The sequence below is a fragment of the Gordonia oleivorans genome, assembly GCF_040044975.1.
GTDB classification, from domain to species: Bacteria; Actinomycetota; Actinomycetes; order Mycobacteriales; family Mycobacteriaceae; genus Gordonia; species Gordonia oleivorans.
This window is the reverse complement of record NZ_JBDZDI010000024.1, coordinates 1-57,671: the sequence shown is the minus strand read 5'-3', so window position 1 is coordinate 57,671 and position 57,671 is coordinate 1. Positions and strand designations below refer to the sequence as shown.

Sequence of the window (57,671 nt, the reverse complement as noted above, 5' to 3'; positions counted from 1 at the left end):
GCATCCGGATGGACGATTCACCCGCAACAGCAGCAGCCCTCCGGCCGATCACCGCGTCGTCGGCGCCTGCCGGGTCGGCGTCTGGTCATCCCGGGCATCGCCGCCGTGGTGACGCTGCTCCTCTACGTCCTCAGCGGCCTGATCACCGGCGGGAACACCGCCTCGGCGCTGGTCGGGCACCCGGAGGTGCTGCGCCCGGGCTGCACGTGGGATGCGTCGGGCAATTACGTGCAGAACTGCAAGGTGTGGTCGGCGTCGATGAACAAGTTCATCGTCGTGCAGATCCGCGCCTCCAACGGGAGCGACAAGGGCATCTACCTGCTCGACGGCATGCGTGCGGTGGACACCCACTCGGCGTGGACCAGCGATGTGCAGGCCGCCAAGGTGTATGACTCGTCGACCGACACCACGCTGGTGATGCCGGCCGGCGGGGCGTCGTCGTTCTACACCGACTGGAACGGCCCGGCCGGGGCGAACACGACGATCAAGCAGGAGACCTTCCTGACCCGGGAACTGCCCGACTATCTGTCGCAGAACTTCGGCGTCAGCAAGTCCGGCAATGCGATCGTCGGGCTGTCGATGTCGGCGGGTCCGGCGGTGACCCTCGCCGAGAAGCATCCCGAGCAGTTCAAGGTGGTGCAGGCGATGTCCGGGTACTACCAACTCGACAACCCGATCGGCGCGCTCGGGGTGCTGGCGTCGCAGACGATCGTCTCCAACTACACCAACGGCATCGTCAACATGTGGGGTGCGCCGGGCAGCGCACAGTGGGCGGCCAACGATCCGTCCCGCAACGTCGACAAGCTGAAGGAGAACGGCCAGGTGCTGATCATCTCCTCCGGCAACGGATTCCTCACCCCCTCGGAGATGGCGAAGCTCTCCCAGCAGGATCAGATCAGTGCGATGGCACTGGAGATGCTGTCGGCGGTGTCGACGGTGCTGATGCAGTTGCAGCTCGCCCAGTCCGGGGCGTCGGTGATCTCGCTACCCAACTACGGCGGTCACACCTGGACGACCTGGGGCCGCAGTCTCACCGACGGCCGGGACGACCTGCTGGCCGCGCTGCGGGCAAATCCGCCGGTGACCACCAAGGCGCAGGTCGTCAGCGCCGGCGGTGACACCAACACCGCGGGCGTCGCGGCGGCCACCGCGGCCGCACGGAAGGCGGCGAGCACCACCGTCGCGTTGCCCACCGTGCTTGCGGCACAAGCATCTTCGGTATCGGCGTCGGGTGCGGCGCCCTCGGACGATCCGTCGTCGGGTTCGGCCGATCCGTCGGTCCCGTCGTCGGGGTCGGATGAGTCGGGGTCGGATGAGTCGGGCTCGGATGATCCGTCGACCTCCGCCCCGGCCGGCACGACCACCTCGGCCGATCCCGGCGTGAGCGAAAGCCCCTCGCCGGCAAGCGAATCGCCGAGCGTCGGGGTTCCCGCCGAGGGTTCGGCACTGACCACCACCACCCCGGTGCGCTGACGCACCGGGGGGCTTGTGCGGATCAGCTGATGCGGATCATCTTCTTGTTGACGAATTCGTCGATGCCGAAGCGACCGAGCTCCCGTCCGAAGCCCGATCGCTTCACGCCGCCGAAGGGCAATTCGGCACCCTCGGCACCGACGGCGTTGACGAAGACCATGCCGGCCTCGATCTTGTCGGCCACCCGCAGCGCCTGATCCGCGTCGGTGGTGAACACATACGATCCGAGCCCGAACGGGATGTCGTTGGCCAGCGCGACGGCCGCGTCCTCGCCGGCCACCTTGTAGACGGTGGCCACCGGGCCGAAGAGTTCCTCCTTGGCGACCGGCGACTCCGGATCGATGCCGGTGAGCACCCCGGGCGGGAAGTGCGCGCCGGAGCGTTCACCCGCGGAATCCAGTGTGGCGCCGGACTTCACGGCCGTGTTCACCTGCTCTTCGAGACGTTCGGCGGCGGCCAGCGACGACAGCGGGGCGAGGCCCTGCGCGGTCGCCTTGACCTTGTCGGTGAACTTGGTGATGAAGTCGTCGTAGATGCTCTCGTCGACGATGAAGCGTTTGGCGGCATTGCAGGCCTGACCGGTGTTCTCGAAACGCCCGTCGACCGCGGCGGAGATGGTCGCGTCGAGATCGTCGGTGGACAGCAGGATGAACGGATCGGATCCACCGAGTTCGAGGACGACCTTCTTCAGGTTGCGCCCGGCGACCTCGGCGACGGCGGCACCGGCCCGCTCCGAACCGGTCAGCGAGACTCCCTGGATACGCGGATCGGCGATGGCCGCAGCGATCTGATCGTTGGTCGCATAGATGTTGACGTAGGCGCCGGGCGGATAGCCGGCGTCGAGGAAGATCTGCTGCAGCGCGGCCGCCGACTCCGGGCATTGCGGCGCATGCTTGAGCACAATCGTGTTGCCCAGCACCAGGTTCGGGCCGGCGAACCGGGCGACCTGGTAGTATGGGTAGTTCCACGGCATGATGCCGAGGAGCACCCCGACGGCACTGCGCCGGACGAATGCCGAGCCCTCGCCCTCGAGCAGGGTGATCGGTTCGTCGGCGAGGAACTTCTCTGCGTTGTCGGCGTAGTACTCGTAGATCGCGGCGCTGAACTCGACCTCGCCCACCGACTGATCGAGCGGCTTGCCCATCTCCCGCTGGATGATGGCGGCGAGCTCGTCCTTGCGTTCGGTGTGCAGCGCCGCCACCTTGCGGATCAACTCGGCCCGCTGCGCCACCGTCGAGGTCTTGGACCAGCTCGCGAATGCGTCGGCGGCCGACGCGATCGCGGCGGTGACCTGATCGTCGGTGGCGGTCGGGTATTCCTTGACGACCTCACCGGTCGCGGGATCGGTGACGGCGTACAGGCCCATCGGACACTCTCCTCGTTTGCGGGGTGGCCGGGGCGCCACCTCCTGCTTCCACGAGGCTAACCAACATCACGCGGACATGCTGCCGATACCGCCGTATTGAGACACATCGGCAGCGGTTATCCGCGCTTGCACGTCCGGTCTTCTACGAATTTCGAAGCCGATAGGACGGCCGACAACGGTATCCGCAATTCTCGCCCGCTTTCAGACGATGTCGCGGCGCACGATCGTCTGTTCGCGTCCCGGGCCGACGCCGATGCACGAGATATGCGCACCGGAGAGTTCCTCGAGACGCAGGATGTAGTCCTGCGCGTTCTTGGGGAGATCGTCGAAGGTCTTGGCCTCGCTGATGTCCTCCCACCAGCCCGGCATCTCCTCGTAGATGGGCTTGGCGTGATGGAAACCGGTCTGCGTCATCGGCATGTCCTCGACCCGCTCACCGTCGACCTCGTAGGCCACGCAGATGGGCACGGTCTCCAGGCTGGAGAGCACGTCGAGCTTGGTCAGGAAGTAGTCGGTGATGCCGTTGACGCGCGTCGCGTAGCGGGCGATGACGGCGTCGAACCAGCCGCAGCGCCGGGCCCGGCCGGTGGTCACGCCGACCTCGCCGCCGGTCTTGGCCAGGTACGCACCCCACTCGTCGAACAGTTCGGTCGGGAACGGGCCCGAGCCGACGCGCGTGGTGTAGGCCTTGAGGATGCCGAGCACGGTGGTGATGCGATTGGGTCCGATACCCGCACCCACCGCCGCGCCGCCGGCGGTCGGATTCGACGACGTCACATACGGATAGGTGCCGTGGTCGACGTCGAGCAGCGTGCCCTGCGAACCCTCGAGCAGGACGGTCTCACCGCGTTCGAGGGCCTGGTTGAGCAGCAGCCGGGTGTCGGCGATGCGGTGCTTGAAGCCCTCGGCCTGGGTGAGCACCTCGTCGACGACCTGCTGCGGATCGAGCGCGCGGCGGTTGTAGATCTTCACCAGGATCTGATTCTTCAACTCGAGTGCCGCCTCGACCTTCTGGGCGAGGATCGACTCGTCGAGGACGTCGGCGACGCGCACACCGACGCGGGCGATCTTGTCCTGATAGCAGGGTCCGATACCGCGACCGGTGGTGCCGATCTTCCTGTTGCCCAGGAAGCGTTCGGTCACCTTGTCGATGGCCACGTGATACGGCATCAGCAGGTGGGCGTCGGCGGAGATCATCAGGCCGGTGGTGTCGACGTCGCGGTCCTCGAGGCCGCCGAGTTCGGTGAGCAGCACACCCGGGTCGACGACGACACCGTTGCCGATGACGTTGTTCACGCCCGGGGTCAGGATGCCCGACGGGATCAGATGCAGGGCGAAGGTCTCGCCGTTGGGCAGCACCACCGTGTGACCGGCGTTGTTGCCGCCCTGGTAGCGGACCACCCATTGCAGCTTGCCGCCGAGGAGATCGGTGGCCTTACCTTTGCCCTCGTCACCCCATTGGGCGCCGATAAGCACGATCGCGGCCATGGTCTGTTCACCCTTCAGTTGCGTTCGTCGAACCGGGACAACCCTACTGGTTCGGCCTGCTCGATACGCTATTCCCATGTCGTTCGCCCTCATCACGTCCGTCCAGGCACCGTCGGTGGGCACCTCTCGCCGGGCCCTGCGCGACGCCGTGTCGGCGCGGATCGCCGAACCCGGGGTGTCGCGCCTGATCGTCGAACCCGACGCGGACGGTCCCGGTGACGCTTCCGCCGCCGACGCGGCCGCCGCCTCCGACCGCTATCTCGCGCAGGTCATCGCCGCCCTGATGCTGATCGAACGTCTCGACGTCGAGGTCGCCTACGTCGCCGCCCGGCCGACGCCGGCGACCCGCGTCTACGGCCTCCCGCACGGCGACGCGGCGCGCGACCTCGCCCGCACCGGACGGGCACGGGATCTGCCGCTGATCCGCGACGACGCCGCGACGGTGCTCGTCGGCGTCGCCCGGCACCTCGGCGCCGACGGCGGTCCGCTGCACGGCGAGAGTTACGCCGACGATCATCGGCTCTTCCGCGGCGAGGTGCCCGGGATCCGGATCGAGCCGACGCCGGGCGAACCGGGACTGCGAGCCCGCCTCGAGCCGTCCGGAATACGCCGCGTACTGGGTCGACAGCGGTGGTATCCGGGTCGGGCGGTGCAGACCGGTGGGACGAACATCGTCGTGGAACGCGAGGGTGAGCTCACCGAGCGGGTGGTCAAGCGCTCGACGTACTACCGTCACCACGTGGATCTGAAACTGGTGCTGCCGTCAGGAGAATCGTCATGACCGGTCAGGGCTTTGAGCGGCGACGCACGCCGACGATCACCGAGATCGGCCGGGCGGTCCAGCCCGGGGCGATCTTCCTCGGCCTGATCGCCGTGGCCGTCGTCGGCGGATGGTTGTGTGCCACAGCAGGATTCGATCGCGCGTCGGGACGGGCCACCGCGGGCATCCTGCTGCTGGTGCTGTCCGGCTGGGTGATCTCGCTGTGTCTGCACGAATTCGGCCACGCGGTCACCGCCTACCGTTTCGGCGATCGGGACGCCGAACTGCGCGGCTATCTGACTCTCAACCCGCTGCGCTACACCCACCCCGGCCTGTCACTGGGATTGCCGCTGTTGATCATCCTGATGGGCGGCATCGGATTCCCCGGCGGCGCGGTGTATCTGAACGAGCGCGGCTTCACCCGTGCCCAGCGCACCCTCGTGTCGCTGGCCGGACCGGCGATGAACATCGTGCTGGCGATCATCCTGCTGGCGGTGATCAGGGTGTTCGCGCCGCTCACCGACAGCCCGTTCGGGGTCATCATCACCGACCCGTCCACCATCAACCTATGGACCGGCCTGGCCATGCTGGCGTTCCTGCAGATCACCGCGGCGGTCCTCAACCTCATCCCGATGCCGGGATTCGACGGGTACGGGGCCATCGAGCCGTACCTGTCGCCGCAGACGCGGCAGTCGGCGGCCAAGATCGCGCCGTACGGTTTCCTGATCGTCTTCGCTCTGCTGTTCATCCCGGCCCTCAACAACGTCTTCTTCGACGTCATCTTCTGGCTGTTCGAGCTGTCGGGTGTGCCCTCGCAGCTCGCCGGATGGGGCTGGGAAACCTTCCTGTTCTGGCGGCGGTGATCGATCAGACCGGGCGCACCCACGACCGGGTGTTGACGCCGGAGCCGATGTAGCTGCCCTGACCGCAGTCGGCGGCGGTGAATCCACTGCGATCGGTCACCCCGCTGGTGCGGTGATAGAAGACCCGGACGCCGGTGGTCTCGCCGGTGTTGCGACCCAGACCCACGCAGTCGAGTTCGAGGACGGCCCGGACATCGGCCGGGCAGTTGATGGACGCGCCCGCCCAGTAGTTGTAGATCGAGCAGTCGCGTACCGTCGCGGCCTGACCGTCGCCGGCGCCCAGGGTGGCGGCCGCACCCAGCGCCATCCCCGCGATGGCCGTGGTGGTGCAGAGTCGTCGGATGATGCTCGTGTGGATGATGCTCATGCGGTGGTGCCTCTTCTCCGGATCGGGTGGTGAACTCCTACCGGGGGATTCGCGACATACGCGACATTCGTTACCTCAGCAAACAAAACCGCGGCCCTACCACCGCAGTTCGTCGTGGCACTTGTGCTGCTGATCCTCGGGATCCACCTGCACCGTCGCATGCTCGAGACCATGACGGGTGAGCACCTGCCGGGCGGCCGAGAGCACCTCGGCGCCCTCCCGCGAGCTGCCGAGATGCACCGTGGCGACGTCCATCCCGGTGGTCAGCGACCACACGTGCAGATCGTGGACGTCGTCGACGCCGGGAATGGCCGCGAGTTCGGACCGCAGCGCATCGACGTCGATGTGCGACGGAGCCTGCTGGTTGAGGATGCGCAACGCGTCGATGGCCAGCCGCAGTGCGCGCGGCACCACCCAGAGGGCGATGCCCACGGCGACGATGATGTCGGCGTAGCCCCACCCCGTCGTCAGTGCGACGATGCCGGCGACGAGCACGCCCACGCTGCCGACGGCGTCGGCGAGGACCTCGAGGTAGGCACCGCGCACCGCGATGGAATCGCGGGAATCGTCCCGCAGCAGCAGCATGACCGCGAGGTTCACCGCGAGCCCGATCAGCGCGACGACGATCAGCGTCAGACCGGGGACCTGCGGGTCGGAGCCGATCCGCTCGATGGCCTCGTAGAGCACGAACGCCGCGACCCCGATGAGCAATACCGCGTTGGCGACCGCGGTGAACACCTCGGCCCGGTGCCAGCCGAAGGTCCGGGTGTCGGTGGTCTTGCCGTGCCGCGCGAGCAGTAGTGCGGTCAGTCCCATGAGCAACGCGACGACGTCGGTCAGCATGTGCCCGGCGTCGGCGATGAGGGCCAGGGAGTCGACGGCGATGCCGACGGTGAGCTCCACGACGAAGTAGGTGCCGATCAGACCGACGGCCACGGCCATCGGCCAGATCCGTCGATGCGCGGCCGAGGCGGCGTCGACGTGACCGTGCGAGTGCGAGTGTGAGTGTCCCATGACCCAGCCAATATATGCATGAGTTCGCATATATGACAAGAGTTAGGGTCGGCTAAGCGTCTTGGCGCGGTCACTCCTCACCCGTGCGGCACGCCCATCGTCACGCGTCAGTGCAATGACCGCGCGAGCGTGCGGACTCCGCGTCGAGCAGCAACGACCGCGCCGACTCCGATGCCCGCCGGAACCGACGCCCGACCGCGCGGATCTCAGCGCAGCGTCGCCACCGCCGACGACCGTCGCAGTCCCGCCACCATCAGCAGGTCGACCAGCAGCGACCGGATCTCGGCCAGCAACGCCGTCTCGGCCATGCCACGCTCCTCGGCCAGTTCCATTCGCGCCTTGCGGGCGATGGTGCGCAGCACCCGTGCGGCATCGGCGGCATCGGGAGATTCGCCGGGATCGGCGAGCATCATCTCGCGCAGGATCTCGAACGCATCCGCGAGGTCGCCGACGATCTCGATGAGTTCGGGACGCAGTGGTTCACCCCGCTGCGTGATGCCCAGCGCACGCCGGGCGATGATGCGGAAGTTGCGGACCCCGTTGTCGATCGGGTCCGCGGTGGCCGAGATCTTCTGGAGTCGCATCCGCGAGCCCCAGTACAGCGGCGAGAGCGTGCTGATCTCCCGGCCACCGCTCATGTCCTGCCGCATCGTGTTGATCGCGCCCTGCGTACCGCGGCCCTTTTCCAGCGCGGCGAGCACCAGGTCCTGGTCGCCGTCGCGAAGTCCGTCGGCGAGCTGGCGGGCGGCATCGCGGACCGTGGCGAGCACCCCGGCCGCGTCGCGCCGCGCGCGGGCCGCCGGGTTGGCCGGCAGCAACGCCCCGACGAGGATGCCGATCAACCCACCGGTGAGCGCGTCGATCGCGCGGTGGAATCCGCCGATCCCCCCGGGCGGCAGCAGCGTGGCGACCAGGACCGCCGACGACGCCGCCTGCAGCGGGATCAGCGGCCCGTCGTCGAGGAACACGGCGACCGCCATGGCCAGGGCCACCACGACGACGATTTGCCAACCGCCACTTCCTATTTCGACGATCAGCAGGTCGCCGACGAGGATGCCGATGGTGACCCCGGCGACCAGTTCGACCGATCGCCGCCACCGGCGGCCCAGCGACAGACCGAGCGAGATGACCGCAGCGATCGGCGCGAAGAAGGGTTGTGGGTGACCCAGGACGTCGAGAGCGAACCACCACGCCACCCCGGCCGCGATCGAACACTGCAGGATCGGTACCGCCGACAGGTAGAGCCGGCGGATACGCACCCGCAGGAGCCGCGGCAGCGCCTCGTATCCGCCCCGCACCCGCGACGTCAGCGACGTCACCGACGGGTCAGTTCAGCCCGAGGTGATCGACGGCCCTCGGGTCGCTGTCGTTGAGCAGATCGAGGCACCGGAGGTATTCGTCCTCTTCTCCGATCGCCTGCGCGGCCCGGGCGAGTGCACCCACACACCGCAGGAATCCCTGATTCGGTTCGTGACTCCACGGCACCGGGCCGAAGCCCTTCCAGCCGTGGCGTCGCAGTTGGTCGAGCCCACGGTGATATCCGGTTCGGGCGTAGGCGTAGGCCTCGATCACCTTGATGGTCTCGGGTTTCTGTGCGCCCTGGGTGGCCAGTGCACGTTCGGCGAGGTATGCCCACGCGATCGACGCGGTCGGATGCGTTGCCGCCACCTCGGCGGGTTCGGCACCGTTGCGCAGGTCGGATTCGGCATCGTCATCACCGGTCAGGAGCGTGGGTTGCGGTCCGAGGAGGTCTCCGAAGGAAGTCACCCCACCATTCAATCACCGGACCTCTCGGCGGGACGTCCGGTCGTCTCGATGGCACAATGCCCCGAAGGTCTCCGATGGGCGTTTCTCGCCGCGTCGATCGCGGTCTCCCCAGCGGAGAGATGGCAGATCGATTCGCTAGTGTGAATGGCGCACTTCGTCGAGTCGGGATGTGCTGCGTCGCTCCACTCGGGGCGACGTGAGTCTTTGTGGGTATGTCGAGCCTCGTGTTCGAAGAAGGTGTGGTGATGTCCGATGGCGCAGTCTGACGATCAGAAGTCGGCTGTCACCAGGGCTTTTTCAAAGCTGCGGAAACTGCGTGAGCGTGGCGGCGAAGCTGCCGGATCGAGCAGCGCAGCACCGACGCCACCGCGCCCGGCAGGTCCGGCGGGACCCGCACCTCGACCTCAGCAGGGACCCCAGCAGGCCGTTCCGCCCCGTCCGCAGGGCGGCCCCGCGCGCCCCCAGGGTGGTCCGGCGCGAGGACCGCAGCCCGGCCGCCCGGCCGGCGGCAGTCCCACAACGGCGCCGATGCAGGCCACGACCGCACCGTTGCCGACAGCCGGAGCGGGGCGCACGCCGTCGTCGGATCAGGAGACCGTGCAGCACCCGAAGCCGGAGGCGGCCTCTTCCGCCGAGAGCACTCATCCCAAGCCCCTCGGCGGACGCGGTATCGATTCGGCGACCAAGGTGATCTCACGCGCCAGCCTCCCCGACACCACGGACCTCGACGACCTCGAGGATGTCGAGGTCTACGGCAGTGGTCCGGAGTCGGTGGATGCGACCGACGCGGCCGCGGCCGATTCGACCGACACCGTCGAGACGGAGAGCAGCACCGAGACCGCGGACACCGCTGAATCGGAGGGCACCGCCGAAACCGCGAGTGACGCCGAATCCGCGGTTCAGGAAGAAGCAGAGACCGACGACACCGGATCGGACGCGGTCGACGAAACCACCGAACCCGAGTCGGACACCGCCGCCGATGCCCAGGCGGACGAACCAGAGGCCACGGAGACCGACGACACCGTCGTCGCCGAGAACGCGGACGACGCAGAATCTGCCGATGCCGATGCCGCCTCGGATGACGACACCGCGGATGACGACGGTTCCGGTCACGGCACGGCCGTCGCCGCGGGTGTCGCCGCGGCCGCCGCTGCGGGCACCGCAGCCGCAGTCGTCGCCACCTCGGATGACGACGATGCGACCGAGACCGACACCACCGATGAATCGGCCCAGGACGCGCCCGCCGAGGACGCCCCGCAGGGCGACGACGTCGCCGAGGCACCGGAACAGGAATCCGAGGAACCTGCCGCCGAGGTCGAGAGCGACGACACCACCCCACCCGACACCGAAACCGCCACCACCGAACCGGGTGAGGCGGAGCAGGGTGAGACGGAGCCGGGTGAGACGGAGCAGGGCGAGGCGGAACAGGCCGCGCCGGCGTCGGCAGACACCGCAACCGATGCGGATGCGCCCGCCGTTGCCGAGACCGAGGCCGGCGACGCCGATACCGTGGACTCCGACGCCGGGGCAGATGCGGCAGCGGAGACGGAATCGGAGACCGCAGAGCCCGAGACCGCAGAGCCCGAGACCGCAGAGCCCGAGAGCGCAGAGTCCGAGAGCGCAGACACCTCGGATGAGGCCGACACCGAGACAGACTCGGCGGTAGCGGAAGATGCTGTCGCGGAGGCGGATTCCGACACAGCGGACGACACCGTCACCGAAACCGATTCCGCCACAGCGGAAGATGCGGTCGCCGATACCGACATTCCCGAGACCGACATCCCCGACACCGACGCGGCCGAGGCCGCCGTCGCCGAGGCCGCCGAGGATGAGGCGGAGGTAGACGAGCGGGTCGCCGACGAGGTTGATGCGGCAGACGTCGCAGACGTCGCCGAGACCGACACCGCCGACACGGATGTCGACACCGAAACCACCGACACCGCAGACGATGTCGCGGGCGACGATGCCGACACCGTCATCCTCACCAAGCAGGCACCGCAGCAATCCGAGGCCCCGCAGCAGGATGAGCAGTCGGCCACCCCGGGCGCCGGTGCAGCGGTCGCCGGTGCAGCCGTGGCCGGGGGTGCCGTGGCCGCAGGTGCGGCCGCCGCCAAGGCCTCGGCCGGATCGGCGACTGCGGGCTGGTCGACGACAGCCCATCAGCCGCAGGTCATTCCGGGCACGCACGAACCCAAGAAGGCCACGTCCCGGAAGGGTCGCGGTGCACTGCTCGGCGTTCTCGGGATCATCATCGCGCTCGTGGTGATCGCCGGGGGTATCTTTGCCTACCTCCAATTGCGGCCCGCCGCACCGGAAGACGAGGCGGCCGACACCGCCACGACCTACACCACGGCTCTCTACGAGGGTGACCTCGCGACCCTTCGGGACGTCACGTGCGGTGCGAAGTTGGCGTACTACACCAACATGAACGACGCGGACTGGACGAAGATCTTCCAGACCCAGAAGTCCAAGAACGAGCTGACCAAGGTCGAGTCGGTCAATGCGGTGCGCATCGACAACGGCGGCAACAGTGCGGTCGTCGAGGTCACCGCGCTGAACACGAGCACCCCGGATCAGGCTCAGCGATTCGCCATCAATCTGCAGAAGCAGGGCGATGACTGGAAGGTCTGCGATCCGCAGTGACCGGTGATCGCGCCGCGGGCGATCCGTCCGCGGCAGACCCCGGTCACGAGGCCGTCGAGACGCGCGCCATCGACGGTCGCGGGCGCCACCAGCGGCCCATCCCGCCCCCGGACCGCCCCCCGCTGCCGATGGGGACGCGTCCGGCCGCACCCGATGTCCGCGGCCCGATGCCCGGCGCGCATCATGCCGACGCTCCCCAGCGTCCGGTTCCGGGACCACGTGCCGACGCCGCCGTTCCTCCCGGGCCTCCACCTGGCCCACCCGGGGCTCCACCGATCCCATCCGCGGCTCCGCCCGTCCCGCCCGGGGCCCAGCCCGTTGCACCCGAGGCCCCAGCGGCCCCGCCGCAGGGCTTCCCCGTCCCGGCGGCGGTCATCGCCGGATCCGACGATCCCACCCCGCGACTGCCGCAGCCCAGTGAACCCGCAGCCGCCGCGTTCCGCGGGCCGCGTGCGCCGGGCTCCCCACAGGCCGCTGCGCCCGCGCCGCAGATCGCCGAACCACGCCCGGCCGGTCCGCCCGCCGCAGGCCCCCATCCCATCGATCCCCGAGCCGCCGCCGATCCCCGAGGCACCGATCCCCGCCGCCCGGTCCGCGGGCCGCACGACCCGGCCGGTCGCCCGTTGGCGTCCAGGGCCACCTCTCCGTCGCCCGGCCACACCCGCAAGCACCGACCGGATCTGTTGATCATCACGGCGGCCACCGTGATGGTGCTGCTGGCCATCGGGGTCCTGGTCGGGTTGCTCGCCCTCTGAGGCCGAGCAACAACCCATCCCGGTTTCACACCCCCAGACACGAAGGCGGCGCCCCGGAATATCATCCGGGACGCCGCCGTCGGTCTGTGTCGGGTCCTCTCGGACCCGTCAGGTCATGCGCTGATCGACTTGCCCACCGACTTGAGGTCGGTGCAGGCCTCGACGACGCGCTCACTCATGTTCGCCTCGGCCTTCTTGCTCCACACGCGCGGGTCGTAGGTCTTCTTGTTGCCGACCTCGCCGTCGACCTTGAGCACACCATCGTAGTTCTCGAACATGTGCCCGGCGATGGGTCGCGTGTAGGCGTACTGGGTGTCGGTGTCGACGTTCATCTTGACGACGCCGTAGCTCAGCGCCTCCTCGATCTCGCTCTTGAGCGATCCCGATCCGCCGTGGAAGACGAAGTCGAACGGCTTGGATCCCTCGGCGAGGCCCAGCTTCTTGACGACGACCTCCTGACCGGTCTTGAGCACGTCGGGACGCAGCTTCACGTTGCCCGGCTTGTAGACGCCGTGGACGTTGCCGAAGGTGGCGGCGAGCAGGTAGTGACCCTTCTCACCGGTTCCCAGGGCGTCAACGGTCTTCTCGAAATCCTCGGGGGTGGTGAACAGCTTGTCGTTGATCTCCGCCTCGACGCCGTCCTCTTCACCACCGACCACACCGATCTCGCATTCGAGGATGATCTTGGCCGCGGCCGCTTTGGCCAGAAGTTCCTGCGCGATCTCGAGGTTCTCGTCGATCGGCACGGCCGAGCCGTCCCACATGTGCGACTGGAACAGCGGGTTCTTGCCGGCGTCGACGCGTTCCTGGCTGATCGCCAGCAGCGGCCGCACGTAGGTGTCGAGTTTGTCCTTCGGACAGTGGTCGGTGTGCAACGCGATCGTCACGCCGTACTTCGCGGCGACGACGTGCGCGAACTCGGCGAGCGCCACCGCGCCGGTCACCATGTCCTTGACGCCGAGCCCGGAGCCGAACTCCGCGCCACCGGTCGAGAACTGGATGATGCCGTCGCTACCGGCATCGGCGAAGCCCTTGATGGCCGAGTTGATCGTCGACGACGACGTGCAGTTGATCGCCGGGAACGCGTAGCCACCCTCCTTCGCCTTGGCGAACATCTCGGCGTACTGCTCTGGGGTTGCTATGGGCATGTCACGTCCTCCAACCGGGTAGGCGTCTTCTCACCGTGTGAGCGGGTCCACTCGGATTCAGTATGTCAAGGTCGGGCCACCGGCGCGCAGCGGCCCGGGATGTCGGCCCACGACGGATTCAGCAGACACTCATATCCACCCGGTACCCTGAATTTCCGTGACGAACTTCGCGTTGGCCGCAAACACGACAAATCTGGCACTGCTCCCCGGTTTCCTGGATCCCGTCAACCTGCTGAACTCGTTCGGCACGTGGATTCTCGCCGGGCTCCTCCTCGTCGTGTTCATCGAGTCGGGCCTGCTGTTTCCGCTGCTTCCGGGCGACTCGCTGCTGTTCACCGCGGGCCTGATCGTGGCCGCCAAGTCCGCCGACATCGAACCGTTCGCGCCGCTGTGGGTGCTGTTGGTCACCATTCCGATCGCGGCGTTCCTCGGCGATCAGGTCGGCTATCTCATCGGCAACCGGCTCGGGTACTCCCTGTTCAAGCCGAACGCGCGGGTGCTGAAGGAGAAGTACATCATCGAGGCGCACGAATTCTTCGAGAAGCACGGGCCGATCACCATCGTGCTGGCCCGGTTCGTGCCGATCGTGCGCACCTACGCCCCGCTCGTCGCCGGGGCCGCCAAGATGCGCTACTCGATCTTCCTCACCTACAACATCGTCGGTGCCATCGCGTGGGGCGCCGGAGTGACGCTGCTGGGTTACTTCCTCGGCCAGATCGCCTTCATCCGCGACAACGTCGACTACATCTTCCTGCTCATCGTCTTCGTCTCGGTGCTGCCGATCATCTCCGAGGTCGGCAAACGCCTACTCCGCTCCCGGCGTGCGATCGTCGAGGAACCCGTCGACCGTCGTGAGCCGGAGCCGTCGCAGGTCCCTCCCGCAGCATCCTGAGGAAACAGCATCCTGAGGAAACGACCCGTCTGCCAGGCACCCTGCAGCAGGCTTTGGCCGTCTCACAGGCCGACCAAGTAGCCTGGTGACCTGTGATCGACTCCGCTCTTGCCCAGGCCACGACCACCGCGGTCGCACTGCCCGGCATCCTCGACCCCATCAACGTGCTCAGCTGGTTCGGCGCCTGGGCGTTTTGGGGCCTGCTCCTGGTGATTCTCATCGAGTCCGGGGTGCTGTTCCCGGTGTTGCCCGGTGACTCGCTGCTGTTCGTGGCGGGCATGGTCGTCGCGGCCGGCGGCAAGGACGGCATCGACAAGTTCGCCTCGCTGTGGCAACTGCTGATCTTCGTACCCGTCGCCGCCATCATCGGCGGCCAGATCGGCTACTGGATCGGCCGTTTCGTCGGAACCGAGATGTTCCGGCCCGACGCCCGATTCCTCAAGGAGCGCTACCTCGTCGAGGCGCACGAGTTCTTCGAGAAGCACGGCCCGATCACCATCTTCCTGGCCCGGTTCGTGCCGATCGTGCGCACCCTGGCCCCGATCGTGGCGGGTGCGGCCCGGATGAAGTGGGTGGTGTTCGCCGTCTACAACGTCGTCGGCGCCATCGTGTGGGGTGCCGGCATCGTGCTGCTCGGCTACTGGCTGGGTGGCTTCGGGATCGTGCAGAAACTCATCGAACCGATCTTCATCCTCATCGTGGTGATCTCGGTGGCCCCGATGCTCATCGAGTGGTACCGCCGGCGTCGCGCCGCCAAGAAGGCGGTCGTCGACGAGGACGTCACGGCCACACCCACGTCGGTCGAGGATCGCGGCACCGGCTCGGTCTGATCGGCGATCCCGATCCACCCACGGCCCTGATCGACCGTCGACGCCGACGAGCTATCGCGGGCCCTGAAATCCCATACCGAGTCCACTGGTGTGCGGGATGTCCGGCGACGGCACGCCATGAGTCGGACCGACCGGATCGTTGGGCCGTAGTCCGACGGTGTCGTTGCGCCGTACGAAACCTGCCTCGGCACGACGCAGACCCACGATGCGCGGGTGGTCACGCCAGGCCGGCATCTGCGCCATGAAGTGCTTGGCCTGCTCCCGGGCCTCGTGGTAGGTCAGATGCGGATGCTCGACCTCCCACTCCGCGACGATGGACTCCAGCCGCATGTCGAAGGACTGGAGGTTGCCGTACTCGTCGGTGCAGTGCGCGCAGTACCGGTAGGAATGCACCGGCAGACCGCAGCTCTCACAACGTGTGGACGCAATGCCCATTGACCCGCCCCTTCCTCGAAATCCCTATTCGTTTCAGACTGCGCCGGTCGACGCGGTCGGCGAAAGGGTCCGCCGACCGCATCGACCGGTGTCCTAGGTCCTATGTAGGGTCCGGCAACTCAGACGGTCAGCGCGCCCGCGGGGGTACGGTCGCTCGAGTATGCCCACAGCCAGTCGGTGTACTTGTAGCTCGAGGTGTCCCGGGTCTGGAACAGTTCGTTGCGGGCGATGCGACCCACCCCGTCGAGGTGCCACAGCTCACCCCACATCCGGCCGGTGGTCAGGATGCGGTTGCACCGGGGCGCCCGTTCGCCGTTGACAGCGGCCAGGGTGCGGTCCCACGCATCCGAACCACCAAGGGCCAGTTCCTCTTCGGCGTAGTCGGCGATGCACTTGGCGTCCTCGATGGCCATCACCGCGCCGGAGGCGAGGTACTGCAGCGGCGGATGTGCGGCGTCGCCCAGCAGGATCATCCGTCCGTCGACCCAGTTGTCGATGGGCTCACGGTCATACATCGGCCACCAGCGGTCCCGCCACAGGTGATCGGTGGCGGCGCGGACGGTCTCGTGGCAGTGGTCGTAGGCGTGCGCCAGTTCGTCGGGACCACCCCACTCCTTCTCGCCCGCAAGGTATTTGGGTGATCCGAACACCGCCACCTGATTGAGCATGGAGCCGCCGCGCAGCGGGTACTGGATGAAGTGGCAGCGCGGTCCGATGTAGCCGACCACGTCGGTGATGTCGGCACCGGCGGACACCTCCTCCCGCGGGAAGGTGCCACGGTAGGCGACATACCCGGATGCGACGGGTTCATCGTCGGAGAGCGTGCGGCGCAGACGGGATTTCAGACCGTCCATCGCCAGCACCACGTCGGCCTCGTGGGCCTGCCCGTCGGCGGTCGACAGCACCGCCCGGTGGCCTTCGGTGACGACGTCGGCGACGGTCTGCCCGGTGAGCATCTCGGCGCCGGCCGCACGCGCCGCGTCGATGATGAGCGAGTGCAGATCGCTGCGGTGGATGACGAAATACGGTCCGCCGTAACGGTTCCGGAACTCGGTACCGAGATCTACACGGGTCAGTTCCGCGCTGGTGACGGCGTCGCGAAAGACGATATTGCCGGGCAGCACGCCGCGTTCCAGGGCGGCGTCGAGCAGACCCCACGAGTCGAGCATGCGTGCTCCGTGCGGGCCGATCTGCAGGCCGGCACCGACCTCACCGAATTCGGCGGCGCGTTCGAAGAGAGTGACCGAGGCACCCTTGCGTGCCATGGCGAGGGCGGCGGCCGCACCGCCGATTCCGCCGCCGGCGATCAGGACCCGGGACGTTGACAATGACATTTCTGACTCCGATCTGAAGACGAGGATTGAGGGAGAACCGGTGACGGACCAGGGGTCACCGACGCTCAGGCGGCAACCGTGGACGTGGCGATGGCGGACGGCTGCGGGCCGCCCGCCGCGGAGACCGCGACGAGCACCACCGAGGCGATCAACGCGCCGACGCCGAAGAGTGGAGACAGGCCGTGGTGTGCCGCCGCGTCACGCGGGGCGTGGGTGCCGTGCGGTGAAGCGGTCATGACAATCACGGTGATGGACACCACAACCCCGTCGCAATACAGTTCTGCTATGCAGAAACGCGTGATCGAGCGGCCGTCGTACGTCATCACCTCCGTCGACAACGCCCTACGCCTGGTCGTGCTGCTCCGTGACGTGGGCGCGGTGCGACTGTCGGATGCGGCCGCCGAGCTCGGGGTGGCCAACTCCACCGCCCACCGACTCCTCGCGATGCTGGTGTACCGGGGTTTCGCCGTGCAGGACGAGCATCGCGTCTATCACCCCGGACCGGCACTCGGAGCCGGACCGGCACGAAGCGGGTGGACCCGCGACCTCACCGATCGCGCACGGCCCTACCTCGAGGCGCTGACCGCCCAGACCGGCGAGACCTCCAACCTCGTGATCCGGGTGGGCACTCAGGCGAGATTCCTCTACTCGGCCGAATCGGCCACCATCCTGCGGGTCGGTGATCGGCAGGGCCAGGTGCTCGACGCACACCGCACCGCGGGTGGGCGGGCGCTACTCGCCGAACTCGACGAGGCGGTGCTCACCCAGCTCTACCTGCTGCCCGACGGTCAACAGCGGCGCGACGACGCCGATCCCCGGCTGCCGGCCGACGAGTTCGCCGCGTTCAGCGCGTCACTGCGCACGATCCGCGACTCCGGCGTCGGCATCAACCTGCAACTGTCGGAGAACGGGGTGTCGGCCTTCGGCATGGCCATCCACAATCACCGAGGCCTGGCCCTCGGCGCGATCACCGTCGCCGTCCCGTCCACCCGCTACGAGCAGCACGCCCGCGGGCCGCTGATCGGACAGATGCGCCGGTGCGTGCACGAGATCGAGATCGACGTCGCCGACCTCGAACCGTGACGCCGACGCCCGCTCCGGTTCTGCTGTGCAGAAACTTCGAGATCTTCGCCTCGCCCTTCCCCTACCGTCGAGGGCAGTGATCCATCCCATAGGCAGACGGAGAACGCGATGACCACCACCACCCCCGGCGGGACCGACACCGCCCATGGCAGCGCCCCCGAAGAGGACGCGGCCCTCGACGCCCTGTATTCCGACTTCAACGCCGCCAACCTGATCCCGCTGTGGACCCAGATCGGCGACCTGATGCCGATGTCGCCCGCGCCCCGGGCGATCCCCTATGTCTGGCGATGGGCCGAGCTCCTCCCCCTGGCCGAGCAGGCCGGCAAGCTGGTGCCCGTCGGCCGCGGCGGCGAACGCCGCGCGATCGCGCTGGCCAACCCCGGTCTCGGTGGACGCCCGTACGTCAGTCCCACTCTGTGGGCAGCCATCCAGTACCTCGGACCACGCGAGACCGCACCGGAGCACCGGCACAGCCAGAACGCCTTCCGCTTCGTCGTCGAGGGCGAGGGTGTGTGGACCGTGGTCAACGGCGACCCGGTCGCGATGCGCCGCGGCGACTTCCTGCTGACCCCCGGCTGGAACTTCCACGGCCACCACAACGAGACCGACCAGCCGATGGCCTGGATCGACGGCCTCGACATCCCGTTCAGCCACTACGCCGACACCGGCTTCTTCGAGTTCGGCTCCGACGGCGTCACCGACGAGTCGATGCCCGAGGTCTCGCGGTCCGAACGCCTGTGGTGCCACCCCGGCCTGCGTCCGCTGGTCGGGCTCGACGCCAAGGTCAGCTCGCCGATCGCGTGCTACCGCTGGGAGTACACCGACGCCGCGTTGCGTCAGCAGCTCGAGCTGGAGACCGAGGGCTACGCCTCGACCACCGAACCCGGCCATGCCGCCGTCCGCTACACCAACCCGACCACCGGGGGCGACGTCATGCCGACCATCCGCGCCGAGTTCCACCGGCTGCGTGCCGGCGCACAGACCGCCACCCGCCGCGACGTCGGCTCCACCGTCTTCCAGGTGTTCGACGGCGAAGGCGAGGTCACCATCGGCGACGACCGCCGCGAACTGTCCACCGGCGACCTCGTGGTCGTCCCCTCCTGGGTGCCCTGGTCGCTGGCCACCGATCCCGGCATCGACCTGTTCACCTTCTCCGACGCTCCGATCATGGAGCGCCTGCACTTCGATCGCACACAGATCCAGAAGTAGCCCACCCCATCACCCGCCCCGCCCACGATAAGGACCACCACCCGATGAAACTCACCACCCTCCGCCTCGCCGGCACCACCACAGCCGCCCGCGTCGACGAGACCACCGCAACCGTGATCGATGGCTACGCCGATCTGGGAGCCCTTCTCGCCCAAGACAACTGGCGTGACATCGCCGAGGCCGCCGACGGCACCACCGTCCCCCTCGCCGACGCCGACCACGCCCCGGTGATCCCCCGCCCCGGCAAGATGTTCTGCGTCGGACTGAACTACGCCTCGCACATCGTGGAGATGGGCCGCGACCTACCGGAGTACCCCACCCTGTTCCTCAAGGTCGCCGAGGCCCTCACGGGCCCGTACGACGACGTCGTCGTCCCCGAATACGCTGCCGCACAGCTCGATTGGGAGGCCGAACTGGCCGTCGTCATCGGCAAGCATGCCTACCAGGTCACCGCCGCCTCGGCTGCCGACCACATCGCCGGCTATTCGGTCATCAACGACTACACGATGCGTGACTACCAGTACCGCACCCTGCAGTGGGATCAGGGCAAGAACTTCGAGAAGACCAGCGGTTTCGGGCCGTGGCTCGACACCGACTACCAGCTCGGCAGCCGCATCGAGACCCGCCTCGAAGGCGAGGTCATGCAGGAGTCGACCACCGATGACCTGGTGTTCAAGCCCGCCGAACTCGTCGAATACATCTCGCACATCGTGACCCTCAACCCGGGCGACGTCATCATCACCGGCACCACCGGCGGCGTCGGCCACGCCCGCAAGCCGGCCCGCTACATCGGCGACGGCCAGACCGTCGAGGTCACCGTCGAGGGTCTCGGAACCGTCCGGAACAAGACCATTGTCAAGTAACGTCAGCGCGGTGAGTGCCGACATCGCGGGCTTCCACCAGCTCCCCATCGACGAGCAACTGGCCATCGCCCGCAACGGAACCGCGTACTTCGTGCAGCACCTGGCACGCGTCTCCGACGACGAGCTCGCCGGGCCGTCACTGCTTCCCGGCTGGTCACGCAAGCATCTCGTCGCGCACGTCGGCTACAACGCCGCAGCCCTGTGCAACCTGATGACCTGGGCCGCGACCGGAGTCGAGACACCGATGTATTCCTCGGCCACACAACGCAACACGGAGATCGAGGACGGATCGACGTTGGGCGCGCAGGCCTTGCGCAACCTCGTCGATCACACCGCGGCACGTCTCGACGAGGCATGGCGGCGGCTGCCCGCCGAGAAGTGGGAGGCGCAGGTCAAGACCATCCAGGGTCGCACGGTTCCGGCCGCGGAGACCGCGTGGATGCGCACCCGGGAGGTTTGGATTCACACCATCGATCTCGGCGCGGGTGGCTCCTTTGCCGACTTCCCCGAGGCCGTGCTGCTCGACCTGTTCGGCGACATCGCCGGCGCTTGGGCCCGCAAGGGCAGCGGTGCCGAACTCCGGCTGATCACACCGGCAGGCACCACCGACGTCGACCCGGATTTCGCCGGTGATCACACCGAGGTGCGCGGGGAGTTGACGGCCGTCGTCGGCTGGATGGCCGGGCGCACCGTCGACGGCGTGCAGACGACCACGGAAGTCGCTGCGCCGCACTGGCTGTGAACCACCGACGCCAAGCCGGCTGAGCTACGAAAAGTGGGGGAAGAAATCTCTTCCCCCACTTTCTCAGATTCGCCGACGTCGAGCCGTCCGCTACCCCGCCAGCGCCGCCGCGAGGTTGATCCGCAACCAGCCGCCGTTGGCGCCACTCTGATCGAGGGGGTAGCCGGCCGGAATCGCGGTGCGACGCAAGATGTCCAGCCGCTGCGCGTCGGTCAGGTTCGGGTACCGGCCACGCAGAAGCGCGGCGGCCTGCGCCGGGATCGTATTGGTCTGATTCGGGTTGATCCGCGCGAAGCCCCAGGTCATCTGCTCATCGGCTTCGGCGACGGCGGCGGTGTCGCTCAGATACGGCGTGTCCGCGGCGACGGCCTGCGCGACGGAGGTGCCCAGCGCGGCGCTCAACCGCGTACGCAACTGGACCCCGGCGCTGTCAATGAGCCTCGCGAACGCCGGGTCGGCCAACCGCTCGGCGGCCACGGCGAGCCCCATGATCCGCCCGCCCATCACATCGAGCGGATAGTGCACACCGAGAACCATTCGGCCATACCCGATCTCACCGGATCGGGCGATGATCTGCGGTCCGAGTTCGGGCAGCCAGTAGGCCAGCAGCGCACCCATCCAGTAGCCCTGGCTGGCGTGGCCCGACGGGTACGATCCGTTGCTCGCGAGTTCGGGGTACAGATCCGAACCCGGCCGGTTGTAGCGCTTGATCCGTGTCGGTGCGACGACGAAGGGCCGCGGGTTGTTGTAGTACTGCTTCTCGATCAGGGTGGTCTGCAACGGAATCCCGGCACGCGCGGTGTCACCCTCGACCAACTGGGCCACCTCGGGGATCCGACCCTCGGTGAGCAGTTGACGGAAGGTCGCACCGACCTTGGCGCCCAACGCCTCCGACAGCGACACGATCCGATCGTCGTAGTTGATGGCCAGCGCGTCGGCCTGCTGCGCGGCGGTGGCGTGGTTGTTGATGGCGACGACCGTCGACAGGTTCTGACCGATGACCTCGGGGTGGTCGGCCTTCACCGACGCGAAGCCGTCGAGGATCGGGATGTAGGTTCCGCCGGGCGGGACGTCCGAGGCAAATGGGCCGACGAGTTGTGCGGTGGAGAAACCCGCCGGCGGAGCCGCCGGAGCAGGTGCGGCCTGCGCGGTACCCGCGCCGACGAGGGTGAGGACGACGACCAACGAGACCAGGACAGTACGGATACGCATCGACAGCGACGGGACATGCATGGGAAACACTCTCGCGCATGCACATACACTCGGGCAAGACGGACAGGTGGCCGGTGAGCAGAATCGCGGCCCCAGGCGGGTCCGTTCATCCGATGTTTGCCGTCCGGTCACCCCGGTCGGATCACTCACCCGAGATCGATGTCCCCGGCCTCGACGCGCTGCCAGATCTCGTCGGTCTTCTCGATGGGAGCAACCCGATGACCGACATGACACCTCGACCCTGCATCGATGCCTCCCCGGTGGCCTCCGTCAACCATGCCGATCCCCCGTGAGGCCGGATCGGTCGGCCGGCCCGTCGCCGGCGTCAAGCGCAATGTCATCGGGCGAGGACGAGATCCGCGGCTCGCGAAGAATCGGCGGGCGGCCTACGAGTATCCGCGCATCATCCGGACCGTCGACGAACTGCCATCACCACGCCTGCCCGAGATCGGCGTGCTGCCGAATCCACGCGTGCATCGCAATGCCCGCTGCCACACCGGCATTGATGCTGCGAGTGGATCCGAACTGGGCGATCGACACCGTCAGGTCGGCCCGCGACTGTGCATCGGCGCTCACCCCGGGGCCTTCCTGCCCGAACAGCAGGACGCATTCGCGGGGCAGATCAGCGGTCTCGAGCGGCACCGCGCCGGGTGTGTTGTCGACGGCGACGATCGCCAGGCCACGCTCCCGAGCCCAGGTGATGAGGTCGGCGACGGTGTCGTGGTGTTCGAGATGCTGATAGCGATCGGTCACCATGGCGCCCCGGCGGTTCCAGCGTCGCCGTCCGACGATGTGCACCGCTGCGGCGGCAAAGGCGTTGGCGGTGCGCACCACCGTGCCGATGTTGGCGTCGTGGGCGAAGTTCTCGATCGCCACGTGGAACGGGTGGCGGCGGGCGTCGATGTCGGCGACGATTGCCTCCCGCGTCCAATAGCGGTAGGCGTCAACCACATTGCGGGTGTCACCGTCGGCAAGGAGTTCCCGGTCGTAGCGGGGATCGTCGGGGATCGGGCCGTCATGTTCGGCCGACCAGGGGCCCACCCCGACGGGTGGGGTCGACGCCGACTGCCATTCGGTGGGGCCGGGCTCACCCGGACCCGACGCCGTTTCCGGTGTCACCGACCTCAGGCGAGGCCGAGATCGGCCAGGCTGAGCAGTGAACGGTAGGGCACACCCAACGCCTCGATGACGGCATCGGCGCCGGTCGCGCGGTCGACCACCGTCGCCACGCCGACCACGGTCGCGCCGGCCTCACGGGCGGCCTCGACGGCCGTCGACGGTGACGCGCCGGTCGTGGAGGTGTCCTCGACGACGAGTACCCGCTTGCCGACGATGTCGGGTCCTTCGATCCGACGCTGCATACCGTGCGCCTTGGCGGCCTTGCGCACGACGAAGGCATCGATGGCGCGGCCCGGTGCGTGCATGATCGCGGTGGCCACGGGATCGGCACCCAGTGTCAGCCCGCCGACCGCGTCGAAATCCCAGTCGGCGGTCAGCTGCCGCATCAGGGTGCCGATCAGCGGGGACGCCTGATGATGCAGGGTCGCCCGGCGCAGATCGACGTAGTAGTCGGCTTCCTTACCCGAGGACAACGTCACCCGCCCGTGAACCACCGACAGGTCGGTGACCAGGGCGGCGAGAACGTCACGGTCGGCGGCGTCGACGGTGGGCTGGGGGGTGGGCGCAGACACGGGCGAACTCACTCTCTTGCTGAACTGATCGGGTCGCGACCGGAGATCACTGACGCCGGTGGCGGTTGCGTCGCACCGGCATCTCGCTGGGGCCGGTGCGCGTCGCGCGTGGGGCGATACGGGTCTCCGGTGCGGGTGGCTCGTCATCGAAGTCGAGGTCGGCGTCCACGGGATCGAAACCGGTGGGATCGAAGCCGGGATCGAGGTCGGCACCGACGTCGCGCCGGGCCCGACGCGGGGCCGGCGGGCGTTCGGCCGGACCGCCGCCCCGCGCCCCGTCGGGACGCTTGCTCAGCAGGGTGGGCGGCGCCGCCCCGTCGGCGCCGTCCTCGCGGGCCGCGGCCTCGAGGCGGGCGCGACGATTCTTGTCCCGCATGTGGTCGGTCTTCTCGTCGGCCAGCTCGGCCCGGGTCGGGCCGTGCGGATCCCGCGGGTCCGGCGCGTCCTGCGGCTCCCGCAGCGGCGGCAGCACCCGCAGCAGGTCGGCGAATCGACGCACGACCTCCAGGGCCGTGTCCAGTTCGGCCGGGTCATCGGTCAGCGGGATCGACCCCAGCGCCCAGTTCCCCTCGTTCCACAGCACCTCGACGTAGGTGGGTGCCTTGGTGGCCAGCGCGACCATGCGGCGGTCGCAGACGCGGCGCGCGGCGTCGAGGTTGTTGGAGAACATCACCCGCGATCCCATCGCGCCGAGCAGTTCGACGTCGTCCTCGGCGGGCGCGAGAACATCCTCGTGGCGCAGGTCGACGACAACGCTCGACGGCGTGGACCTTCGGACGGCGATCACCGTCGCGGTCTCGGCGAGGTCGAACACCACTGCCTCGGCGCCGCCGTAGTGCCCGTAGGCCACGTTCTGGACTGCGATGTGGCCGGGGACGTTCATGGTCGCGCGGCGGAACACCGTTCGCAGCTTGGAGTCGGATTCACGGAACTTGAAGTCGTGCTCGTCGCCCCAGATGGCGCGTTGATGCCGCGTGACCGAGGAACGCCGGCGATCCAGCCACAGCAGAAACACCGCACCGGCCAGTGCGATGGCGGCGATCACGAAGTAGACGATGGTGGTCATCGCGCTACAGAGTACGTCAGGCGGTCGGCGGATCGCCCGGCACGACGTATCCGCGCCCCTTGTCGACGACGTTGTTCAGCGTCGCCGACAGTTGCGCATCGGGATCGTCGGCGTATCGCCGCAGGTTGTCGAGGATTTGTGCGGCGATCACGTCACGCCAGCCCGCCACGTCGCCACTCATGTGCGCAGATATGGACACGTTGTCCATATCCCAGAGCGGGCTGTCGGCGGGCAGCGGTTCGGTGACGAACACATCCAGCGACGCCGCGCCCAGTTGCCCGGTGCGCAGCGCCTCGATCAGGGCGGCCTCGTCGACGAGTGCGCCGCGGCCGACGTTGACGAGGTGCGCGTCGGGATGCATCGCGGCCAGCACGTCGGCGTCGATCATGTTCTCGGTCTCGGCGGTGAAGGGTGCGATCACAACGACGGTGTCGAACTCTCCCACGTAATCGGTCAGCGCTGCGGACTCGCGGACCATACCGAAGTCGGGGTCCCCGGTCCGGGAGCGCCGGCCTGCGCCGGTCACCTCGACGCCGACCGCTCGCAGCAACCGTGCGATCTCGCGGCCGATACCGCCGGTGCCGATGACCAGCGCGGAGCTGCCGGTGGTCATGTGACCTTCACGATGCTGCCACCGGTGTTTCCGCTGCAGTTCCTTGGATTCGTGTAACCGTTTGTCGCGGGCCAGGATCGAGGCCAGGACGAACTCGGCGATGGGGCGGTCGAAGGCGCCGTGCGCATTGGTCACCACGACATCGGAGGCGACCAGATCGTCGAACAGCAACGAGTCCACTCCGGCCGCGCACACGTGTATCCACCGCAGCGAGTCGGCGGCGGCCCAGTTCTCGCGCAGCGCCCGGGAGAAGTAGTCCCAGAGCACGAGGGCGTCGGCGCCCGGCAAAGCAGTGCCCAGGTCGTCGGCGGTGGCGTGCCGGATGACGGCGAGTTTCTCCAGTTCGGCCAGGTTGGGAGGGGGTGGCGCATCGGGCGAACCGAGCAGGACCACCACCGGATCGGGTGCAGCCATGCGCCCCACGCTACCGGCCGCGGAGATCCCCCGTTCGGGTACATTGACAGAACATTGTCATATTGACAGCTTTCTGTCATTATGGAGGAGCGCCCACCTCAGAGATCGGAGCTCCCCGTGCCCACCGTCCACCTCGCCCTCTACGACACCCTGGCCGACTGGGAATACGGCTACGTCGCCGCCGGCATCAACAACCCTGAATTCCAGCTCACACCAGGCGAATTCCGGATCGTCACGGTCGGCGCGTCCACCGACCCGATCACAACGCTCGGTGGCATCCGGATGGTCCCGGACATCGCACTGCCCGAGGTCGACCCCACCGACAGCGCCATGCTGGTGCTGCCCGGCGCGCAAACCTGGGAGAGCGACAATGACGACTTCGTCGAAGCCGCACGGCGATGGGTCTCCGCCGACGTTCCCGTCGCCGGGATCTGCGGCGCCACCATCGGATTGGCACGCGGCGGACTCCTCGACGACCGCGCTCACACCTCCAACGCCGCCGAGCAGCTCGCGCCGACCGGATATCGAGGAGCCGGCCACTACGTCGACGCTCCCGCCGTCACCGGACGCGGCGTCATCACCGCGGCCGCCGTCGCGCCGGTGGAGTTCGCGCGAGAGATCTTCGCGCAGTTACGGATCTACGACGAAGCCGTCCTCGACGCCTGGTACCAGCTCTACGGCCACCGCGATCCGTCCGGCTTCTATCGGCTGGCGGGTCAGCAATGAGAGAGCAGCCTTCTCATCAGGAACTCTTGAGCCGGTCGGCACTGACGGCGTTCCGACTCAACGGCCAGTTCCTCGCTCTCGCCGAGGAACTGGCCCGCCCGGCCGGCCTGACCGCGACTCGGTGGCAGGTGCTCGGTGCCGTCCTGGAACGTCCGCTCACCGTGTCCGACATCGCCCGCGCCATGGGCATCACCCGTCAGAGCGTGCAGCGCACCGCCGACATCCTCGCCGCCGACGGCCTGATCGCGTACCGGGACAATCCCGCCCACGTTCGCGCCAAACTCGTCGCACCCACCGACGCCGGGATCGCCGCGGTACGACGGATCAACCCGCAGCACAGTGCCGCCGCAGACGCGCTCGCCGAGCGACTCGGCGAGCAACGATGGCAGGCCGCACTCGAAGCACTCGAAGCACTCTCGGCCGCGTTGACAGCGCCCTGAATCCCGCTGACAGCGCTCTCAATTCCGTTGACAGCGCCCTGAATCTCGTTGACAGCGCCCCGAAGCCGGATGCGTCGGTCCCCCAGGTGACGAGTGATCAGATCCGCACCGCGATCACGCACGTCTCATGACCGAGTTCGCGCGTCAGGTCGGCCACGAAGTCCTCGGACAGCGGCCACCACCACGTCCAGAACCTGATCGCGAACTCGCCGAGCGCCCACCGTTCGCCGTCGGCCCACTCCCAGTCACTCGTGCGCAGTACCGCACCACACCCGGGACAGGGCAGCGAGTCGACGGCTTCGGGCGATTCCAGCCACTCGGTGAACATCTCCGATGCCTGCGCAACCCAGTCGTCGAGGTCGACTTCGCAACCGCAGCGAGGGCACCGTGCTGCGGTCCCCACATTCTCACCCGGATGGAACACCCGGCGTTCGGTGACGAACTCGATGCCTTCGGCCTCCATGTCACAGCCCGGGTCAAGGTGCACCGTAGTTGCGGCGCCCGATCCGGGTAGCCAGAGCGCCCCGCCACCGAGCGCATCGGTCCGCTCGTCGACGATGACACCGCGGCCCAGGAGCCATTCCCGCATGCGTTCGTAGAGAGCCGCCACGTCACCCTCGCCCCCGACGTCGAGGTCCACGATGTCGACACTGGTATCACTCACCGGTCAATCCGATCACGGATCGGTCCTGCGCGCCCGACGCCGGATACACATCCGGGCGCCGTCAACGGAATCCGGGCGCCGTCAACGGAGATCAGAGTGATCACATCCGCACCGAGATCACGCACGTCTCATGACCGAGTTCGCGCGTCAGGTCGGCGACGAACTCCTCGGACAGCGGCTGCCACCAGTTCCAGAAGCTGATGGCGAACTCGCCGAGTGCCCAGCGTTCCCCGTCCACCCACTCCCAGTCACTCACGCGCAGGTCGGCACCGCACCGAGCGCACGGGAGAAGGTCGACACCATCGGAATCCCACCACTCGTTGAACACGTCCCAAGACCTGGCCTGCCAGGCGTCGCAGTCCTCCTCGCCACCGCAGCGCGGACACCGCGCGGCCCGCCCCACCAGCTCGACCGGGCTGAACACCTGCCGCGCGCTGACGAATTCGACACCCTCGGACCACATCTCACGACCCGGGTCGAGGTCGACGGTCGTCGTGGCGGCCGGTCCCGGCAGCCAGAGCACCCCGCCGCCGAGCGCACTGTCCCGCTCATCACGGATGACGCCGCGGTCCAGGAGCCACTCGCGCATCCGGTCGTGAACAGCCACGACGTCCACCTCACCCCGGACCTCGATGTCCACGATGTCGACCTTCGTATCACCCATGACCGCCATCTGATCACGCCGCACCTTCCCTCGAGCACGGCAGACGCGGTGTCTAATTGTTGACAATCCGACGATGAGGCCTCACGGTGGACCCATGACCGCCGTGGCACCCCGCACCCAGACCGCATCGTTGTCGCCGATCCTCAAACAGGCCACGCCGGTCGTGGTCGATCACGCGCAGGGTTCGTGGATTCACGGCACCGACGGCAGGGATTACCTCGACTTCACCACCGGAATCGGCGTGACCAGCACCGGACACTGCCACCCACGCGTCGTCGCCGCGGCACAAGCGCAGTGCGCCAAGGTGATTCACGCTCAGTACACGACGGTGATGCATACGCCGCTACTGGAACTCACCGAACGGCTCGGCGGAGTCCTCCCACCCGGACTCGACTCGGTCTTCTACGCCAACTCCGGCTCGGAGGCCGTCGAGGCCTCCATCCGCCTGGCCCGGATGGCCACCGGACGGCCCAACATCATCGTCTTCCAAGGCGGATTCCACGGACGCACCGTCGCCGCGGCCAGTCTGACCAGCGCCGGAACCCGATTCTCGGCCGGCTTCTCCCCGCTGATGGGCGGTGTGCACATGGCGCCCTTCCCCTACGCCTACCGATACGGGTGGGACGTCGAGACCACCGTCGACTTCGCGCTCGCCGAACTCGACTACCTGCTCACCTCGCGCGTCGCCCCCAATGACACCGCCGCATTTCTCATCGAACCCGTCCTCGGCGACGGTGGCTACCTGCCCACCCCGCCTCGATTCCTGCACGGCCTGCGTGAACGTGCCGACGCACACGGCATCCTGCTGATCGTCGACGAGGTGCAGGCGGGCTTCGGCCGCACCGGCAGGTTCTGGGGACACCAGCACGCCGACGGCCTCATCCCCGACATCCTCATCACCGCCAAGGGACTCGCCTCCGGCTTCCCGATCTCGGCGATCGCCGCTCCCACCGAGGTGATGAGCAAGGCATGGCCGGGTTCGCAGGGTGGTACCTACGGCGGCAATGCGGTCGCCGCGGCAGCCGCCATCGCCACCCTCGACGTCATCGACGACGAAGGCCTCGTCGAGAACGCCCGGGTACGCGGGCAACAGTTGATCGACGGAATCCGGAGCGCCACCGCACCTTTCGACACTGTCGGTGACGTCCGCGGACTCGGACTGATGGTCGGGGTCGAGTTCGTCACCCGCGACGGGGAACGCACCGTCCCCGATCCGGCAGCCGCCCTGGCCGTCCAGCAGGCCACCACCGAACACGGCCTGCTCACCCTCACCTGCGGGCCGGCCGGCAACGTGGTCCGCCTGATCCCGGCGCTGGTGGTCACCGAGGACGAGATCGCCACCGGCGTCGACCGTTTCACCGCCGCACTGGAATCGGCGCTGGGCGCACGAGCGCTGGGCGGATGAGCTCGCCCGTCCTCGCCGACCTCGCCGCGCACGGTCTGTCCGTCGACGACTCATCACGCCGACGCGCCGAATACTCCTACGACGCCTCCAATTACCGTGTCCCACCCCTGGCGGTGGTGTTCCCCCGCAGCGCCGACGAGGTGGCGACCGTCGCGCTTCTGTGTCATCGCCACCGGGTCCCCATCGTCGCCCGCGGCGGCGGAACCTCCATGGCAGGCAACGCGATCGGCGCCGGGATCGTCCTCGACCTCTCGCGTCACCTGACCACGGTCAGCACGATCGACGCCGACGCACGCACCGCCACCGCCGACGCCGGCGTCATCCTCGCCGAACTCGCCACCGCGGTCGGACACGCCACCGACGGTGCCCTCACCTTCGCGCCCGATCCGTCGTCGGCGTCCCGGGCCACCATCGGCGGAGCGATCGGCAACGATGCCTGCGGCAACCACTCCGTCCGGTACGGACGTACCAGTGACCACGTGTTGTCACTGGACCTCGTCACCGCCGACGGCCTGCGGATCACCGCCACCCGAACGGGTTTGGCCGCCACCCGGCCCGGCGACGCCGCCGCCACGGCACGCGCCGCCGACCTCACCGAGTCGATGCGCGAGCTCATCGCACGCAATCTCGCACCCCTGCGCACCGAACTCGAGACCATCTCTCGACAGGTATCCGGATACCACCTCGCACACCTGTTGCCGGAGAACGGGTTCGACGTCGCCCGTGCACTCGTCGGCAGCGAGGGCGGCTGCGCAATCGTGGTGGCCGCCACCGTGCGACTCGTACCGGCCGCGACGTCGCAGCAATTACTCTGCGTCGGTTACCGTTCCGTCGCCGACGCCGCCCGCGACGTGCCGGCGATCCTGCCGTTCGAACCGTCCGCGATCGAGGGGATCGATCACGCCATCGTCACCACCATGGCGGCCCGACGCGGACCCGACACCATCACGGGTCTGCCCGACGGGCAGTCGTGGTTGTTCATCGACCTCGACGACCACAGTGCCCGGGCCATATCCGAACCCGATGTGGCGTCGACCAGCAAACGACTGCTCGAGCACCTCACCGCGCAGGGCCGGATGGTCGATGCCGTCCTCGTCGACGATCCGTTGACCCGAAAGTCCCTGTGGCGCATCCGCGAGGACGGAGCGGGATTGTCGGCGCGCCTGGTCACCGACAGCACAGCCGACAGCCCACCCGAGGACGACACCACCGCCGCAACGGCCTATGAATCCTGGCCCGGCTGGGAGGACGCGGCCGTCGCCCCCGACCGGCTCGCCGACTACCTCGTCGACTTCCAATCACTGCTCGACGAGTATCGCCTCACCGGGGTGATGTACGGCCACTTCGGCGCCGGCTGCATGCACGTGCGCATCACCTTCGACCTCCGTACCGCCGACGGGCGGGACACGATGCGCCGATTCTGCACGGCCGCAGCACGACTCGTCGTCGCCCATGGCGGTTCCCTGTCCGGCGAGCACGGTGACGGACGTGCCCGGTCCGAGTTGCTGCCCATCATGTACTCGCAGGCCATGCTCACCGCATTCGGTGAGTTCAAGAGGGTCTGGGACCCCGACGGCATCCTGAACCCCACGGCCATCGTCGATCCCGCGCCGATCACCGCGAATCTCGCGTTGGCCGACGTGAGCAATCGGCCGTGGTCGGACACCGACGACTCATCCACGCCGCCAACGACACTCGATCCCTTCATCCATGCCGTCCAGGGATGTATCGGCGTCGGACGGTGCCGCAGCTCCAGCGGCGGCGTGATGTGTCCGTCGTATCGGGCCACCCGCGACGAGAAGGACTCCACCCGCGGCCGGGCCCGGGTGCTCCAGGAGATGGTGCGCACCGCCCCCGACATCCAATCCGGTTGGCGGTCCGACGATGTGGCCGAGGCCCTCGACCTGTGCCTGTCCTGCAAGGCGTGCTCCTCGGACTGCCCGACCGGCGTCGACATGGCGTCCTACAAGTCGGAGTTCCTGCATCAGCACTACCGGAGACGACTGCGTCCCGCATCGCACTACTCGCTGGGATGGATGCCCGCGTGGCTTCCCGCCGCCACCGCGACCGCACCGATCATCAACCGCTTTCTGCACATTCGCCCGGTCCAGCGGGTCGCCTCACGGCTCGCCGGCGTCGATGCCCGCCGAGCCATGCCCGCATTCGCCACCCGACGCCGGGTGCGGGAATCCCTCGACGGATTGACCGCCCCGGACCCGCACAGCGACACCATCCTCCTCGTCGACACCTTCACCCGCGCATTCCGGCCGCAGGTGGCCGCCGCCACCGCCCGTCTCCTCGGCGCCACCGGCGACGCGGTGGGTACCCGCAGTGACGTCTGCTGCGGCCTGACCTGGATCTCCACCGGGCAGCTCACCCACGCCCGAAAGGTTCTCGCCCGCACCGCCGATGCCCTTGACGACGGTACCGACCGCCCCATCGTCGTACCCGAACCGAGTTGCGCCTCGGCACTGCGCACGGATCTCCCCGAACTCGTCGACTCCCCGGCCGCGCATCGGGTGGCGGCGCGGGTCCACAGCGTCGCCGCATTCCTCCCGCGGTTGATCGAGGCGGGATTCACCCCCGAGGGCCTACCCGAGTCGGTGACGCTGCAGACCCACTGCCATGAGTACGCCACGTTCGGGGCGTCGACCGGCGCGGCCGCGCTGCGCAGCCTGGGTCTGACCGTCCACACCGCCGACGGATGCTGCGGCGTGGCGGGCAATTTCGGTTTCGAACGCGGCCACTACGAGGTCAGCCGCCAGGTGGCCGAGCAGGCCCTCGCACCGGCCTTGCGTACCGATCCACGAAACCCGGTGATCACCGACGGGTTCAGCTGTGCCATGGCCGTCGATCACCTCGCCGCCACCGATCCCCTGATCTCGGCCACCGGCACTCACCTCGCCGAGATCCTCGCGCCACCACCGAAAACCGTTGACAGCGCCCGATTCCCCGTTGACAGCGCCCGCGCACCCGTTGACAGCGCCCGATTCCCCGTTGACAGCGCCCACCCACCCCGGAGGCACCCATGACCACCACCGAATCCCGCACACACCCGGCGATCGACGGTATCCCCACCGATCTGCTGATCGACGGCCGGTCGACGCCCGCCGCGTCGGGTCGCCGATTCGACGTCGAGAATCCCGCCACCGGCGAGATCCTGACCACCGTCGCCGATGCCGACGCCGATGACGCGATGGTCGCCCTGCGAGCCGCGGCCGCACACCAGGCCCGGTGGGCGACGACGAGTCCCCGCCACCGCAGCGAAATCCTCTACCGCGCCTATCAACTCATCACCGACCGCGCCGACGAGTTCGCCGCGGTGATGACCGCCGAGATGGGTAAGCCCCTCGCCGAGGCCCGCGGTGAGGTAACCTACGCTGCGGAGTTCTTCCGGTGGTTCGCCGAAGAAGCGGTCCGTATCCCCGGCGATGCGACCACGACCGGTGACGGCGGCAACCGGATCGTCGTCACCCGACGTCCCGTCGGCCCGTGCGTGCTCATCACTCCCTGGAACTTCCCGCTCGCGATGGGAACCCGCAAGATCGGCCCGGCCATCGCCGCGGGATGCACGATGGTGTTCAAACCCGCCGAGCTCACGCCCCTCACCTCCCTCCTGCTCGCCGAGGTGCTGCGCGACGCCGGACTCCCCGACGGCGTTCTCAACGTCGTGACCACCACCGATCCCGCCGACGTCGTCGGCGCCTGGATGAGTTCGGGCCTGGCCCGCAAGGTCAGTTTCACCGGCTCCACCGAGGTCGGCAAACTCCTCATCGCGCAAGCCGCCGACCATGTGATGCGCACCTCGATGGAGTTGGGTGGCAACGCACCGTTCATCGTCTGCGATGACGCCGACATCGACCGCGCGCTCGACGCCGTGATGGTCGCCAAGATGCGCAACATGGGGCAGGCTTGCACCGCAGCCAATCGAATCTTCGTCCACCGCAGCATCTTCGACGAGTTCGCCGACGGACTCACCCAGCGAATGCGCGCCCTGACGATCGGCGACGGCGCCGCCGACGGCACGCAGGTGGGTCCACTGGTCGAAGCGAAGGCCGTTGCCAAGGTGGAGCGGCTCGTCACCGACGCGGTCGATCGTGGCGCCGAAATCCGTTGTGGCGGTATTCCTGTCGATGGTCCCGGACACTTCTATCCGCCGACCGTGCTGACCGGTGTGAGCGGCGACGCCGAGTTGATGCGCACCGAGATCTTCGGTCCGGTCGCGGCGCTGATCCCGTTCGACGGCGACGGCACCGACGCCGACGACACCGTGATCGGCATGGCCAATGCCACCCCGTGGGGTCTTGTCGGTTATGTCTGCTCCGCCGACGCCGACCGCCTCGCCGAGATTGCCGATGCGCTCGAAGTGGGTATGGTCGGACTGAATACCGGCCTCGTCTCCAACCCGGCCGCCCCGTTCGGGGGTGTCAAGCAGTCCGGGCTCGGCCGCGAGGGCGGTCGGCTCGGGATCGAAGAGTTCCTCGACGTCAAGTACACATCCACCCCGATACGGCAGAGGAAGCGTTAGGTGTATCTCGGAACCCAGCTGTTCACCGACAGCGAGTACGCCGACCGACTGACCCGCGTGCGGGAACGTATGGATCAGCAGGGGCTCTCGGCGCTCATCGTCACCGAACCGGCGAACCTGTTCTACCTCATCGGCTACAACGCGTGGTCCTTCTACACCCCGCAGATGCTGTTCGTCCCCATCGAGGGTGAGCTGGTGTTCTTCGCCCGCGAGATGGATGCCCATGGCGCACATCGCACGACGTGGCTGCCGGAGGAGCAGATCGTCGGCTATCCGGAGAGCTATGTGCATCGACCGCATGTGCATCCGTTCGACTGGGTGGCGTGGGCGTTGCGGCAGCGTCATCTGATCGCTCCGGCGTCGCGTGCGGGATCGGTTGGCCTGGAGATGGATTCGCACTACTTCACGCCCAAGGCGTACCGCGCGCTGTACAACGCGATCCCGGAGTGGAAACTCGTCGACGGCTTCGAACTCGTCAACTGGGTGCGATCGGTGAAGTCCGACGCGGAGATCCAGTTGATGCGGCAGGCCGGGATGGTGTGTTCGGAGGCGATGCGCGCCGCCATCGACACCGTCGACGTCGGGGTGCGGCAATGCGATGCGGCGGCGGCCATTTCGCAGGCACAGATCACCGGGACCGAGGACTTCGGTGGTGACTATCCGGCGATCGTCCCGATGATGCCGACCGGCGCCGCCGCCGACACCCCGCATCTCACCTGGCATCAGGGCACTTTCGCGAACAACGAGGCCGTCGTCATCGAACTCACCGGCGCACACAACCGGTATCACTGCCCGCTGGCCCGCACGGTCGCGCTCGGCACGCCGTCGAAGGATCTCGACTACGTCGCGCAGGCCACCGCCGAAGGCCTCAACAATGTCCTCGACGCCATCCGCCCCGGGGTGGCCACCCGGGAACTCGCCTCCACCTGGAACTGGACGCTGGCCAAGTACGGTCTCGAAAAGCCCTCTCGTCTCGGCTATTCCATCGGAATCGGGTATCCGCCGGATTGGGGTGAGCGCACCATCAGTATCCGCACCGAGGACGAGACGATCCTGGAGACCAACATGACCTTTCACATCATCTGCGGAATGTGGATGGAGAACTACGGTTTCGAGCTGTCGGAGTCGGTTCGGGTGAGCCCGACCGGTGTCGAGACGTTCACCGGCTTCCCCCGCGAACTCATCCAGAAGTGAGATGCCCCATGACATTCACCGCACCAACCGCACCCACCATTCCGCTCGCCGGACGCGCCAAGGACCTCGTCGGTTCGATGATCGACTCGTCGACCTCCCTGCTGGCCTCACAAACCCACGACATCGTCCGATTCGCGATGGGTTCCCCCGCCGACGAGGCCGTCCCGGCCGAGGAGTTCCGGCAGATCGCCGGTGAGATCCTGGACAATTCGTCCTTCACATACGGCGCCACCGAGGGTGAACCACGACTGCTGCAACTGCTCGTCGACTACCTCGCCACCACCCCGGATCCGTCGACGCATGACCGCCTCGTCATCACCACCGGCGGTATGCAAGGGCTCGACCTCGCGTCGAAACTCTTTGTCGATCCCGGTGATCTGGTCATCGTCGAGTCCCCCACCTACACCAACGGCAGCGCCACCGCCCTCTCCTACGGCGCGCAACTCCTCGAGGTGCCCGTCGACGACGACGGCATGCAGGTCGACACCCTGGTCGATCTCGTCGAACGCACGCGCCGGACACCGAAGGCCATCTACACCATCCCCACCTTCCAGAACCCGTCCGGCGTCACCCTGAGTGAGGAACGCCGGCGGGAACTGCTGCGCCTGGCCCATCGGTGGGGTGCGGTCATCATCGACGACGACCCGTACGGTCTGCTGCGCTTCTCCGGCGAGGACATCCCCACCTTCCAGACCCTCTCCCCCGGCGATCCGCTGGTGTTCTCGGTGCGCACGTTCTCCAAGATCCTCGCGCCCGGCTGGCGGGTCGGCTGGGTGGACGCCGATCCGTCGCTACGCCAACTGCTCATCAACGGCAAGCAGGCGATGGACACCTGCACCAACGTCCCCAATCAGCACATCGTCGCCGAGTACATCGCTCGCGGCGGCCTACAGGATCATCTGGCCTCACTGCGCACGTTGTACCGGGAACGCAAGGACGCGATGCTCTCCTCGATCGGCCGTCACCTCGGTGATCGCGTCACCACCACCGACCCGGACGGCGGGTTCTTCCTGTGGGTGACCCTCGGCGCGGAGTTCGCCGAGATCGACACCCGGGAGCTCTTCGAGGTGGCCCTCGCCGACGGTGTGGCGTTCATCCCCGGTCCGGCACTGTCCCCCAGCGGACGTTTCCGCAACGCCCTGCGCCTGTGCTTCGCGTCCTCGACCCCCGAGCGCATCGAGGAGGGTATTCGGCGTCTGACGGGCACTCTTGAGAGGATGTCAGCACGACCCTGACTTCCGGGTTGTGTGACGAAGGGACCCGCGCGTGACCCCCAGCGAATCCGGTGCGGCAGCCGCGTCGACGATGATCGACGTCGACGAGCTCATCGCACTGACCGTGGCGCTCGTCGAGGCACCCAGCGAGAATCCCGGCGGCACCGAGGCAGAGGCCGTCGGTGTGCTGGAAAAGGCTTGCCAGAACGCCGGTTTCACCGTGTCGACGCAGGAGGTGGCACCCGGGCGCCCCAATCTCGTCGCCACGTTGCCGGGCGGCGACGGTTCCGGGCTGATGTTCCTCGGGCACTCCGACGTCGTCCCCGCCGGACCCGGGTGGACGGGTGATCCGTACCGTGCCCGCGTCGTCGATGGCACGATCATCGGCCGCGGCAGCACGGACATGAAGGGCGGTCTGGCCGCGGTGGTGGCGGCCATGTCGGCGCTGTCCCGCTCCGGCGCCACCTTGTCCGGGCCGGTGACGCTGATCTGCACCGTCGACGAGGAGGAACACGGCGCCGGTGTCCGCGATCTCGTTCGGCGTCCGTTCGGGGAGTATCTCGGCTGTGTGGTCGCCGAACCCACCGGCCTCACGGTCGTACGCGGTTGCCGCGGCGCCTCCTACATCGAGGTCGACATCACCGGTCGCGCAGCACATTCGGGCCGTCCCGATGACGGCGCCAGCGCCATCTACGCGGCCGCCGCCATCGTCGATCTGATCCGGGCCGATCATGTCGCGATGGTCGGGTCGGCACAGGGCCTGCTGGGTTCGGGGACGTGGAATGTCGGCACCATCGCAGGCGGACAAGGTATTTCGGTGGTCGCCCCGATGGCGTCGCTCGGTATCGATCGACGCCTGATGCCCGACGACGACGCCCACGAGATCGCCGCCTGGCTGCGTACGCGTATTCACGACGCCGGCATCGATACCGGCGGTATCGGTGTCGAGGTCAAGGTGACGATGGAGATGCCGGGTTTCGAAACCCCCGCCGACCACCGACTGGTGACCACTGCCGTCGACACGATGTCCGCCATCGCCACCCCCACCACCGTAGGCGGCTGGACCGCCGCGTGCGACGGCGGATTCATCAACCGCGACATGGGTATCCCCGCAATAGTGTTCGGCCCGGGCGACATCAACACCCAAGCCCACCAACCCGACGAGATGGTCCGTATCGCCGACCTGCACACCGCCGCAACGGCATACGCACTGATGGCGCAGGACCTACTCGGCTGAGACCGTCGGTCGAGTAGCCGCGAGGAACGAGGGCGTATCCGCCGGGCCGAGCTTGTCGAGGTCGAGACCACCCACCCCCGCTGGTCGAGGTGCGAGGAGCCCCCAGGGCGACGAGCCTCGAGACCACCGCAACCCGAAAACACAGCCAGCCCAAAACTTCCCAGCCCCAACCCACCAGGCCTCGACACGACCTCCGTTACGACGAAGCTCAACGCAAGGCTAACGCTCCGGTCAGCTCGACCAGCGGACATGGCTCACAACCAGCGGGCGGTCACCCCGCCGGCTGAGGACGCACCTACCGCCGACCGGAGAGCACCCCGGCGCCTTCCGACACCTCGAGATCTTCTGTGCGTTCCGGTATCTCGGTGCCGCGAATCGAGCAACCGGCGGTCTCCTTGAGGAAGACCAGCGCCACCATACCGATGGCACACGCGCCCATCATGTACACCGCGGGGAAGAGATTCCAGCCGGTCGAGTCGACCACCGCGTCGTTGACCAGCGGAGCCGTGCCACCGAAGGCAGCAGTCGCGACGTTGTAGGAGATCGCGAATCCCGCATACCGCACCTGCGTGGGGAACATCGCCGGGAAGGTGGCCGAGATGGTCGACAGCTGCGGGATGTAGAGCAACCCGAGGATGACGAATCCGACTATGGCCCAGGCAAATCCCTGACCCATGAGCCAGTACAAGGGCAGCGACAGGACGAACAGTCCGATCAGCGATCCCCACCACATCGGTTTGCGTCCGGTCGAGTCCGACCAGGCACCGAAGAACGGGATCATCACCATCATCACCAGCTGGCCGATCAACACGACCGTCGAACCCGACGACTCGGACAATCCGATGGTGCTCTTCAGATACGTCGGCTGATAGGCAAGCAGCGTGTAGTTCACCACGTTGAGGGCGATCACCATGCCGAACATGATGAGAATCGGACGCCAGTAGTTGCTCAGCAGATCTTTGAAGCGGGTCCACGCCGTACCGGTGATCTCGTTGTCCTGCTCGAGCTCCTGGAAGACCGGCGTGTCCTCCATCTGCGACCGCAGATACAGTCCGATCAGCCCCATGGGCAGGGCGATGAGGAACGGGATGCGCCAGCCCCACGTCTGCATCTGCTCATCGCTGAGCAGCACCTCCAGCAGCAGTACAAACGCGGTGCCCGCGGAGAATCCGGCGAGGGTGCCGAACTCGAGGAAGGAACCGAACCGGCCGCGCTTGCGGTCCGGTGCGTACTCGGCCATGAACGTTGCGGCGCCGCCATATTCGCCGCCGGTGGAGAATCCCTGGATCACGCGCAGAGCGATCAGCAGGATCGGTGCCCAGACACCGGCAACGGCATACGTGGGCAGCACACCGATCAGGGCGGTGGCCAGTGAGATCAGGATGATCGTGATGGCCAGCACCGACTTTCGCCCGATGCGGTCACCGATCGGCCCCCAGATCATGCCGCCGAGTGGGCGCAACACGAACGAGATCGCGAAACCGAGCATCGTGCCGATGGTGCCGAGATGGCCGGGAAAGAAGGCCTGAGTGAGATAGGTGGTGGTCGCGGCGTAGACGCCGTAGTCGTACCACTCGGTGGCATTGCCGATCGCTGACGCCCCGATTGCCTTACGGAGTAGCGCTTTTCCTTCTCGCGACTCCGGATCGGGTGCGAGATCCTCGAAGCTGGCCGAGGAGTTTGCCGTGGTCATCTGTGCCTCTCTGGTGGAGTCGGGGGCCAGTTGTTCTCGGGCTGACTCACATCGGTGGGCGATGATCCCGGACGTACCTCACGTCCTCGAGGGCGATGACTCCGCGGTCTGGGAGACCTCTTCTCCTGCCGCGGCGTCACCGATCAAACGGTGCAGCCCGTCCCTCATGTGGTCGATCATCAGCACGTCGGCCGCCGGCGCATCTCCTGCCGCGATGGCGTCCACCAATGCCTGGTGTTCGTCGATTCGGTCCTTTCCCGAGGAGTAGGTTCCCCGCATCGCCCGCAGGCACATCCGCGTCTCCACGAGAATCGTCTCGTGGAGGCGCGAAAGCCGCTGACTTCGTGCGTATTCCACAAGCCTTTGGTGAAACACCATGTCGGCCTCGGCCATGTCGGGCCCGTTGGGGTCGGCGGCGTACTCGCGCATCAGGGCGACCGCGTCGGACAGGGCCGCAATCGATTCCGGGTCGTCATGGCGAATGACCTGCTCGATTGCCGCCCGCTCCACCGCGGTTCGCGCGATGTACATGTCGCGAATGTCGTCATCGTCCATCGAGACGACGAACAGTCCGCGGTTGCGGTGACTCACCAGCAGACCTTCTGCGGTGAGGCGTTGCATCGCCTCGCGCAACGGACCGCGGCTGACCCCTAGGTCGGCCGCCAAACCTGATTCCGTCAGTTGCGAACCAGGCGGAAAACTACCGTCGGCGATGGCCTCATGCAACTTGCGGGCGATGATCGCCGGTGTCGATTCCTGCACGATCGGCGCCAACACCCGTGTGCGTCCCGAGGTCGAGTCACCCCGGCCTCGTGAGCGCGCATCCGCCATCTCTGCTCTACCTTCTTACTCTTCACCGGCCGCAATGTCAGCTTCGCAGTGGACATTCCATCGCGAATCCGGGCCTGACCAGCTACTTCACATGTCGATCCGACAAGCCCACAACTCGCACTGGCATTGTGCGATTGTTGACAATCTACTCGGATGTCGCGTCGCCTGGCAACCACACCGGACGATTCATCCCCGCACGAATCGGTACCCCATCCCGGCCTCGGTCAGCAGATGCACCGGATGACCGGGATCGTCCTCGAGTTTGCGGCGCAGACTCGCCAGATACACCCGCAGGTAGTTGGACTGATTGAGATACGACGGCCCCCACACCGCGCCGAGGATGTCGCGCTGTGACACCAGCTTTCCTTCGTTGCGCACCAGCAACTCCAGGATTCCCCACTCGGTCGGGGTGAGATGCACCGGCTCACCGGAGCGCGTCACCTGTTTGGCGGTCAGGTCCACGACGAATCCACCGGCGTCGACCACCGCCGAACCCGGGGTATCCGAGACCGCCGCGCCACGCCGCACCGCCGCGCGTAGCCGCGCGAGAAACTCCTCCATCCCAAAGGGTTTGGTGACGTAGTCATCGGCACCGGCATCGAGTGCTGCCACCTTGTCGACGGATTCGCCGCGCGCCGAGAGCACGATCACCGGAACATTGGTCCACCCCCGCAGCCCCTGCAGGACGGTGATGCCGTCGATGTCGGGAAGTCCGAGATCCAACACGACGACCTGCGGGTTGGTTTTCGCCGCGGCCGCCAGCGCCGACGCACCGGTCGAGGCGGTGCTGACCTGAAACCCCCGCGCCGCCAGATTGATCCGCAACGCACGCAACAACTGTGGCTCATCGTCGACGACGAGCACCCGCACCCCGTCACCCATCGACGACCTCACCCACCCCGTCATCTCGCACCGCGAGGTCATCGTGCACCGCCTCGGAGGTCGGCAGCGTGATCACCATCGTTGTCCCACCTCCCGGTGTGTCGACCACCGCCAGCGTGCCACCGATCGCCGAGACGAATCCGGCGGCCACCGACAATCCCAGACCCACACCACCGTCGGCGCCGTTGCGGTCACTGCCCTGGGTGAACGGTGCGAACACCTGATCCCGGCGATCCGGCGGGATTCCCGCGCCGTGATCGATCACCCGGATCACCGTCTGTGACTCACCACCATCCGATACCGCCGGCGCCACCTCTACCTCCACCTCACCCCCGCCGTGCCGGACCGCGTTGTCGATGAGGTTGGCCACTGCCCGCTCCAGCAATCCGCCGTCGGTATCGGCCCACACGGTGCCGAATGTCATCCGCACCTCGGGATCGCCCGGCTCCCGCCGAGTCACGGTCGCCACCGCACGATGCAACACCTCCACCAGATAGGTGCGCCGCCGTTGCGGCCGCACCGCTCCCGCTGCCAGCCGTGTGGAGTCCAGCAGGTTGCTGACCAGAGCCGCCAGCTGATCCACCGATTCCTCGATGGTGGCCAGCAGTTCGGCGGTGTCCTCGGGACCGAAGGTGACGTCGGTGCTGCGCAGGCTCGACACCGCCGCCTTGGCGCCGGCCAGCGGGGTGCGCAGGTCATGACTGACTGCCGAGAGCAACGCGCGCCGCAGCTCGTCGGTTTGCGCGAGCGCGCGTGCCTGAGCGGCCTGCGCCTCGAGCTCGCTCCGACGCACCGCGGCGGCGGCCTGCGTCGCCACCGAGGTCAACACCCGACGGTCCCGCCCACCGACAACCGGCCCGGCCAGCAACAATTCGAACTCCCCACCCGGTACCGGACACGCCGTGTCGGCCCGCTCAGGACTCGTCGGCGGACGTTCACCCACGGCCGCGGCCACCCGATGCGTCGCGGCGGACTCGGTGCGTACCACTGCGACCGCCCGCTGATCGTAGGTCTCGCGCACCTTCTCGAGCAGTCCGCCGACACCGGCGCCGCCGAGTACCGCATCACTGAACAGTGCCAACAATTCCGCGTCACGACCTGCCCGCTGCGCCTGCACCCTGCGCACGGTGGCCGAATCCACCAGCACCGCAACCGCAATGGCCACCACCAGCAACACCAGGATGGTGATCATGTTGTCGGGTTCGGCGATGGTGAAGGTGAAGCGCGGATCAGTGAAGAAGTAGTTGAGCAGCAGCCCCGACACCACCGCCGACAACGCCGCCGGCCCGACACCACCGAGCATCGACACCGCCAGCACCGCCACGAAGAACAGTGCCGATTCCGACGCGAATCCCAGCCACCGGTCCAGAAGTGCGAGTGCCCCGGTCATCACGACCGGAATGACCAGTGCCGCCAACCAACTCAGCGGCCGATGAAACCGGGTGTCGCGGATGTCGAGTCGCGACCGGCGTCGGGTCTCGTCGTGGGTCACCATGTGCACATCGATGCGTCCACTGGAGCTGACGACGGCGGCGCCGACCCCCTCGTCGAAGATCCGTTTCCAGCGCGGTCGCCGCGATGTCCCCAGAACCAGCTGGGTGGCGTTGACCCCGCGCGCGAAGTCGAGCAGCGTCGTCGGGACGTCGTCGCCGACGACGGTGTGAATGCGCGCCCTGAAACCTGCTGCCAGATCGCGCAATTCATTCAGATCCGCGGCGCCGGACAGACCGTCCCCACGAATCACGTGTACCGCCACCAACTCCGCACTCGACCGCGACGCGATCCGGCTGGCCCGCCGCAGCAGAGTGGCCGATTCCGGCCCGCCGGTGATGGCCACCACGACCCGTTCACGCGCCTCCCAGGTATCAGTGATGGCATGTGCCGCACGGTAGTCGGCCAGATTGTCATCGACCTGGTCGGCCAGCCAGAGCAGTGCCAGTTCACGCAAGGCGGTCAGGTTGCCCTGCCGGAAGTAGTTGGTGAGTGCGCCGTCGATCCGTCCGGCGGCATACACCTTGCCCGCGATGAGTCGTTGCTGCAGCGCTTCCGGGGCGATGTCGACGAGCTCGATCTGATCGGCGGCGCGCACCACGTCGTCGGGAATGGTCTCGCGTTGCACCACGCCGGTGATCTGTTCGACGACGTCGTTGAGGCTTTCCAGGTGCTGAATGTTGACTGTGGTCAGCACATCGATCCCGGCGTCGCGCAGATCCTCGATGTCCTGCCGGCGTTTGGTGTTCACCGACCCGGGCGCATTGGTGTGCGCGAGTTCGTCGACCAGCGCCACCTGCGGGTGACGCGCCAGCACCGCGGCAAGATCCATCTCCGACAACGTGGTGCCCCGATGGACGACCTCGTGGCGCGGGACGACCTCCAGACCATCGATCATGGCCGCGGTGGCCGCCCGGCCGTGCGTCTCCACCACGGCGACCACCACGTCGACACCCTCATCGACCAATCCGCGTGCACTTGCGAGCATTTCGTAGGTCTTGCCGACACCGGGGGCGCACCCGAGAAAGATCTCGAGGCGCCCTCGGCCCTCACCTGTGATGACCACGCTCGGAGTCTATCCGCACACGGTGTGCCCCAACGCCAGGTTCACCTCGAGGACGTTGACCCGTGGCTGCCCGAGGAATCCCCACTGCCGACCCTCGGTGTAGCGGTCGACGATCTCACGCACCTGCGCCTCGGAACGATTGCTGTTGCGGGCGATCCGCGGGATCTGCAGCGCCGCATACTCCGGACTGATGTGCGGATCGAGCCCGGAGCCGGAACCGGTGACCGCATCCGCCGGAACCTGCTCGGGGGCGACACCTTCACGTTGCGAGATCACGTCCCGCCGGGCCTCGATGTTGCGCGCCGACGTCCCACTGTTGGGTCCCTGGTTGGACGCCGCCGACGCCGACGGGTCACCGGTGACCATCGGGTCGTCGGCCGAACCCAGCACCCGGGCATGCAGATACGAATCCGGTTGTCCCGCACGCACCTGCGGATCGACGCCGATCAGCGTCGAACCCGCCGGACATCCGCGCGCGTCGGTGACCTGGGACCCGTCGGCCGACGACGAGTCGATCCGCGAAGCCGCCCACACGACCGCCGGATACCCCACGCCGAGGATTGCGGTGAGCGCGGCCAGGACCAGCACCGCCACGCGGCATTGCCGAGCGAACCCGGCGATGGTTGTGTTCATGGCCCTTACCCCATTCCCGGGATGAAACGCACGACGAGGTCGATCAACCAGATCCCCACGAACGGGGTGATCACGCCGCCGACGCCATAGACGAGCAGATTGCGTCCGAGCAGCCGCGACGCCGAACTGGGCCGGTACCGGACTCCCCGCAACGACAGCGGGATGAGCGCCACGATGATCAACGCGTTGAACACGACCGCGGAGACGATGGCCGACTGCGCCGAATGCAACCGCATGATGTTGAGCGAGTCGAGTTGCGGATAGATGCCGACGAACAGTGCAGGCAGGATCGCGAAGTACTTGGCGAGGTCATTGGCCAGCGAGAACGTCGTCAACGCCCCACGGGTGATGAGCAGTTGCTTGCCGACGGCCACCACCTCGATGAGCTTGGTCGGGTCGGAATCGAGGTCGACCATGTTGCCGGCCTCCTTGGCCGCCGACGTCCCGGTGTTCATCGCGACCCCCACATCCGCCTGTGCCAGCGCCGGTGCGTCGTTGGTGCCGTCGCCGGTCATCGCGACGAGCCGCCCACCGGCCTGCTCGGACCGGATCAGCGCCAGCTTGTTCTCCGGGGTCGCCTCCGCGACGAAGTCGTCGACGCCGGCCTCGGCGGCGATGGCCTGCGCCGTCAGCGGATTGTCGCCGGTCACCATCACCGTGCGGATACCCATCGCCCGCAACTGCGCGAACCGCTGCGCCATACCGGGTTTGACCACGTCGGAGAGCTGGATGACACCCAGCACGCGCGGTTCGCAGTCGGCGGCACGCTGTGCGACCACCAACGGAGTGGCCCCCGCGCTGGACACCGACGTCACCGTCGCCGACACCTCCGGCGCCACCGCGCCACCGTGCTCGGCCACCCAGCGCGTCACCGCGTCGGCGGCACCCTTGCGGTACTCGACGATGCCGCCACCGTCGTCGGCCGGCAGATGAAGATCGATTCCGCTCATCCGTGTCTCCGCGGTGAACGGCACGACCTCGAAGCTCGGATGGTCGCGACGCCGCCCGGCCGCGATGGTCCCCGCGTCCAAGGTGTCCACCCCGTACACGCCGACACACAGTTCGACGATGCTGCGTCCCTCCGGGGTGTCGTCGGCGATGCTGCAGCGGTAGGCGACCTCGGCGAGCTCGGGTGTCGAGACACCGGGTGTCGCATGCAGTTCGGTGGCACGCCGATTGCCATAGGTGATGGTGCCGGTCTTGTCCAGCAACAGCGTGTCGATGTCACCGGCGGCCTCCACCGCCCGGCCGGACATGGCGAGGACGTTGCGCTGCACGAGCCGATCCATGCCGGCGATGCCGATCGAACTGAGCAGCGCCCCGATGGTTGTCGGGATCAGGCAGACCAGCAGCGCGATCAGCTTGATCGGGTCGGGCGACTGCCCCGCATACTGCTGCATGGGCCCGACGGCGACGACGGCGAGCAGGAAGATGACGGTGAGGCTCGCCAGCAGGATGTCCAGGGCGATCTCGTTGGGTGTCTTCTTACGCCCGGCACCTTCGACCAGCGAGATCATCCGGTCGACGAAGGTCTGCCCCGGTTCGGCGGTGATCTCCACGATGATGCGGTCCGACAGCACGACGGTGCCGCCGGTCACCGCGCACCGGTCACCGCCGGATTCCCGTACCACGGGCGCGGATTCACCGGTGATGGCCGACTCGTCGACCGTCGCGATCCCGTCGACGACGTCCCCGTCGCCGGCGATGACCTCCCCGGCCTCGACGACGATCCGGTCGCCGACGCGCAGGGCGCTGCCGGCGACGGTGTCGATCGCGCCGCTCGCCGAGATGCGGCGTGCCATGGTGTCGCGCTTCACCTTTCGCAGGCTGTCGGCCTGCGCGCGACCGCGGCCTTCGGCGACGGCCTCGGCGAGATTGGCGAACAGGACGGTGAACCACAGCCACGCGGTGATCAGCCAGGCGAACCACGACGGCTGCCAGATCGCGAGCAGCGTGGTCACGATCGACCCCAGATAGACCACGAACATCACCGGATTACGTGCCTGCGCACGAGGATTCAGCTTCCGCGCCGCCTGCGGCAACGAGGTGATCAGCGACCGGGCGTCAAACGCACCCTGCGTCACCAACCCCGGCTCGTCCGGGCCGTCCCCGACGGGAGGTGATATCTCGGAATCGAGAGTCTTGTCGGTCAGATCAACGCTCACAGGAGTGCCTCCGCGATGGGTCCCAGCGCCATGGCCGGGAAGAAGGTGAGTCCGGCGACGAGCAACGTCGTGCCGAGCAACAGCGCACCGAACAGCACGCCGTGGGTGGGCAGGGTCGACGCGTTCTTCTCCACCGCAACCCTTTCCGCGACAGCAACGCCGCCGCCGCCCCCCGTCGACTGGGCGCTCTTTTCCGTCGACTGGGCGCTCTTTTCCGTCGAGTGGGCGCCCTTTTCCGTCGAGTGGGCGCCCTTTTCCGTCGAGTGGGCACCCATTCCCGTCGAGTGGGCGCCCTTTTCCGTCGACTGGGCGACCCGCCCCTTCTGTCCGGCGAACAATCCGGCGAGAGCGAGGACGAACACGATGGGCAGGAAACGACCCAGCAGCATCGCGAGTCCGAGCGAGGTCTGGAACCAGTCGCTGGTCACCGTCAATCCGCCGAAGGCACTGCCGTTGTTGTTCGCGGCCGAGGCGTAGGCGTAGAGCACCTCGCTGAACCCGTGGATGGACCCCGGCGATCCGGGATCCCCACCGTTGCCCTGGGCGTCGAGTGTCGCTCCCATGACGACGCTGATACCCGTGCCGGTCAACACCAGGGCCGGCATGACGAGGATGTACAACGCGGCCATCGTGATCTCGTTCTGCCCGACCTTCTTTCCGAGGAACTCCGGCGAACGCCCGACCAGCAATCCGCCGACGAACACGGTGATGACCGAGAGGATCAGCAAGCCGTAGAGGCCCGAACCGACACCGCCGGGCGCGACCTCGCCGAGCAGCATGTTCCAGATGAGGGCACCTCCGCCACCGGCGGAGAAGCTGTCGTGGGCGCCATCGACGGCGCCGGTGGAGGTTCCCGTCGTCGACACCGCGAACAGTGCCGAGGCCGGTATCCCGAATCGTTGTTCCTTGCCTTCCATCATCGCGCCGGCCAGGTTCGCGGCCACACCATTCGGGTGCGTCTCGAACCACCACACGACGGCGAGCATCCCCGCCCAGATGGAGCCCATGACGGCCACCAGGGTCAGGCCCTGACGACGATCACCGACCAGCGTTCCGTAGGTCCGGGTCAGACACACCGGGATGAGCAGAAGCGCAATGATCTCAACGACATTGGACAACGGTGTCGGATTCTCGAAGGGATGCGCGGAGTTCGCCGACAGGCTTCCACCGCCATTGGTGCCGAGTTCCTTGATCGCCTCCTGAGAAGCGAACGGCCCGACCAGGCTGCGCGACGATTCGCCGCCGAACACCGAGAACCCGAATCCGCTGTGCAACGACTGCACGACGCCCTGGGTCAACAGGATGAATGCGACAATCACCGCCAGCGGCAACAGGATTCGCAGATTTCCGCGCACCAGATCGACCCAGAAGTTGCCGATCTGCCCGGTTCCCCGCCGGTTCACCAACCCGCGGATCAACGCCACCGCGACGGCCATCCCGACCGCGGCGGAGACGAAGTTCTGCACCGCCAGGCCGAGCATCTGCGTCAGATTGCTCATCACCACCTCCGGCGAGTACGACTGCCAGTTGGTGTTGGTGACAAAGGAGATCGCGGTGTTGAACGCGATCGACGGGTCGACGCCGGGTTTACCGTCCGACCATGGCAGCACTGTCTGCAGACGCTGCAGCAGGTACAGGAAGAGGAACGAGATCAGCGAAAAGGCCAGCACCGCAAGGGTGTAGCCCTTCCATGTCTGCGACTGACGCGGGTCGACGCGGGCGATCCGGTACATACCACGCTCGACGGCGAGGTCCCGATCGGATCGGTAGACGCGTGCCATGTAGTCGCCCAGCGGAATGTAGGCGGCCGCCAGGACGAGGACGACGGTGGCCACCTGTGCCACCGCAGCTGCAGTTGGGTTCACGGCCGATCAGAACCTTTCCGGGAAGATCAGGGCGCACAGCAGGTACACCACGACCATCGCCGACAGCGCCAGCAGGACAACCGTCTCGACGCCGTCCGCGGTCATCGACGTGTCCTGGTGTCGACGCCCTGGACCACCAGGACGCACAGGGCGAAGCCCACCACCGCGGCGAGCACATACAGGCCATCGGCCATGACGCAAACTCCTCACAGACATTCCTCACGCGACCCGGTGGGATCACGCACCCAGCGATGATGCGGCCGCGCGCCGCGCGTCGGAAGACCTCTTAACGAGATCCATACGCGATCCGACGACTTGTTGACGCCCCTTTCGCGGGCGCCTCCGCGGGCACCTGCGCCCGTCAAGAAGTCGTCAAGAATTCGGTTGCCGGCGTTGAGATCTGGTCAGGAACACGCCGGGGTGGCCGAAGCCGGACTACTCCGGATGACATGAGTGAGATCGAGTGCCGCCGACCCGTCGTCGCGGGCGACGCGGTCTGGGGATACGTGCAGGTCGGATACGCCCGTCAGTGGGTTCGGCATCGCCTGGTGATCTATCCGCCCGGGACCAGTCCGGAGCAACTGCGATGGTTGCGGTTGTGGCGGTGGGTGCCCGCGGTGGTGGCGCTGGCGCTGATCGCCGGCATCTGCGCGGCAGCCAAGTCCGGTGTGCATGCCGCGATCGGGGTGGCCGTCGGCGCCGCGGTGGCGGTGGCCGTCGTGGTTCCGATTCAACGACGCACGGCGACCTGCCGGCATCGCATGTGCATCCTCGAATCGTGGTCGGGGCCGGGACAGGGTCTGGAGGACCTGGTCACGCGACGCATCATCGAGAAGGCTGCCGGCGAGCTACGCACCGCCGATCGCGAGGTGGCCGCCGGGCGGATGACGCCGGTCGACCACGAGGCGATCTGGGCACGGTGCCACGAGCAGATCGCCACTGCCCGGCACCGGGTGACGGCGAAGGTCTGATTCCCCTGGCCCGCGCGGCGCTGGTTCGTCAGCCGGCGGCCGGCGTGATTCGCACACCGATCGTGCCGTCCTTGCCGCGTCGCAGCAGGCTGGCCTTGATCGTGAGCCACCCGAGAATTCCGTACTTGCCGGAGATGAGTGCGCGGGCCCTCTCGGTGCCCGCGGCATCGAGGACCTCGGCGGTGCCGTTCACCGGTTGACCGATCAGTTTCCGGCCACGCGCATCGCATCCCTGCACGATCACACTCGGGTTGTTGCGGATGCGTTTGACCTTCCACGAGTCGGTCACCGTCCACATGTAGAGATTGTCTCCGTCGGAGGCTGCCCACAGTGGTGACGCCACGGCGTTGCCGTTCTTGCGGAACGTCGTGAGCTGCACATACTTCGCATCGGTCGCGGCATCGAAGGGTGGGGTCGGATCGCCTGGCGTCACGACGACCAGCCTACTGACCCGCGGACTGCACCATCGCCGGTTGCGCCGACCCACCTTCGTTATCAATCCGTGATCATCGTTGCTATCGCGTCGCGGTTTCGTGCTGAACAGTAATCCGCCCGGTGTCGGCGCCTAGCGTCGTAGACACCGGGTCAGCCTCCCAGTCGGCATCACGCCACTGCAGCGGCAACACCGACCAGCCGCTCACGAGGGAGACCGACTCATGCGAACCCAACTCGATGACATCGACATCCTCCTCACCCGGACCGCCGGCGGCGATCACGCGGCGTTCGCCGACCTCTATGACCTCACCAGTTCCCGGGTGTACGGCATGGTGCTGCGCGTCCTACGCGACCCGGGCCACAGCGAGGAGGTCACCCAGGAGGTGTACCTCGCGGTCTGGCGGTCGTCCGCGTCGTTCGACGCCGAGCAGGGATCGGCGATCAGCTGGCTGATGACCCTGGCCCATCGTCGGGCGGTGGACCGGGTGCGTTCGGAGGCCGCGTCCAAGCGGCGCACCCTCACCTACGGCACCACCGAGCACGCCGACCGAGCCGACCGCGACGTCGTCATCGAGTTGTCCGAGCGCAGGGAACTCGCTCGCACGATCCGTTCGGTCCTCGGCCTGCTCACTCCCCTGCAGCGGGAGGCCATCGAGTTGGCGTACTTCCAGGGCCTCACCTACCGCGAGGTCGCCGACCACCTCGGCGTCGCCCTACCGACGGTGAAATCACGAATCCGCCAGGGCCTCAAGCGGCTTGCACCGCAGGTCACCGATCTCGCTGCGTGATCAGAACGGGCAACCCGACGACTTCCTGGTCGCCTTCTCCGTCGTTGCCTTTCGGGCCGATTTCCGGCTCGTCAGGCGTGCGATGGTCCGCAGGCCACCGCCGTCCTTGACGGGCAGGTCGGAGACGCGCAGCTTGCCCAGGACGGGGACGTCGAGGCGGCGCCGGATCCGGTAGTCGATCATGTACGACCAGACGAGTCCCAGCGCCAGGTAGCGTCCCCCGAGCTGATCGAACGTTCGCATCCGGCGCAGGGTGCGATCGAACTTCTTCTGAGCGCCTTCCGACCACTCCCAGCCCATCAGTTCGCGGAACTCGGGCGGGAGATTTCCCTTGGTCATGAACTCGAAGTGATTGCCCAGGATCGCCGGGAACGCCTTGCCCACGGGTCCCCACGCCTCCAGGACGAACTCGAGGTTCGACAGCGTCTCGAAGTCCTGACGCACCGCCGGCGCGATAGAGAGGTTCGGCACCACGGTGTCCCAGTACTCGGTGAACTCCGCCCAGCTCTGCGGCCATTGCGACGGCCGCACATTGACACCGGTGGCCAGCGGTTCGGCGGCGCGCGTCAGCACATCGAGATCGGCCTCGGGCAGCTCGCCGTAAAGCAGCTGGTATTGATCGAGGTAGAAGCGGAACAGGCAGGCGGCCACCCACAGTTGCAGTTCGGGGCTGTTGCCGCTGTACCGCACCGGGCTCTCCGGAGTCGACACCACCGGCGTGTGCATCTCGACGATGTGCTTACGCAGGTCGTCCTTTTCCTCCTGGGTGCCCAGCAGCGCGACGGACAGGTAGGTGCCGGTGGTGCGCGAGCGCTTCATCGGATATCGCCGCGGACTGCCCGATGCGACTCGACTCTCGTTGACTCCGTGGCCGACGGGAGGCAACGACAGTTGCATGATGATGTTGGCCACGCCACTGGTCAGACCGACAACCGTGATGAGCTCCACCATGGTGGTCGGATGCCGACGGCCGTGCGGCAGCGGCAGATACGGGCGTTTGGGCGTGTGAACGTGTCCCCGTGCCGCACGAACAACCGGAGCCATCGTATGCGTCGCCATCTTGCGACCCCCTTTTCTGATAACGATCGTTTCCAGATCGAATCTAGGCCCGCTCTGTGACGTGGTCAACACCTCGTGGCCAAACCGGGACCATAGGCCCGGCCGAAACGAGATGATCGCTTCGCCCCGCTACGGCCGCGGGTGAGCCGCGATCGCGGCCGCGACCGTCGGCCTGATCACGCACTCATGGGCGTGATCGTTGACGAAGCCGGCGGCCTGCATGAGCGCGAACATCGTCGTCGGCCCGACGAACCGCCAGCCGCGCTTCTTCAGATCCGTCGACAGGGCCGTGGACTCGGGCGAGGTGGTCATCGACCCCGGCTCGTGATCGTCACCGGGCGCGTACTCCCAGAAGAACGCCTCCAGTGATCCGCGCTCGTCGATGAGCCCTTCGGCGTGGCGGGCATTGTTGATGGCCGCCTCGATCTTGCCGCGGTGCCGGATGATGCCGGCATCACCCAGCAGGCGCGCGACATCGGCGTCGGTGAACCGCGCCACCGTGGGAATGTCGAAGCCACTGAACGCTTTTCGGAAGTTCTCCCGTTTGTTCAGGATGGTGCGCCAACTCAGCCCCGACTGGAAACCCTCGAGACAGACCCGTTCGAACAGGGCGGTGTCACCCGAGAGCGGGAATCCCCACTCGGTGTCGTGATAGGTCGTCTCGGGTTCGACCGCCGCCCATACACACCGCGCCCTGCCGTCATCGCCGACGATCACATCCGTCATCGCTACCTCCCTCGGATTGGCCACGACGTTACCCACCGGCACCGACAGTCCCGGTCCGCCGCCGGCCGAGCCCGACCATCCCCACCCCGATCCACCCCGACGACCCCCACCGCCGGTCGAGCCCGACACCCCACCGCCGATCCACCCGATGCCCCCACCGCCGGTCGAGCCCGACGAAGCGAAGCTGAGGAGGCGTCGAGACCAGGTGACACGACAACGACAACCGACCCCGGCCCAACCGCCCCGATCACCACCACTCCACCCGTCGCGGCGTTATCATTTTTTCCCGAAGGGATACGACATGAAGCACTCACTTTCCCGCGCCGTGGCCGTCGCCGGCGCCGTACTCGCGATCAGCATCGGCGCTGCGCCCACCGCGTCCGCTTACCCTGTCGGCCCCAATCACATCGAGGGACCGTGCAAGGGCGTACGGCCCTCGCAGTGCCCGATGCAGCCGTCACCGGATGGCCTCACCTGGTCGTTCCACGGTGATGCGTGGAATTACGACAAGACCGGCCGATTCGTGTGCATGTCGAGCACGTTTTATTGCGCACCGCTGATGGTGGTGGTGCGGGCGCTGCCGCCGGTCAACATCGGCGGGATCATCCATCCCGGCTGACATCCTCGGCCGTTCGGCACCAGAAAAGAACTGAGCCGCAAGGCCCCCTGTCGGGAAACCTTGCGGCTCAGTCACATTGCTCAGATCAGCCGAGCACCAGGCCTTCGCCGTCGGCGGAGACGTTCACCGGGACGACGTCGCCGTCGCGGATGTCACCGGCCAGCAGGGCCTTGGCGAGCTGGTCGCCGATGGCCTGCTGCACGAGCCGCCGCAGCGGACGGGCGCCGTAGAGCGGATCGAATCCCCGCTCCGCCAGCCATTCCTTGGCCTTGGGCGTGACCTCGAGTTCGAGGCGACGCTGCGCCAGCCGCTTCTGCAGTTGTTCCAGCTGGATGTCGACGATGGACACCAGTTCCTCCGGGCTGAGTGCCTGGAAGATCACCACGTCGTCGAGACGGTTGATGAACTCCGGCTTGAAGGCCGCGCGCACCGCCGCCATCACCTGCTCCTCGGTGCCACCGGAACCGAGGTTCGAGGTGAGGATGAGGATGGTGTTGCGGAAGTCCACGGTGCGGCCCTGACCGTCGGTCAGTCGTCCCTCGTCGAGCACCTGCAGCAGGATGTCGAAGACGTCCGGGTGGGCCTTTTCGACCTCGTCGAAGAGCACCACCGTGTACGGGCGACGACGCACCGCCTCGGTCAGCTGACCGCCCTGCTCGTAGCCGACGTACCCCGGAGGGGCACCGACAAGCCGTGCGACGGCGTGCTTTTCGCCGTACTCACTCATGTCGATACGCACCATCGCGCGTTCGTCGTCGAACAGGAACTCCGCCAATGCCTTGGCGAGCTCGGTCTTGCCGACACCGGTCGGGCCGAGGAACAGGAACGATCCGAGTGGCCGGTTGGGGTCGGCGACACCGGCACGGGCTCGCCGTACCGCGTCCGACACCGCGACCACCGCGTCGGTCTGGCCGATGACCCGGTGACCCAGTTCCTCTTCCATCCGAAGCAGTTTCGCGGTCTCGCCCTCCAGCATCTTGCCGGCGGGGATACCCGTCCACGCCGACACGACCTGTGCGACGTCGTCGGGTCCGACTTCCTCCTGCAACATCACGTCACCGTCGGGGTCGGTTCCGCTCTTCTCGATCGCGGCCTCGAGTTCCTTCTCCAGACCGGGGATCTTGCCGTAGCGCAGCTCGGCGGCCCGTCCCAGATCGCCGTCACGCTCGGCGCGATCGGCTTCTCCGCGAAGGCGTTCCAGCTCTTCCTTGGTGTCGCGGACCGCGTCGATGGCGGTTTTCTCCGACTGCCAGCGTGCGGAGAGCTCGTTGAGCTTCTCCTTCTGATCGGCCAGTTCCTGACGCAGCTTGCCCAGCCGCGCCTTCGACGCCTCGTCGTGCTCCTTTTGCAGCGCAACCTCTTCCACCTCGAGACGGCGGACGATCCGCTCGACCTCGTCGATTTCGACGGGGCGCGAGTCGATCTCCATCCGCAACCGCGACGCGGCCTCGTCGACCAGGTCGATGGCCTTGTCCGGCAGGAACCGCGAGGTGATGTAACGGTCGGAAAGCGTTGCGGCAGCGACCAATGCGGAGTCGGTGATGCGCACACCGTGGTGCACCTCGTACCGTTCCTTGAGGCCACGCAGGATGCCGATGGCATCTTCGACGCTGGGCTCACCGACGTACACCTGCTGGAAACGACGCTCGAGAGCGGCGTCCTTCTCGATGTACTGGCGGTACTCCTCCAGGGTGGTGGCACCGACCAGTCGCAGCTCGCCACGGGCCAGCATCGGCTTGATCATGTTGCCGGCGTCCATCGCGGAATCGCCGGTGGCACCGGCACCCACGATGGTGTGCAACTCGTCGATGAATGTGATGACCTGTCCGGCCGATCCCTTGATCTCATCGAGGACGGCCTTGAGGCGTTCCTCGAACTCGCCGCGGTACTTGGCACCGGCGACCATCGAGCCTAGGTCCAGCGAGATGACGGTCTTGTTGCGCAACGACTCCGGGACGTCGCCCTCGACGATCCGCTGGGCGAGTCCTTCGACGATGGCGGTCTTGCCGACGCCGGGCTCACCAATGAGGACCGGGTTGTTCTTGGTACGGCGGGAGAGCACCTGCACGACGCGACGGATCTCGGAGTCACGGCCGATCACCGGATCGAGCTTGCCCTCACGGGCGGCCTTGGTGAGGTCGGTCGAATACTTCTCAAGCGCCTGATAGGTCGACTCGGGATCCTCGGAGGTCACGCGGGCATTCCCGCGGACGGCGACAAACGCCTCGCGCAACGCCTGCGGCGTCGCACCGACGTTGTGCAGCAGCTTGGCAACATCGGAATCACCGGTCGCCAGACCGACGACGAGGTGCTCGGTGGAGACGTACTCATCGTTCAATTCTGTCGCGAGTTGCTGCGCGGCACTGACGGCCGCGATCGACTCGCGAGAAAGCTGGGGCTGTGCGCTCGAGCTCGATACCGTCGGCGCGCGGTCAACCATGGCCTGGGCCTGCGTACGAACCGCCGACGGGTCCACTCCCACCGCCTTGAGCAGAGGCGAAGCGATTCCGTCGGACTGATCGAGCAGGGCAACCAGGATATGGGCAGGCCGCACGTCAGGATTGCCGGCAGCGGCCGCCGCAGCCACCGCAGCGCTGAGCGCCTGCTGTGTCTTGGTGGTGGGGGTGAAGCTGTCCACTTCGTGTGCACCTTTCTCTACGTTCTTAAGTCGGTACGGCTCAAGTATGGCCGTTCGATGGTGTCAACGCGAGTAGAGTTGAGTGCATTCCGCTCAAGTATGCTCGTGATTGTGATGGTGATCACAGTAGCGTGCACTATGCGAGCCATACCCGCCCGGTGCCATCGCAGCCTTCATGGCCTACACGGCGTCTCCCGAGGCCTGGCCAACGTCATCGTCGACCTGGACAATCGGACGCGGACGTGGGGTCGGTCGTTGCGACGACGTGCTTAATGCTTGAGGTGGCTGTCCAGTTTGACGGGCAAACGGCGCAAGAGGTCAGCATAGGCAACTCCCATGGGTGAACCCGCAGACAGTCGGCTTCAGGTTGTGAAACGGATCGGTCGCGAAGTCGCCATCGTCTGCGGCGAGCCAATATGGCTCTTCCGGATGAGCCCGAAAAAGTCCAACTGTGGCGGCTGATTCAGTGTGGCGATAGCGATATGCGGCTGGAGACCACTAATTGCATAAGCCGTGCGAATCAGCTCGGGTTTGATCGGCGCCGATCCAACCCACTCCGCTGGTGAACCTTGTGAATCTGGTCAGCTCGGTCGAGCATCCTTTGCGTCACTGCGATCTCCTCTGGGACTTCACCTTCAAGCGGCTCGACCGAGACGAGTCGAGCGCCGAGCGAACCCTCACTGGTCACGAACCCTGACGGGAACCCGAACACGTGCGGCCGCAACTCAACGACGTGAGTCCCGATCGACGTCTTGTGTGTCGCCTTCATTGCACTACCGACTCCTACTCCACAAACGCGTGTGTCGAAGTTCAGGATGCGGTGTCCGCCCCCAAACGAGGATAAATCGCGGGCACCAACTCAGACACCAACCGTGGACCACGGGGAGCGGGTTGGCGCTTTGGTCGGGCCGGACGGCGCTCGGCTCGAGACGCGGACACAACCCTAGAGAGGCTTCGTCAGGCCGCCGCATAGCGGCCTACACGAAATCCGTTGCATCGCAATGGCATTAGTTGTATCGACAAACTGCAACGAGCAGCAGGCAACAACAGTTCCGCGGCAATCCCAATCCGTTTCGAGCAGAAAGCGTAGAAATTGTAGTCATGATCGACGCAGTGATCTTCGATTGCGACGGCGTGCTCGCCGACACCGAACCCCTCCACGACGCCGCCACCCGCGAAGAACTCGCGGCCCGCGGATTCCCCATCCCCGACAGCTTTTTCGAACAGGCCGCAGGCATGCGCACCGTGGATCAGATCCATGCGCTCGGCCGACAATTCGACCTCGACCCCACAGAGCTGTTCGCCGCCCGGGAGGCGCGTTTCTGGGGAACCATCGACGATCGTTTCCGCGAAGTGGCCGGCACCGCTGCTGCAGTCCGTCAACTGCACGACGCGGGCCTGCCCGTGGCCGTAGCGAGTTCCGGAACCCGCAGATGGGTCGACTATGTGACCACCCGGATGGGCGTCAACGCCCTGCTGTCGGCCAGCGTGACCGGCGACGACGTCACCAAACCGAAACCCGATCCCCAACCTTATTTGCGCGCGGCGTCGAAGCTGAATGTCGAACCGAGCCGCTGCGCTGTGGTTGAAGCACCCCAGGTTTCGTGCCACCTCGTTGGTGGGCTACCTGCTGGTAGTGACCCCAGCGTAGTAGGTTGCCTCGTACTCGTTGGGCGGGACCAGGCCGATCGACCCGTGTAACCGGGTGG

General features: G+C 67.2%; 52 protein-coding genes (1 of these 52 running past the window's edge). 23 read left to right on the top strand and 29 right to left on the bottom strand.

Annotated elements, in window-relative coordinates; genetic code table 11:
• A protein-coding gene (locus ABLE92_RS22890) for an alpha/beta hydrolase (RefSeq protein WP_348807096.1) crosses the window boundary here: on the top strand, positions 1–1,473 show its 3' portion. The gene continues 54 nt to the left of window position 1, outside the view; only the last 1,473 of its 1,527 coding nucleotides appear in the window; its start codon lies beyond the left edge, outside the window; it ends in the stop codon at positions 1,471–1,473.
• A gap of 22 nt (positions 1,474–1,495) precedes the next feature.
• On the opposite strand, the gene ABLE92_RS22885 is transcribed toward ABLE92_RS22890, so the two are convergent.
• Positions 1,496–2,839, bottom strand: coding sequence for an NAD-dependent succinate-semialdehyde dehydrogenase (locus ABLE92_RS22885; RefSeq protein WP_348807095.1), 1,344 nt, complete (start codon positions 2,837–2,839; stop codon positions 1,496–1,498).
• Positions 2,840–3,040: 201 nt separating this feature from the next.
• Positions 3,041–4,327, bottom strand: a complete 1,287-nt coding sequence (locus ABLE92_RS22880; RefSeq protein WP_348807094.1) for an adenylosuccinate synthase — start codon at positions 4,325–4,327, stop codon at positions 3,041–3,043.
• 76 nt (positions 4,328–4,403) lie between these two features.
• Between ABLE92_RS22880 and ABLE92_RS22875 the strand changes: the two genes are divergently transcribed.
• Entirely contained in the window at positions 4,404–5,108 is a 705-nt protein-coding gene (locus ABLE92_RS22875) for a hypothetical protein (protein WP_348807093.1), read from the top strand.
• Positions 5,105–5,950: a site-2 protease family protein gene (locus ABLE92_RS22870; RefSeq protein WP_348807092.1), complete on the top strand. Its 846-nt coding sequence runs from the start codon at positions 5,105–5,107 to the stop codon at positions 5,948–5,950. The genes ABLE92_RS22875 and ABLE92_RS22870 overlap by 4 nt, the downstream gene beginning before the upstream one ends.
• Positions 5,951–5,954: 4 nt before the next feature.
• Here ABLE92_RS22870 and ABLE92_RS22865 read toward each other — a convergent pair whose 3' ends face one another.
• From ABLE92_RS22865 to ABLE92_RS22850, 4 genes are all read right to left on the bottom strand, one after another.
• Positions 5,955–6,317 carry a hypothetical protein gene (locus tag ABLE92_RS22865; protein ID WP_348807091.1) on the bottom strand — a complete coding sequence of 121 codons (363 nt, stop codon included), beginning with the start codon at positions 6,315–6,317 and terminating at the stop codon, positions 5,955–5,957.
• A 96-nt stretch (positions 6,318–6,413) separates the two neighbouring features.
• Complete coding sequence (locus tag ABLE92_RS22860) at positions 6,414–7,331, bottom strand: cation diffusion facilitator family transporter (RefSeq protein WP_348807090.1); 918 nt, start codon at positions 7,329–7,331, stop codon at positions 6,414–6,416.
• A 206-nt stretch (positions 7,332–7,537) separates the two neighbouring features.
• The gene (locus ABLE92_RS22855) at positions 7,538–8,641 is read right to left on the bottom strand and encodes an FUSC family protein (protein ID WP_348807120.1); all 1,104 of its coding nucleotides are present in this window, start codon (positions 8,639–8,641) and stop codon (positions 7,538–7,540) included.
• 16 nt (positions 8,642–8,657) lie between these two features.
• The gene (locus ABLE92_RS22850) at positions 8,658–9,098 is read right to left on the bottom strand and encodes a DUF3151 domain-containing protein (protein ID WP_348807089.1); all 441 of its coding nucleotides are present in this window, start codon (positions 9,096–9,098) and stop codon (positions 8,658–8,660) included.
• Between the two features lie 528 nt (positions 9,099–9,626).
• Here ABLE92_RS22850 and ABLE92_RS22845 point away from each other — a divergent pair.
• Positions 9,627–11,741, top strand: a complete 2,115-nt coding sequence (locus ABLE92_RS22845; protein ID WP_348807088.1) for an Rv0361 family membrane protein — start codon at positions 9,627–9,629, stop codon at positions 11,739–11,741.
• On the top strand, positions 11,738–12,496 hold the full coding sequence (locus ABLE92_RS22840) for a hypothetical protein (protein WP_348807087.1): 759 nt from the start codon (positions 11,738–11,740) through the stop codon (positions 12,494–12,496). Before ABLE92_RS22845 ends, ABLE92_RS22840 begins: the two co-directional genes overlap by 4 nt.
• A gap of 113 nt (positions 12,497–12,609) precedes the next feature.
• On the opposite strand, the gene fbaA is transcribed toward ABLE92_RS22840, so the two are convergent.
• On the bottom strand, positions 12,610–13,644 hold the full coding sequence (gene fbaA / locus ABLE92_RS22835) for a class II fructose-bisphosphate aldolase (RefSeq protein ID WP_348807086.1): 1,035 nt from the start codon (positions 13,642–13,644) through the stop codon (positions 12,610–12,612).
• 157 nt (positions 13,645–13,801) lie between these two features.
• On the opposite strand from fbaA, the gene ABLE92_RS22830 reads away from it, so the two are divergent.
• Both ABLE92_RS22830 and ABLE92_RS22825 read left to right on the top strand, forming a co-directional pair.
• The gene (locus ABLE92_RS22830) at positions 13,802–14,536 is read left to right on the top strand and encodes a VTT domain-containing protein (protein ID WP_348807085.1); all 735 of its coding nucleotides are present in this window, start codon (positions 13,802–13,804) and stop codon (positions 14,534–14,536) included.
• A gap of 92 nt (positions 14,537–14,628) precedes the next feature.
• On the top strand, positions 14,629–15,366 hold the full coding sequence (locus ABLE92_RS22825; protein ID WP_348807084.1) for a DedA family protein: 738 nt from the start codon (positions 14,629–14,631) through the stop codon (positions 15,364–15,366).
• Positions 15,367–15,417: 51 nt separating this feature from the next.
• Here the strand turns inward: ABLE92_RS22825 and ABLE92_RS22820 are convergent, their stop codons facing one another.
• The 3 genes from ABLE92_RS22820 to ABLE92_RS22810 all read right to left on the bottom strand — a co-directional run bounded on the left by ABLE92_RS22820 (position 15,418) and on the right by ABLE92_RS22810 (position 17,371).
• Positions 15,418–15,801 carry a hypothetical protein gene (locus ABLE92_RS22820; RefSeq protein WP_348807083.1) on the bottom strand — a complete coding sequence of 128 codons (384 nt, stop codon included), beginning with the start codon at positions 15,799–15,801 and terminating at the stop codon, positions 15,418–15,420.
• A 119-nt stretch (positions 15,802–15,920) separates the two neighbouring features.
• The gene (locus ABLE92_RS22815) at positions 15,921–17,135 is read right to left on the bottom strand and encodes an FAD-dependent monooxygenase (RefSeq protein WP_348807082.1); all 1,215 of its coding nucleotides are present in this window, start codon (positions 17,133–17,135) and stop codon (positions 15,921–15,923) included.
• Positions 17,136–17,200: 65 nt separating this feature from the next.
• Entirely contained in the window at positions 17,201–17,371 is a 171-nt protein-coding gene (locus tag ABLE92_RS22810) for a hypothetical protein (protein WP_348807081.1), read from the bottom strand.
• A 49-nt stretch (positions 17,372–17,420) separates the two neighbouring features.
• Here ABLE92_RS22810 and ABLE92_RS22805 point away from each other — a divergent pair, with 49 nt between their 5' ends.
• The 4 genes from ABLE92_RS22805 (at position 17,421) to ABLE92_RS22790 (ending at position 21,032) form a co-directional block, all read left to right on the top strand.
• A complete protein-coding gene (locus ABLE92_RS22805) occupies positions 17,421–18,218 on the top strand; it encodes an IclR family transcriptional regulator (RefSeq protein ID WP_348807080.1) in 798 nt (265 codons plus the stop codon).
• A 108-nt stretch (positions 18,219–18,326) separates the two neighbouring features.
• Positions 18,327–19,427, top strand: a complete 1,101-nt coding sequence (locus tag ABLE92_RS22800; RefSeq protein WP_348807079.1) for a cupin domain-containing protein — start codon at positions 18,327–18,329, stop codon at positions 19,425–19,427.
• Between the two features lie 44 nt (positions 19,428–19,471).
• Positions 19,472–20,290 carry a fumarylacetoacetate hydrolase family protein gene (locus tag ABLE92_RS22795; protein ID WP_348807078.1) on the top strand — a complete coding sequence of 273 codons (819 nt, stop codon included), beginning with the start codon at positions 19,472–19,474 and terminating at the stop codon, positions 20,288–20,290.
• Positions 20,291–20,300: 10 nt separating this feature from the next.
• Positions 20,301–21,032 (top strand): maleylpyruvate isomerase family mycothiol-dependent enzyme, encoded by a 732-nt coding sequence (locus ABLE92_RS22790; protein ID WP_348807077.1) that lies wholly within the window; start codon positions 20,301–20,303, stop codon positions 21,030–21,032.
• A 90-nt stretch (positions 21,033–21,122) separates the two neighbouring features.
• Here ABLE92_RS22790 and ABLE92_RS22785 read toward each other — a convergent pair whose 3' ends face one another.
• The 5 genes from ABLE92_RS22785 to ABLE92_RS22765 all read right to left on the bottom strand — a co-directional run bounded on the left by ABLE92_RS22785 (position 21,123) and on the right by ABLE92_RS22765 (position 26,028).
• Entirely contained in the window at positions 21,123–22,265 is a 1,143-nt protein-coding gene (locus ABLE92_RS22785; RefSeq protein WP_348807076.1) for an acid phosphatase, read from the bottom strand.
• Positions 22,266–22,673: 408 nt separating this feature from the next.
• Positions 22,674–23,363, bottom strand: a complete 690-nt coding sequence (locus tag ABLE92_RS22780) for a TrmH family RNA methyltransferase (protein ID WP_348807075.1) — start codon at positions 23,361–23,363, stop codon at positions 22,674–22,676.
• Between the two features lie 5 nt (positions 23,364–23,368).
• Entirely contained in the window at positions 23,369–23,935 is a 567-nt protein-coding gene (gene pyrE / locus ABLE92_RS22775; RefSeq protein ID WP_348807074.1) for an orotate phosphoribosyltransferase, read from the bottom strand.
• Positions 23,936–23,981: 46 nt separating this feature from the next.
• On the bottom strand, positions 23,982–25,001 hold the full coding sequence (locus ABLE92_RS22770) for a TtfA family protein (RefSeq protein WP_348807073.1): 1,020 nt from the start codon (positions 24,999–25,001) through the stop codon (positions 23,982–23,984).
• 16 nt (positions 25,002–25,017) lie between these two features.
• Positions 25,018–26,028, bottom strand: a complete 1,011-nt coding sequence (locus tag ABLE92_RS22765; RefSeq protein WP_348807072.1) for a D-2-hydroxyacid dehydrogenase — start codon at positions 26,026–26,028, stop codon at positions 25,018–25,020.
• A gap of 117 nt (positions 26,029–26,145) precedes the next feature.
• Between ABLE92_RS22765 and ABLE92_RS22760 the strand changes: the two genes are divergently transcribed.
• Positions 26,146–26,754, top strand: coding sequence for a DJ-1/PfpI family protein (locus ABLE92_RS22760; protein ID WP_348807071.1), 609 nt, complete (start codon positions 26,146–26,148; stop codon positions 26,752–26,754).
• Positions 26,751–27,194 carry a MarR family winged helix-turn-helix transcriptional regulator gene (locus ABLE92_RS22755; RefSeq protein WP_348807070.1) on the top strand — a complete coding sequence of 148 codons (444 nt, stop codon included), beginning with the start codon at positions 26,751–26,753 and terminating at the stop codon, positions 27,192–27,194. The genes ABLE92_RS22760 and ABLE92_RS22755 overlap by 4 nt, the downstream gene beginning before the upstream one ends.
• A gap of 97 nt (positions 27,195–27,291) precedes the next feature.
• Here the strand turns inward: ABLE92_RS22755 and ABLE92_RS22750 are convergent, their stop codons facing one another.
• Together ABLE92_RS22750 and ABLE92_RS22745 are read right to left on the bottom strand one after the other, a co-directional pair.
• Complete coding sequence (locus ABLE92_RS22750) at positions 27,292–27,858, bottom strand: hypothetical protein (RefSeq protein WP_348807069.1); 567 nt, start codon at positions 27,856–27,858, stop codon at positions 27,292–27,294.
• A 100-nt stretch (positions 27,859–27,958) separates the two neighbouring features.
• Positions 27,959–28,522 (bottom strand): hypothetical protein, encoded by a 564-nt coding sequence (locus ABLE92_RS22745; protein WP_348807068.1) that lies wholly within the window; start codon positions 28,520–28,522, stop codon positions 27,959–27,961.
• A gap of 94 nt (positions 28,523–28,616) precedes the next feature.
• Here ABLE92_RS22745 and ABLE92_RS22740 point away from each other — a divergent pair, with 94 nt between their 5' ends.
• The 6 genes from ABLE92_RS22740 (at position 28,617) to ABLE92_RS22715 (ending at position 38,100) form a co-directional block, all read left to right on the top strand.
• On the top strand, positions 28,617–29,927 hold the full coding sequence (locus ABLE92_RS22740; protein ID WP_348807067.1) for an aspartate aminotransferase family protein: 1,311 nt from the start codon (positions 28,617–28,619) through the stop codon (positions 29,925–29,927).
• Entirely contained in the window at positions 29,924–32,959 is a 3,036-nt protein-coding gene (locus ABLE92_RS22735) for an FAD-binding and (Fe-S)-binding domain-containing protein (protein ID WP_348807066.1), read from the top strand. The genes ABLE92_RS22740 and ABLE92_RS22735 overlap by 4 nt, the downstream gene beginning before the upstream one ends.
• Positions 32,956–34,455, top strand: a complete 1,500-nt coding sequence (locus ABLE92_RS22730; protein ID WP_348807065.1) for an NAD-dependent succinate-semialdehyde dehydrogenase — start codon at positions 32,956–32,958, stop codon at positions 34,453–34,455. The genes ABLE92_RS22735 and ABLE92_RS22730 overlap by 4 nt, the downstream gene beginning before the upstream one ends.
• Positions 34,456–35,649 (top strand): M24 family metallopeptidase, encoded by a 1,194-nt coding sequence (locus ABLE92_RS22725; RefSeq protein WP_348807064.1) that lies wholly within the window; start codon positions 34,456–34,458, stop codon positions 35,647–35,649.
• A gap of 8 nt (positions 35,650–35,657) precedes the next feature.
• On the top strand, positions 35,658–36,884 hold the full coding sequence (locus tag ABLE92_RS22720; protein WP_348807063.1) for an aminotransferase-like domain-containing protein: 1,227 nt from the start codon (positions 35,658–35,660) through the stop codon (positions 36,882–36,884).
• A gap of 70 nt (positions 36,885–36,954) precedes the next feature.
• Positions 36,955–38,100 carry a M20 family metallopeptidase gene (locus ABLE92_RS22715; RefSeq protein WP_348807119.1) on the top strand — a complete coding sequence of 382 codons (1,146 nt, stop codon included), beginning with the start codon at positions 36,955–36,957 and terminating at the stop codon, positions 38,098–38,100.
• A gap of 295 nt (positions 38,101–38,395) precedes the next feature.
• Here the strand turns inward: ABLE92_RS22715 and ABLE92_RS22710 are convergent, their stop codons facing one another.
• From ABLE92_RS22710 to ABLE92_RS22675, 8 genes are all read right to left on the bottom strand, one after another.
• Complete coding sequence (locus ABLE92_RS22710) at positions 38,396–39,793, bottom strand: MFS transporter (protein WP_348807062.1); 1,398 nt, start codon at positions 39,791–39,793, stop codon at positions 38,396–38,398.
• 78 nt (positions 39,794–39,871) lie between these two features.
• Entirely contained in the window at positions 39,872–40,624 is a 753-nt protein-coding gene (locus ABLE92_RS22705; protein ID WP_348807061.1) for a GntR family transcriptional regulator, read from the bottom strand.
• Between the two features lie 186 nt (positions 40,625–40,810).
• Entirely contained in the window at positions 40,811–41,506 is a 696-nt protein-coding gene (locus ABLE92_RS22700; RefSeq protein ID WP_348807060.1) for a response regulator, read from the bottom strand.
• Positions 41,499–44,063, bottom strand: coding sequence for a DUF4118 domain-containing protein (locus ABLE92_RS22695; RefSeq protein WP_348807059.1), 2,565 nt, complete (start codon positions 44,061–44,063; stop codon positions 41,499–41,501). Before ABLE92_RS22695 ends, ABLE92_RS22700 begins: the two co-directional genes overlap by 8 nt.
• Positions 44,064–44,072: 9 nt before the next feature.
• Positions 44,073–44,696 carry a potassium-transporting ATPase subunit C gene (locus tag ABLE92_RS22690; RefSeq protein WP_348807058.1) on the bottom strand — a complete coding sequence of 208 codons (624 nt, stop codon included), beginning with the start codon at positions 44,694–44,696 and terminating at the stop codon, positions 44,073–44,075.
• Positions 44,697–44,701: 5 nt separating this feature from the next.
• Positions 44,702–46,861 carry a potassium-transporting ATPase subunit KdpB gene (kdpB, locus tag ABLE92_RS22685; RefSeq protein WP_496560839.1) on the bottom strand — a complete coding sequence of 720 codons (2,160 nt, stop codon included), beginning with the start codon at positions 46,859–46,861 and terminating at the stop codon, positions 44,702–44,704.
• Positions 46,858–48,726, bottom strand: coding sequence for a potassium-transporting ATPase subunit KdpA (gene kdpA / locus ABLE92_RS22680; protein WP_348807057.1), 1,869 nt, complete (start codon positions 48,724–48,726; stop codon positions 46,858–46,860). Before kdpA ends, kdpB begins: the two co-directional genes overlap by 4 nt.
• Positions 48,727–48,732: 6 nt before the next feature.
• Positions 48,733–48,831, bottom strand: a complete 99-nt coding sequence (locus tag ABLE92_RS22675) for a potassium-transporting ATPase subunit F (protein ID WP_348807056.1) — start codon at positions 48,829–48,831, stop codon at positions 48,733–48,735.
• Positions 48,832–49,175: 344 nt separating this feature from the next.
• Between ABLE92_RS22675 and ABLE92_RS22670 the strand changes: the two genes are divergently transcribed.
• Positions 49,176–49,697, top strand: coding sequence for a DUF6611 family protein (locus ABLE92_RS22670; RefSeq protein ID WP_348807055.1), 522 nt, complete (start codon positions 49,176–49,178; stop codon positions 49,695–49,697).
• Positions 49,698–49,725: 28 nt separating this feature from the next.
• On the opposite strand, the gene ABLE92_RS22665 is transcribed toward ABLE92_RS22670, so the two are convergent.
• Entirely contained in the window at positions 49,726–50,130 is a 405-nt protein-coding gene (locus ABLE92_RS22665; RefSeq protein WP_348807054.1) for a PPOX class F420-dependent oxidoreductase, read from the bottom strand.
• A gap of 223 nt (positions 50,131–50,353) precedes the next feature.
• On the opposite strand from ABLE92_RS22665, the gene sigK reads away from it, so the two are divergent.
• The gene (gene sigK / locus ABLE92_RS22660; protein WP_348807053.1) at positions 50,354–50,920 is read left to right on the top strand and encodes an ECF RNA polymerase sigma factor SigK; all 567 of its coding nucleotides are present in this window, start codon (positions 50,354–50,356) and stop codon (positions 50,918–50,920) included.
• Here the strand turns inward: sigK and ABLE92_RS22655 are convergent, their stop codons facing one another.
• The gene (locus ABLE92_RS22655) at positions 50,921–51,979 is read right to left on the bottom strand and encodes an oxygenase MpaB family protein (RefSeq protein ID WP_348807052.1); all 1,059 of its coding nucleotides are present in this window, start codon (positions 51,977–51,979) and stop codon (positions 50,921–50,923) included.
• A 129-nt stretch (positions 51,980–52,108) separates the two neighbouring features.
• Complete coding sequence (locus ABLE92_RS22650; protein WP_348807051.1) at positions 52,109–52,705, bottom strand: DNA-3-methyladenine glycosylase I; 597 nt, start codon at positions 52,703–52,705, stop codon at positions 52,109–52,111.
• A gap of 301 nt (positions 52,706–53,006) precedes the next feature.
• On the opposite strand from ABLE92_RS22650, the gene ABLE92_RS22645 reads away from it, so the two are divergent.
• Positions 53,007–53,324, top strand: coding sequence for a hypothetical protein (locus ABLE92_RS22645; protein WP_348807050.1), 318 nt, complete (start codon positions 53,007–53,009; stop codon positions 53,322–53,324).
• Positions 53,325–53,409: 85 nt separating this feature from the next.
• Here the strand turns inward: ABLE92_RS22645 and clpB are convergent, their stop codons facing one another.
• A complete protein-coding gene (gene clpB / locus ABLE92_RS22640; protein ID WP_348807049.1) occupies positions 53,410–55,962 on the bottom strand; it encodes an ATP-dependent chaperone ClpB in 2,553 nt (850 codons plus the stop codon).
• A gap of 1,101 nt (positions 55,963–57,063) precedes the next feature.
• Here clpB and ABLE92_RS22635 point away from each other — a divergent pair.
• The gene (locus ABLE92_RS22635; RefSeq protein ID WP_348807048.1) at positions 57,064–57,663 is read left to right on the top strand and encodes an HAD family hydrolase; all 600 of its coding nucleotides are present in this window, start codon (positions 57,064–57,066) and stop codon (positions 57,661–57,663) included.
• The last annotated feature ends 8 nt before the right edge of the window (positions 57,664–57,671 follow it).

Excerpts from the sequence above, each read along its gene's own strand:
- ABLE92_RS22885 (WP_348807095.1), bottom strand. The coding sequence starts at position 2,839 with ATGGGCCTGTACGCCGTCACCGATCCCGCGACCGGTGAGGTCGTCAAG.
- ABLE92_RS22880 (WP_348807094.1), bottom strand. The coding sequence starts at position 4,327 with ATGGCCGCGATCGTGCTTATCGGCGCCCAATGGGGTGACGAGGGCAAA.
- ABLE92_RS22875 (WP_348807093.1), top strand. The coding sequence starts at position 4,404 with ATGTCGTTCGCCCTCATCACGTCCGTCCAGGCACCGTCGGTGGGCACC.
- ABLE92_RS22870 (WP_348807092.1), top strand. The coding sequence starts at position 5,105 with ATGACCGGTCAGGGCTTTGAGCGGCGACGCACGCCGACGATCACCGAG.
- ABLE92_RS22865 (WP_348807091.1), bottom strand. The coding sequence starts at position 6,317 with ATGAGCATCATCCACACGAGCATCATCCGACGACTCTGCACCACCACG.
- ABLE92_RS22860 (WP_348807090.1), bottom strand. The coding sequence starts at position 7,331 with ATGGGACACTCACACTCGCACTCGCACGGTCACGTCGACGCCGCCTCG.
- ABLE92_RS22845 (WP_348807088.1), top strand. The coding sequence starts at position 9,627 with ATGCAGGCCACGACCGCACCGTTGCCGACAGCCGGAGCGGGGCGCACG.
- fbaA (WP_348807086.1), bottom strand. The coding sequence starts at position 13,644 with ATGCCCATAGCAACCCCAGAGCAGTACGCCGAGATGTTCGCCAAGGCG.
- ABLE92_RS22820 (WP_348807083.1), bottom strand. The coding sequence starts at position 15,801 with ATGGGCATTGCGTCCACACGTTGTGAGAGCTGCGGTCTGCCGGTGCAT.
- ABLE92_RS22815 (WP_348807082.1), bottom strand. The coding sequence starts at position 17,135 with ATGTCATTGTCAACGTCCCGGGTCCTGATCGCCGGCGGCGGAATCGGC.
- ABLE92_RS22810 (WP_348807081.1), bottom strand. The coding sequence starts at position 17,371 with ATGACCGCTTCACCGCACGGCACCCACGCCCCGCGTGACGCGGCGGCA.
- ABLE92_RS22805 (WP_348807080.1), top strand. The coding sequence starts at position 17,421 with ATGCAGAAACGCGTGATCGAGCGGCCGTCGTACGTCATCACCTCCGTC.
- ABLE92_RS22800 (WP_348807079.1), top strand. The coding sequence starts at position 18,327 with ATGACCACCACCACCCCCGGCGGGACCGACACCGCCCATGGCAGCGCC.
- ABLE92_RS22795 (WP_348807078.1), top strand. The coding sequence starts at position 19,472 with ATGAAACTCACCACCCTCCGCCTCGCCGGCACCACCACAGCCGCCCGC.
- ABLE92_RS22785 (WP_348807076.1), bottom strand. The coding sequence starts at position 22,265 with ATGCATGTCCCGTCGCTGTCGATGCGTATCCGTACTGTCCTGGTCTCG.
- ABLE92_RS22770 (WP_348807073.1), bottom strand. The coding sequence starts at position 25,001 with ATGACCACCATCGTCTACTTCGTGATCGCCGCCATCGCACTGGCCGGT.
- ABLE92_RS22765 (WP_348807072.1), bottom strand. The coding sequence starts at position 26,028 with ATGGCTGCACCCGATCCGGTGGTGGTCCTGCTCGGTTCGCCCGATGCG.
- ABLE92_RS22755 (WP_348807070.1), top strand. The coding sequence starts at position 26,751 with ATGAGAGAGCAGCCTTCTCATCAGGAACTCTTGAGCCGGTCGGCACTG.
- ABLE92_RS22745 (WP_348807068.1), bottom strand. The coding sequence starts at position 28,522 with ATGGGTGATACGAAGGTCGACATCGTGGACATCGAGGTCCGGGGTGAG.
- ABLE92_RS22740 (WP_348807067.1), top strand. The coding sequence starts at position 28,617 with ATGACCGCCGTGGCACCCCGCACCCAGACCGCATCGTTGTCGCCGATC.
- ABLE92_RS22735 (WP_348807066.1), top strand. The coding sequence starts at position 29,924 with ATGAGCTCGCCCGTCCTCGCCGACCTCGCCGCGCACGGTCTGTCCGTC.
- ABLE92_RS22730 (WP_348807065.1), top strand. The coding sequence starts at position 32,956 with ATGACCACCACCGAATCCCGCACACACCCGGCGATCGACGGTATCCCC.
- ABLE92_RS22720 (WP_348807063.1), top strand. The coding sequence starts at position 35,658 with ATGACATTCACCGCACCAACCGCACCCACCATTCCGCTCGCCGGACGC.
- ABLE92_RS22715 (WP_348807119.1), top strand. The coding sequence starts at position 36,955 with ATGATCGACGTCGACGAGCTCATCGCACTGACCGTGGCGCTCGTCGAG.
- ABLE92_RS22710 (WP_348807062.1), bottom strand. The coding sequence starts at position 39,793 with ATGACCACGGCAAACTCCTCGGCCAGCTTCGAGGATCTCGCACCCGAT.
- ABLE92_RS22705 (WP_348807061.1), bottom strand. The coding sequence starts at position 40,624 with ATGGCGGATGCGCGCTCACGAGGCCGGGGTGACTCGACCTCGGGACGC.
- ABLE92_RS22700 (WP_348807060.1), bottom strand. The coding sequence starts at position 41,506 with ATGGGTGACGGGGTGCGGGTGCTCGTCGTCGACGATGAGCCACAGTTG.
- ABLE92_RS22690 (WP_348807058.1), bottom strand. The coding sequence starts at position 44,696 with ATGAACACAACCATCGCCGGGTTCGCTCGGCAATGCCGCGTGGCGGTG.
- ABLE92_RS22675 (WP_348807056.1), bottom strand. The coding sequence starts at position 48,831 with ATGACCGCGGACGGCGTCGAGACGGTTGTCCTGCTGGCGCTGTCGGCG.
- ABLE92_RS22670 (WP_348807055.1), top strand. The coding sequence starts at position 49,176 with ATGAGTGAGATCGAGTGCCGCCGACCCGTCGTCGCGGGCGACGCGGTC.
- sigK (WP_348807053.1), top strand. The coding sequence starts at position 50,354 with ATGCGAACCCAACTCGATGACATCGACATCCTCCTCACCCGGACCGCC.
- ABLE92_RS22655 (WP_348807052.1), bottom strand. The coding sequence starts at position 51,979 with ATGGCGACGCATACGATGGCTCCGGTTGTTCGTGCGGCACGGGGACAC.
- ABLE92_RS22650 (WP_348807051.1), bottom strand. The coding sequence starts at position 52,705 with ATGACGGATGTGATCGTCGGCGATGACGGCAGGGCGCGGTGTGTATGG.
- ABLE92_RS22645 (WP_348807050.1), top strand. The coding sequence starts at position 53,007 with ATGAAGCACTCACTTTCCCGCGCCGTGGCCGTCGCCGGCGCCGTACTC.
- ABLE92_RS22635 (WP_348807048.1), top strand. The coding sequence starts at position 57,064 with ATGATCGACGCAGTGATCTTCGATTGCGACGGCGTGCTCGCCGACACC.